We start from the raw sequence: 57,671 nt of genomic DNA on the forward strand, positions 1-57,671 counted from the left end.
GTGGAAATCACGCAAATGATCGCGCAGTGGAACACAGGCGCCACGCTGGTGGTGGAGCCTAACGTCAGGCAACTGCCGGCGGCATTGGCGGGGCAGGTAGAGCTGGTTGATATCGCCAGCGCGCTGCGGGATGCCGATGTACTGGTCATGTTGGTCGATCACCGTCAGTTCAAAGCCGTTGACCCCGCGGATATTAAACAAAATTGGGTTGTTGATACAAAAGGAGTATGGCGTTGAAACGTATATTAATCACCGGTGGAGCCGGGTTTATTGGTTCGGCTTTAGTCAGGCATATTATTACCGAGACGCCAAACAGCGTGGTGGTGGTGGATAAACTCACCTATGCCGGCAACTTATCCTCTCTGACTCCGGTAGCAGACAGCGCCCGTTTCGCTTTTGAACAGGTTGATATTTGCGATCGCGCGGCGTTGGATAAGGTGTTTGCCGAGTATCAGCCGGCCATGGTGATGCATTTGGCGGCGGAAAGTCACGTCGATCGTTCCATCGACGGCCCGGCTGCGTTTATCGAAACCAACATAGTGGGTACTTACACGCTGTTGGAAGCGGCCCGCCATTACTGGCAAGGCATGGAGCCCGCGGAAAAAGCGGCGTTCCGTTTCCACCATATTTCCACGGATGAAGTGTTCGGCGATCTGCACGGCACGGACGATCTATTTACCGAAACCACGCCTTATGCGCCAAGCAGCCCCTATTCGGCTTCCAAAGCGTCGAGCGATCACCTGGTTCGCGCCTGGCTGCGCACCTATGGACTGCCGACCATTATCACCAACTGTTCCAATAACTACGGCCCTTATCACTTCCCTGAAAAGCTGATCCCGCTGGTGATTCTGAATGCCGTTGCCGGCAAACCGCTGCCGGTGTATGGCGATGGCGCGCAGATCCGCGACTGGCTGTTCGTCGAAGATCACGCCCGCGCGCTGTATAAGGTGGTGACGGAAGGCGTCGTTGGGGAAACCTACAACATTGGCGGCCATAACGAACGCAAGAATATTGAAGTGGTGCAAACGATCTGTGATTTGCTGGAAGAGCTGGCGCCGAATAAGCCGGCGGGCGTACAGCACTATCGCGATTTAATCACTTATGTTAAAGACCGTCCCGGTCATGATATGCGTTACGCCATTGATGCCGGCAAAATTGAACGCGAGCTCGGCTGGCGCCCGCAAGAAACGTTTGAAAGCGGGATGAAAAAAACCGTGAGCTGGTATCTGAATAATGAAAAATGGTGGCGCAGCGTGCAGGATGGATCTTATACCGGCGAACGGTTAGGTCTGAATAGCTAATCAGGCTGTTCGCGCCTGTGAGCGTGGTGTACCGGAGCAAGTATCCCCTGCATCTTGAAATCTATTGGGTAGATGACAGATATGACGCTTTCTGTAGCAACACGCTCATCGGCGTGCATCCATGCCAGTATTGAACCGTTGGATTGGGAAAGCCGTTTTTTCAATCTTGCCAGCGGTAAGCTGAATTTTTCACCGGCGGCGCCCGCGCTCACGCCGGAGCGGCTGAATGACTTCGCGCTGACGCAGGCGAAAATAGCGGCGGATAATATGCCGCTGGCCGATGCGTTGGCGGATTTCGGTTTTCGTCTGGCCGAGGGGGAAGTCGATCTCTGCCTGTCGCTGGCCGATGCGCCGGCGGCGGACGTTCCGCTTCAGCCGAGGATTGCCGGCGGCGGCGATATCCCGGCGTTGCGCGCCGCCGCCGCACAGGTTTTCGCGTTGAGCCGTTTTCGCGCCCCCTGGTATCGGCCTGAAGACAGCGGACGTTTCTATGCCCAGTGGGTGGAAAATGCGGTGCGCGGCACCTTTGATCATCAGTGTCTGCTGCTTGAGAGCGCCGCCGGGCAGCCGCTGGGATGGGTGACGCTGCGTCAGTTGAATGAATCGGAAGCCCGTATCGGGCTGCTGGCCGCCTGGCCTGGAGCAACGGCGCGCGGCATCGGCGCGCGGCTGATGTCGGTGGCCGAAGCCTGGTGCCGGCGGCAGGGCGTGCAACGTTTATGGGTCGCGACGCAGGCAGGCAATGTGGCGGCCCTTCGTCTTTATCTTCGTCGCGGTGCCAGAGTTGAGAGCACGGCCTATTGGTTATACAGGTGATCACATGATTCCGTTTAATGCGCCACCGATCGTGGGTACTGAACTCGATTATATGCAGGCTGCCATGAGCAGCGGTAAATTGTGCGGCGACGGCGGCTTTACCCGCCGCTGCCAGCAGTGGCTGGAGCACTACTCCGGCAGCGCCAAAGTGCTGCTGACGCCATCCTGCACCGCGTCGCTGGAAATGGCGGCGATTTTGCTGGATATCAAACCCGGCGATGAAGTCATTATGCCGAGTTACACGTTTGTCTCCACCGCCAATGCCTTTGTGCTGCGCGGCGCCCGCATCGTGTTTGTCGATATTCGACCGGACACCATGAATATCGATGAAACGAAAATCGAAGCGGCGATTAGCGATAAAACCCGCGTTATCGTTCCGGTTCACTATGCCGGCGTGGCCTGCGAGATGGATGTCATCATGGCGCTGGCGAAGAAATACGACCTGTTTGTCGTCGAAGACGCCGCGCAGGGCATGATGTCCAGCTATAAGGGCCGGGCGCTAGGCTCCATCGGCCATATCGGTTGTTTCAGTTTCCACGAAACCAAAAACTACACCTCTGGCGGCGAGGGCGGCGCAACGCTGATTAACGACGCCAAACTGATCGATCGCGCGGAAATCGTGCGGGAAAAAGGCACCAACCGCAGTCAGTTCTTTCGCGGTCAGGTAGACAAATATACCTGGCGGGATATCGGCTCCAGCTATTTAATGGCGGATATTCAGGCCGCTTATCTGTGGGCGCAGTTGGAGGCGGCAAAGCAGATTAACGATCGCCGTTTACGCCTGTGGCAAAACTATCTGGCGGCTTTCAAACCGTTGGCGGACGCCGGACGCATCGCCTTGCCGTCGGTGCCGGCAAACTGCGTTCACAACGCGCACATGTTTTATATCAAGCTGCGCGATGCGCAAGATCGTTCCGCCTTCATCAGTCATATGAAAGAGGCCGAGATCCTGACGGTGTTTCACTATATTCCGCTGCATGAATGTCCCGCCGGCATCAATTTCGGCCGCTTTTCAGGCGACGATCGCTACACCACGCAGGAAAGCGAACGTTTGGTGCGGCTGCCGCTGTTCTATAATCTGACTGACGTTAATCAGCGTACGGTGATCAATAGCATCCTGAGTTTCTTTTTCTGATATGTCGCTGGCGAAAGCATCAATATGGACGGCCGGCTCCACGCTGATAAAAATCGGCGTGGGGCTGATAGTCGTCAAACTGCTGGCGGTGACGTTCGGCCCCGGCGGTGTCGGGCAGGCGGGGAATTTCCGCCAGTTGATCACGGTATTGGGCGTGTTGTCCGGCGCGGGGATTTTTAACGGCGTCACCAAATATGTCGCGGAATACCATCAACGGCCGGAGCGGCTGACGCCGTTGCTGGGCACGTCTGTTTCGCTGGTGTTGGGGTTTTCCTCGCTGCTGGCCGCGGTGTTCTTGTTTGCCGCCGCGCCGATAGCCAATGCGCTGTTCGGGCATGAGGAATACCGCGATGTGATCCGCGCGCTGGCGTTTATCCAGATGGGGATTGCCTATGCCAACCTGTTTCTGGCGATCCTGAAAGGCTACCGCGATGCGGTGGGAAACGCTCTGGCGGTGATCGGCGGCAGCCTGATCGGCCTGGTCGCCTATTGGCTGTGCTTTATGCTGGGAGGGTACGCCGGCGCGTTGGCCGGGTTGGCGCTGGTGCCCGCGCTGGTGGTATTGCCTGCCGCCGTGCTGATGCGGCGGCGCACGCCGTTATCCTGGCGGGCGTTAAAACCGGCCTGGGACAACGCCATCGCCGGGGATCTCGGCAAGTTTACCCTGATGGCGCTGATGACGGCGGTCACGCTGCCGGTGGCTTATATCATGATGCGTAATCTGCTGGCGGAACACTATAGCTGGGAAGAGGTCGGCATTTGGCAGGGCGTCAGCACGATTTCAGATGCCTACCTGCAGTTCATTACCGCGTCGTTCACCGTATATCTGCTGCCGACGCTATCGCGCCTGACGGATAAAAGCGCGCTGTCTGCGGAAATCGTCCGCTCGCTGAAATTTGTGTTGCCGGTGGTGGCGGGCGTCAGTTTTTGCGTCTGGCTGCTGCGTGACTTCGCTATCTGGCTGCTGTTCTCCAGCCAGTTTACCGCCATGAGGGAGCTATTCGTCTGGCAGCTGGCGGGCGACGTAATGAAAGTGGGCGCTTACGTCTTTGGTTATTTGGTGATTGCCAAGGCCGCGTTGCGCTTTTATCTGCTTACCGAAGTCAGCCAGTTCATATTGCTCACGGGGTTTGCCCGCTGGCTGATTCCCGTTAATGGCGCGTTGGGCGCCGCGCAGGCTTATATGGCGACCTATCTGGTCTATTTTTTGCTTTGTTGTAGCGTATTCATTATTTACCGTAGGCGAGCATGACGACACTGATTCATGTCCTGGGAGCGGATATCCCACACCATAACCAGACGGTTTTACGTTTCTTTAACGATACGCTGGCGGCTGTTTTGCCGGAGCGGCAGGTGCGTAATTTTATGCTGGTTGCTCGTGACGCGCCGCCGCAATCCGATTTTCCCGCGCTGAACATTGCAACCTATGCGGATAAAAAAACGCTGGCTCAGGCAGCGATCGCCAAAGCCAGAGCCGATCGAAACACGCGTTTCTTTCTGCACGGGCAGTTTAATCCCACGCTGTGGCTGGCGTTGCTGAGCGGCGCCATCAAGCCTGAGCAAGTTTACTGGCATATCTGGGGCGCGGATTTGTACGAAGAGGCGAACGGCCTGAAATACCGGCTGTTTTATCTGATGCGGCGTCTTGCCCAAAACCGCATCGGCCATGTGTTCGCAACGCGGGGAGACCTGACTTATTATCAGCAGCGGCATCGCCGCGTGCCGGCATCGTTGCTTTATTTCCCGACGCGGATGGATCCCGATTTAACCGGGCTGGAGGTGAAGAAGCCGTTGGCCGGCCCGATGACGATTCTGGTGGGGAACTCCGGCGATCGCACCAACCGCCATCAGGAGGCGTTGCGCGCCATCCATAAGCAGTTCGGCGGCAATGTGCGGGTGATTGTGCCTATGGGCTATCCCGCCAATAACGGGCATTATATTGCGCAGGTAGAGAAAGAAGGACTGGCGCTGTTTGGCATTAAAAACTTTCAGCTATTGAAAGAGCAACTGGCGTTTGGCGACTACCTGAACATGTTGCGCACCTGTGATTTAGGTTACTTTATTTTTGACCGTCAGCAGGGCATCGGCACGCTGTGCCTGTTGATCCAGTTTGGCGTTCCTTTTGTTATCAGCCGTCAGAACCCGTTTTGGCAGGATTTGACGGAGCAGCATCTGCCGGTGCTGTTTTATGGCGATAGTCTGGATGAGGCATTGGTCCGCGAGGCTCAGCGCCAGTTGGCTACCGTTGATAAGCACCGGATCGCGTTCTTTAACCCCAACTATCTGCAAGGCTGGCGGCAGGCTCTGGCGCTGGCGGTGGGAGAACCAGCATGACACAGGGACAATTCGGTGGCTTGTTAGTGGTTTACCTCATTTCGGTTATTTTTATCCTGACGTTGACCTGGCAGGAGTTCCGGCGCGTGCGTTTTAACTTCAACGTCTTGTTCTCGCTGCTTTATTTATTAACGTTCTACTTCGGTTTTCCGTTTACCTGCATATTGGCGTTTCGTTTTGGCGTCGACGTGGTTCCCGTTTCCTATTTGCTCCAGGCGCTGCTTTCCGCCACGGCGTTTTACGCTATCTATTATGTCAGCTATAAAACCCGTTTACGCAAAGCGACGGCATCAACTCGCCCGACGTTTCTTACCATCAATCGGGTGGAAGCCAATCTGACCTGGATACTGCTGGCGCTGATCGCGATAGCCACCGTCGGCATGTTTTTTCTCAATAATGGTTTTTTGCTGTTTAAATTACGCTCTTATAGCCAGATTTTTTCCAGCGAAGTGTCCGGCGTGGCGTTGAAGCGCTTTTTCTACTTCTTTATTCCGGCCATGCTGGTGGTATATTTCCTGCGGCAAACGCAGCGGGCCTGGCTGTTGTTTCTCATCGGCACGGTGGCATTCGGCATGCTGACTTATGTCATCGTCGGCGGTACCCGGGCGAACGTCATTATCGCCTTTGCCCTGTTTCTGTTTATCGGCATTGTGCGCGGGTGGATCACCTTGTGGATGCTGGCCGCAGCCGGCATGTTCGGCGTGGTGGGGATGTTCTGGCTGGCGCTTAAGCGCTATGGCATGGATGTCAGCGGCGACGAGGCGTTTTATACCTTCCTGTATCTGACCCGCGACACCTTTTCCCCCTGGGAGAATCTGGCGCTGTTGTGGCAGAGCTACGATAAGATCGAATTTCAGGGATTAGCGCCGATTGTCCGTGATTTCTACGTGTTTATTCCTTCCTGGCTATGGCCGGGACGCCCTAATCTGGTATTGAACAGCGCCAACTACTTTACCTGGGAAGTGTTGAACAACCATTCCGGGCTGGCGATTTCCCCAACGTTATTAGGTTCGCTGGTGGTGATGGGCGGCGTGCTGTTCATTCCACTCGGCGCGATCGCCGTAGGATTGATTATCAAATGGTTTGATTGGGTTTATGACCTGGGCAGAAACGACCCTAACCGTTACAAGGCCGCGATTCTGCAAGCATTTTGTTTCGGGGCGGTATTCAATATCATTGTGCTGACGCGCGAAGGCGTTGATGCCTTTGTCTCCCGCGTGGTGTTTTTCTGCCTGATCTTCGGCTTGTGTCTGCTAATTGCGAAACTACTGTATTGGCTGTTGGAAAGCGCCGGGTTGATCCGGCAGCGGTTATTCATCCCCCGGCCTGACGTCGTGCCGCCTGCGCCCACATCTCCTACGCGCGGCGTGCTGTAACAGGATTTAACATGGAAGCAAAAGAGCATATTCCCGCCTATTTAATCCGCGGCTTTTCTATTTACGGCTTTCGCCATATGGAGCAGTTTGTCGATTATCTGTTCAGCGGCGATCGGGTCGCTGCGGGGACGCTGGTCGCCATCAATGCTGAAAAGGTGTTGGCGGCGGAGAAAGATACGGCGCTGCGAACGCTGCTGGATGAAGCTGAATATAAATACGCGGACGGCATTAGCATCGTCCGCTCCATCCGCCGTAAATATCCCCAGGCGGACGTTAGACGGATTGCCGGCGCGGATCTATGGGAAGCGTTAATGCAACGCGCGGGTGAAAAGGGGACGCCGGTTTTTCTGGTGGGCGGTAAGCCGGAAGTGCTGGCGCAGACGGAAACCAAACTGCGGGCGCAGTGGAAGGTGAATATCGTCGGCGCTCAGGACGGTTATTTCGCGCCCGAGCGGCGTGACGCGCTGTTTGAGCGGATCCGCGCCAGCGGCGCGCAAATTGTTACCGTGGCGATGGGGTCGCCCCGGCAGGAAATTCTGATGAGAGACTGCCGCCGGTATTATCCCGATGCGCTCTATATGGGCGTCGGCGGAACCTATGACGTGTTTACCGGCCATGTGAAGCGCGCGCCGCTGGTTTGGCAGAATGCGGGGCTGGAGTGGCTCTACCGTTTGCTGGATCAGCCCAGCCGAATTACTCGTCAGCTTAAGCTACTGAAATATCTTGCTTATCACTACAGCGGGCGTCTGTAACCGGCCCCGCGCGTCAGACCTAAGGTGTTATTCCGACCCGCAATATTGTATCTTCACGTCCGCTAATATAACAACAGCGCTTCCTGACCCTATAGCGAGAGCCGGATGACCCATAACAACAATAACTGGTAATAAAATAAACAGCCGGAGCAAATACAACATATAAGGACAGAAGATTTATGGCAGAAGATATACAACAGGACAAACTCCATAGAGGGTTAGAGGCAAGACATATTGAGCTGATTGCGCTGGGCGGAACAATTGGCGTCGGGTTATTTATGGGGGCCGCCAGTGCGTTGAAGTGGGCCGGGCCGTCTGTTTTGCTGGCTTACATCACCGCCGGGATATTTGTTTTCTTTATCATGCGCTCAATGGGCGAAATGCTGTATACGGAGCCGGTAGCCGGCTCCTTCGCCGTCTATGCCCATAAGTACTTGAGCCCTTTTTTCGGCTACCTCACCGCCTGGAGTTATTGGTTTATGTGGATGGCGGTCGGGATTTCGGAGATCACGGCGATCGGCGTTTATGTCCAGTTCTGGTTTCCCGAGTTGCCGCAATGGATACCCGCGATAGCCGCGGTCGTATTAGTGGCGGCCGCCAATCTGGCTGCGGTCCGACTGTACGGTGAAATCGAGTTCTGGTTTGCGATGATTAAAATCACCACCATCATCGCCATGATTGTCGTTGGGCTAGGGGTGATTTTCTTTGGCTTCGGCAACCATGGGCAGGCGACCGGGTTTGCCAATCTGACGGCGCACGGCGGTTTCCTGGCCGGCGGATGGAAAGGTCTGCTGTTTGCGTTGTGTCTGGTGGTCGCGTCTTACCAGGGGGTGGAACTGGTCGGGATCACGGCTGGAGAAGCGAAGAACCCGCAGGTGACATTGAAACGCGCCATCAACAATATCTTGTGGCGCATCCTGATTTTCTATGTCGGGGCGATATTTGTCATCGTGACGATTTTCCCGTGGAATGAAATCGGCACCTCCGGCAGCCCGTTTGTGCTGACCTTTGCGAAAATCGGCATCACCGCCGCGGCGGGAATTATCAACTTTGTCGTTTTGACCGCCGCGCTATCCGGCTGCAACAGCGGCATGTACAGCTGCGGGCGCATGCTCTATTCACTGGCCAACAACCGCCAGCTTCCGGCATGGCTGGGAAAAGTCACCCCTAGCGGCGTGCCGGTGGGCGGCGTTGCGATCTCGATTATCTGCCTGATGGCTGGCTCGCTGCTTAACTACATTCTTCCCAATCCGGAGAAGGTGTTTGTGTATGTCTATAGCGCCAGCGTGTTGCCCGGTATGATCCCGTGGTTCGTGGTGTTGATCAGCCAGATTCGTTTCCGCGAGCATCATCGCGCCGCGCTGGCCGCGCATCCGTTCAAATCGGTGCTATTTCCCTGGGTGAACTATCTGACCATGGCATTTTTGCTGTGTGTGCTGGTGGGGATGTATATCAACATCGATACCCGGATGTCGCTGGTGGTCGGTATGGTATTTCTGGCTTTCGTCACTCTTTGCTATTTTGTCCTGGGATTGGGCAGAAAACAGGCGATGATAGGGGCTAAATCGTAACGTCTGAGGGAGGGGGATACGGATTTGTATGTTATTTGACTTGAAATGAGCAAAGCATAAGCAAACGCATCATTTCGATGAAAAAGCACTAGACAGGCACCCGTTAAATCCGTAGTATCCCCTCCCGCAACGGCGCATAGCGCCCGTAGCTCAGCTGGATAGAGCGCTGCCCTCCGGAGGCAGAGGTCTCAGGTTCGAATCCTGTCGGGCGCACCACTAAGTTGTGTGCAAGAGCTGCGGTGGTACTTTTACCCCGTAAAGAAGGTAGTACCCGTCTCAATATAGCAGTAAAAAGCAGTGATGCGTGGTGTATGGTGGCTATAGCTCAGTTGGTAGAGCCCTGGATTGTGATTCCAGTTGTCGTGGGTTCGAGTCCCATTAGCCACCCCAGATTTAGATGTTTGTGAGTTATGCGAAGGTGGCGGAATTGGTAGACGCGCTAGCTTCAGGTGTTAGTGTCTTAACGGACGTGAGGGTTCAAGTCCCTCTCTTCGCACCACACAAACAAAGCATTAGTGATGCTTAAGTAATAAAGCAGTACATTCGGCGAGTAGCGCAGCTTGGTAGCGCAACTGGTTTGGGACCAGTGGGTCGGAGGTTCGAATCCTCTCTCGCCGACCAAATTCAAAGGAAAGCATATCGAAAGATGTGCTTTTTTTTCGTCTCTTCATTAATGCTTCGCCACGACATCCGTGCTTTGTTTAACGGCGCCGCTTATTTTCACCGGCATCTGTTCCGCCGTATAACCATCCGCCGTTGAGATTACCCATCTGCCGCTTTCCGCGCGAATGGCATCTGATGCATAGCTATTCATCCGATGGCGGCAATGTCGTAACGGCGGGGATTATGATGTGGGATAAAATCGGTCAGCCGGGCCACCGAATGCCAGACCTTGATAACGCTTTCCATGTCTAGATCAATTAGTCTTTCAGCTTATATCGACCAAATAATCCGCCAATAATCCCTCCTCCCACGATACATAAACACATACCGATAAAGAATATTGTGGCATTGAGTGACATTTGATCTTCGCCATATATTGGACCGACAAAATAATCAGTAATAGATGGAAATAAAACGAGCATAATAACACCACCCAACACTGAGCCACACAGAATAAAAATCAGTAATTTCATTGCTTTCATATAACTTTCCAAAACCAGATTTCTTTGGCGTTAAAAGAATCACTGAATCGGCCTTTCCCAACTAATTCCCCACTGTATGCGTAGGTAACTGGATTTTGTGGTTAACCTTGTGCCGTTCCATAAATCAATATGGCCGCCCGATCTGTTGGCAAATGATTCATTACCCCGTCGCGCCAGTTCCCCTACCTGAATCAACATTGCTGCTCCTCCTTCTCCACAGACCGTCACGTTACGTGAGGGTCAAACAAAAAGCTAAAAAAACGGCTCATGCAGGGGGGGATGCTATTTTCGCGGCCAGCGGCGGATCGGGTGATCTTTATGGCGGATGGCAATATGATGGAGCAAGCGCCTGCGAAGATAAGCCATTCGGTTAGTCAGGCTGGACTGCATAGAAGAGAGAACCCATGAAAGCAGCACCTCAGCATGAGCATCTGGCTCAATTTATTCAGGCGTTCCGGCACGATCTGCATCGGCACCCCGAATTATCCAATCAGGAGTTTGAAACCACCCGGAAGATCAGGGCGGTATTGGAAAAAGAAGGCATCCGCATCCTTGAACTGCCGCTGAAAACCGGCCTGGTGGCCGAAGTCGGCGGACGGCAGGACGGGCCGCTGGTGGTTGTGCGCTCGGATATTGATGCGCTGCCGATTGAAGAAGAGTCCGGCGTGGAATATAGCTCCGCCAACCAGGGCGTAATGCACGCCTGCGGGCATGATTTTCATGCTTCCGCCGCGCTGGGGGCCGCTATTTTGTTGAAGAAAGTCGAGTCCGAATTAAAAGGCCGCGTGCGTATTCTGTTCCAGGCGGCCGAGGAAACGGGATTGGGCGCGCCCAATGTTATTGCCAGCGGAGCGCTGGACGATGCGACGGCGATTTTTGGCATTCACAACGATCCGACGTTGCCGGTTGGCGTGATTGGCGGCAAAGATGGCGCGCTGACGGCGGGCGTGGACCGCTTTGAAATCAACATCGCGGCGAAAGGCTGTCATGCGGCGAAACCGCACGAAGGGAACGACCCAATCATTATCCTGGGGCAGATTATTGCTACCGTTCAAACCATTATCAGCCGTACCGTGCCCTCGGATAATAACGCGGTGGTGTCGATCACGCAGGTGCACAGCGGCAGTACCTGGAACGTTATTCCCGACACCGCCTATATGGAAGGCACCGTCAGAACCTTCAGTCAGGCTACGCGTGAGCTGATTGAGCAGCGCCTCCGGCAAATCGTCGCGGGCATCGCCGGCACGTTCGGCGCTGAAATCGAGCTGATCTGGCATGCCGGGCCGCCCTCGGTGGTCAACACTGCGCAGTGGGTCGATTTTGCGCTCAAGGTGGCGGATGACGAAGGGTTCGAGGCGCGGCGCATTGAAGCCAGCCCGATCGGCGAAGATTTTGCTTTTTATCAGCAGAAGCTGCCGGGGGCTTTCATGATGGTGGGATCCGGCGGCCCTTATGCGCTGCATCATCCCAAATTCCGCGTGGATGACCGCGCGCTGTTCCCTACGGCCCACTATCTTTACCAGATGGCGAAGCAAAGTCTGGAACAGCTAACGCCCCGTTGAGCGTATACGCCATACCGGTGAACTATCGGCCTGCATCAACACTGTCGTCGTGGAAAAGAGACAGGTAATTCACTGAAACACAATGAATTACCGTTATCTGCTCTATTTTGTCTCCGCCGGGCGACAATTCGGCCACCGTTAATGCATCAGGATCTGCTCAAGGAACTGACGGGTGCGAGGGTGCTTGGGCTGATTGAAAAAGGTTTGCGGCGGCGCGGATTCGATCACGCTGCCGTCGGCCATCAGGATCACGTTATCGGCCACCGTCTTGGCGAAACCCATCTCATGCGTGACCACGATCATGGTCATGCCGCTTTCCGCCAGGTCGAGCATCACGTCCAGCACTTCTTTAATCATTTCCGGATCGAGCGCCGAAGTCGGCTCGTCGAACAGCATGATTTCCGGCTGCATGCATAATGCGCGCGCAATCGCCACGCGCTGCTGCTGTCCGCCCGATAGCTGCAGCGGAAACTTGTGCGCCTGATTGGCGATATGCACTTTTTCCAGATAGTGCATCGCCAGTTCGATGGCCTGCTGCTTTTTCATTTGCCTGACCAGCGTTGGGCCGATAATCAGGTTATCCAGTACGCTCAGATGCGGAAACAGGTTGAACTGCTGGAACAGCATGCCGATGCTAAGGCGGATGCGGTTGATGTTTTTGATGTTGTCGTTCATCTCGATGCCGTTGACGAGAATCTGCCCCTGATGGTGCTCTTCCAGCCGGTTAATGCAGCGGATCAGCGTGGATTTGCCCGAACCGGAGGGGCCGCAGATCACCACGCGCTCCCCTTTGGCCACGTTCAGCGATACGTTGTTCAGCGCCTGAAACCCGCCATACCATTTGCTGACGGATTTGATTTCAATCACCGGCTCGGTGGAAAGCGAACTACTCATGACAAAGCTCCGTGGTTAAGCGTTTCAGGATTACGGCTGGCATCAATGCGTTTTTCCACCCACAGCGCATAGCGGGAAAGCAAAAAGCCGAAAAACAGATAAATGAAAGAAATAAATAGATAAGTTTCAATGTAATAGCGGCGCCAGAGCGGATCCTGCATCACCGAGCTGGTGGCGGTCAGAATATCGAACAGGCCGATAATAATAACGAAAGAGGTGTTCTTCATGGCCGCGATAATGTGATTGGTCATCGCGGGCAGGCAGATGCGCAACGCCTGCGGCAGAATGATTTTCGTGGTGGTGTGCCAGTAATTCAGGTTGAGCACCGCCGCGGCTTCGTACTGTCCGCGCGGCACGGATTGCAGGCCGCCGCGAATCACTTCCGCCTGATAGCAGGCGAAGAACAGCGCGATGCCGATGATAATGCGCAGCAGTTTGTTGACCTCCATGCCGGCGGGCAGAAACAGCGGGAAGACATTGACGGCCACAAACAGGATGGTAATCAACGGCACGCCGCGCAGACCTTCAATAAAAATCACCGACAGGCTGCGCAGGAAAGGCAGCGGCGAACGGCGGCCAAGCGCCAGCAACACGGAAAACGGCATGCCGATCACCACCGTGCCGCTAAACAGCAGAATGGTCAGCGGCAATCCGCCCCATTCGGATGAGGGAACATAAGTTAGCCCGAAAATCCCGCCGCTCATCAGAATAGCCATGACGCAGGTGGAAAGCAGCCATAACGGCAACAGAATGCGTGAATGCCAGAAACGCGGCATCAGCGACAGGCCGAGCGTCAGGAACCAGACCGTCATGGCGATAACCAGCCGCCAGTGCTGATCGTAAGGATAGAGGCCAAACAGGATCGGCCGGTGTTTCTCGCCAATCACCGCCCAGCAGGCGCCCGCGGCCGCCCGGCATACTTGCGGATCGCTGGCGCGCCAGACGGCGTCGATAATTCCCCAGCGCAGCAGTTTATCGCCGACGGTCAGCAATAGCGCGGCCAGCAACAGCGTCAGGATCGTCTGCGGCAGGCTGCTGAACAGGTTGCCGCGCATCCAGCGCCAGGCGGTGAACAGCCTGGGGCTTACTGAATCGGATGAAAAAGCAGGGTATGACATGGCGCTTTCCTCAGCGTTCTTTGATGGCGACAAAGCGGTTAAAGATATTCATCAGCAGCGACGTCGTGCAGCTGATCGTCAGGTAAACCACCATCATGATGGCGATCACCTCCAGCGCCTGGCCGCTTTGATTCATCAGGGTATTGCTGATGTTCGCCAACTCAGGGTAGCCCACCACCACCGCAATCGAACTGTTTTTGGACAGGCTGACGAACTGGCTGGTCAGCGGCGGAACGATCACCCGCATCGCCTGGGGAATGATAATGTGGCGCATCATCTGACCGGGGGACAGCGATAGCGAGCGGGCGGCTTCCAACTGCCCCTTGGAGATTGACTGGATGCCGGCCCGGACTATTTCGGCAATAAAGGCGGAGGAGTAGAGCGAAATCCCCAGCAGCAGGGAAGTGAATTCCGGGCTGATGGTGAATCCGCCGCGGAAATTAAAGCCGCTCAGTTCCGGCCGGTTAAGCTGGTGGGGGCTACCGGACAGCCACCAGGCCAGCAGCGGCAGGCCGATAATCAGGGTCAGCGCGATACGGCCGACCGGCAGTACGCGGCCATGATGTTCGCGCAGACGGCGCGCGGCCAGTTTCAGTCCGGCGCTGATAATCAAAGCCGCCAACAGCGCGATGGCGAACCACTGCCAGCCGGGGTGGGGGGCCGGCAGCGCGAAAGAGAGGCCGCGGTTGGTCAGAAATCCCAGGCCGCCGAGTTCGATCGCCGCGCGCGGGCTGGGCAGGTTGCGGATCACTACCGACCAGAAAATTACCTGTAAAATTACCGGAATATTGCGCATCAGCTCCACGTAGACGCCGGCGATGCGCGCCAGCAGCCAGTTTTTCGATACTCTGGCGATGCCGACGGAAAACCCCAAAACGGTGGCTAAGATAATTCCCCAGAACGAGACATACAGCGTGTTGAGCAGCCCCACCGCCACGGCGCGGGCATAGCTGTCGCGCGGGCTGTAATCGATAAGTTTTTCGCCGATTTCAAACCCGGCGGCATGATGCAGGAAGCCGAAACCGGTGGCGATGTTCTGCGAGCGCAGGTTATCCACCACGTTGGTATATAGCCAATGGCTGAATAAAATAAGCAATACGCCAAGTAACGCCTGATAAAACCATGCCCGAAATGATTTACTGCCAATGATGGCGAATATGTTTTTATACGCAAAAAACTTTTCCAAAGAAAAAAGAAAAGCCGCCGGCGCGGTTATTTTTTGTTGATGCTTCATCATCAATTTTTCTTTTATTTCAGGCAACAACCTGTCCTCTTAATAACTGATCTTTTCAGGCAACATATCCGCTTGATGTTATTTTCATCCAGAGAGCATTGAAAATAACATCATGGCGTAATACGAATAACCGGCATTCGTTTATACCCGTCATCTTTCAAGTCGCAGGTGCGTTGGCTTCCCTCACTCTCCCCAGTCACTTACTTGAGTAAGGTTCTGGGGGTCACTCGGTCGCCGCCTTCCTGCAACTCGAAATCTATTGGGTATACGCCATGATGAGGAGGATCATTGAATCGGCAAACCGTACAGCAGGCCGCCTTTGGTCCAGAGATTATTCAGATCGCGGTCCAGCGGCGCAGGCGTATCCGGGCCGAAGTGGCGGTTATAGATGTCGGCATAATTACCGACTTGCTTAACGATGTTGTACGCCCACTTGTTGTCCAGACCCAGCTTTTGGCCGTAATCGCCGGTCACGCCCAGCAGCGCCTGAACTTCCGGGTCGTTGTCGCCCAGTTTGCCGTCCACATTCTTCTGATTGATATCCATCTCTTCGGCATTGAACGTGGCGTATACCACCCATTTAACAATGTCGTACCACTGATCGTCCCCTTGACGCACGGCCATCGCCAGCGGTTCTTTAGAGTAGATGCCCGGTAAAATAAAGTGATCGGCGGCATTTTCCGCATCATAAATACGCACCCCCGGCAGCGCGACTTTATCGCGGGCAATCACGTCACAGCGGCCGGCCAGATAGGCGGCGACGTATTCTTTATTGTTTTCGATCACTACCGGCGTGTAATGCAGGTTGCGCGCAGCGAAAATTTGCGCCACGTTGTGTTCGGTGCTGCTGCCGGGCGTGATGCATACCGTCGCGCCGTCCAGATCCTCGATTTTTTTCACGCCGGAATCCGCGCGCACCATAAAGCCGGTGCCGGTATAGAAGGTCGGCGGCGCGAAATTCAGCCCCAGCGAGGTATCGCGGGATAATGACGCCGTGATATTACGCGACAGGACGTCCACTTCGCCGGACTGAATCGCCGGGAAGCGCTGTGCGGTGGACAGCGCGGAAAAACGGACCTTGCCGGCATCGCCGAAGATGGCGGCGGCCAGCGCGCGGCAATAATCGACGTCCAGCCCCGTCCATTGTCCTTTGCTGTCGATGGAAGAGAAGCCATGACGGGCAGGGTGGACGCCGCAGATCAGTTCTCCTCTGGCCTTGATTTTTTTCAGCGTCTCACCATTGCCGGGCGCGGCGGTTTCCGCATGGGCAGGCAAGAGCGTATTCCCCAGGGTTAGCAGCATAACAGTTGCAAAAACGAGCGTTCTTTTCAGCATGGAAAATCCTTATAGCGAGTGTGTTTTCACTTAACTTGCTGTTATTATTAATAATATGCTTTACTGTGTTCTTTTGTATACCAATATTCTCAGCACCCTGACTAAATGGCAAATAGCAAATTTCACTATGCAAAGAAGAATAATGGATATAGAAATAAAACCGGAGATAGCGGTCTATTTATCTCGAAAACAACGATCTCGAAAACAATGAACTCCCGATTAAATAACCTTAATTAAATAGTGGATTTGTTTTTTGCCGGTCGTCATCGCTATTTTCTCTGTTAATTCCAGATAATCAGAGACGAACGCTTATGAATATCAAAAGACAATATTGACTGGCATACCGGTTTCATCCCTTTTCGACATCGGGTTGCAGGTAATAAAATGAACGCCTCTCATCGCGGACGGTTGGGCGGTAGTGTGAAAATGATTGATGGGCGTTAAGTCGGGGAATGCCCGTATTCTCATTTTATCGACAGGCAATTGTGCTATGAATGCCATAAGGCAACCACTTTAAGTCAATAGATAAAAAGCCTTGATGATGAAGGAGAAAATGTTGATTACACCTCATTTGATTGCAGATCCCGGCCAGGTTTTAACTAAAGTGGAAGGGATTTTCTATCGCGCTATTGATCCGGTGTACCGAGCGCACACTCTGTCCGGTTCCAGAAATCCCGGACGGTATTCAAGCATTAATCAGCCCACCCTTTATCTCAGTTCATCGCCTGAAGGAGTGGAGGCGGCTATGAAATCACATAAAGGCACCCGGAGTCATTCCCTTGATATTGTAAGGGTTGATGTGACGGCTGACAGTATTTTCGATCTACGGAATGAATCAGCCATGTCGCTGATGGGCATCAGGCTTGAGGATACAACCGCGCCGTGGCAGGAAATAGTTGCTAAAGGCGATATCCCAAGTTCGTGGGCCGTTCGGAATCGTCTGGAGGCTTACGGTGCCAAAGGATTAATTGATCCTTCAAGAAAAGCGCCGGGCCTATGGCACCTGGTTCTATTTTCATGGAATGCCGATAGTTCATCACAGGTTTATGTCCTGGATTGATTTATTGAAGTTTACCAAGATGTAGGTCAGAGCGCGGCTCGCTAAACCTGAAAGAAGTACCGGGCTCCGCGTTCGAGGCGTAGGGCAGCGGATTTCATTAGGGCCGGCAAACCGCTCTCGCAACGGCATAAAAAGATTGGATATATAGACGCAATCGCCCTGTCCGTCATGAAGTGCAATACCCGGCAAACGGCAGGCGCTTATAGATATCCCCTGATCCCCTGCCAGATTAGCTGTGAGCAGAGGATAATCATCGTCAGACGAAACGCGGTGCGAAACAATTTTTCCGGCAGGTTATCCAACAGCCGGGCGCCGAGCCAGGTGCCCAGTACGCCGCTGGCGATCATGGCGCTCAGCATCGGCAGCCAACTGGCGTAAGCAAAGCCCATCAGGCCGAAGGCGAGAATTTTTAAGCCGTGTTGCAGCACCATACAGGTGGCGTGAGTGGCGATCAGCGGTTGTCTGGTCAACCCCTGCGAACTGATCAGACCGGCCACCAGCGGCCCGGTGGCGCCGACGATCATCGTGCCGATGCTGGCTACCGCCCCGCCGAGAATAAAGAACAGGCGGTTTACCTTTTTGGCCGGCGGGCGTTTATAAAATACCGACCACAGAATAAACAGCGCCAGGGCGATTTTGGCGATATTGTCCGGTATCCATGCCGCGACCGGCGCGCCGAGCGCAATACCCACCGCGCTGCCGATGAAAAACCACAGCACCAGCGGCCAGACGACATACAGCCGCTGAATCAGCGTCCGGCTCAGGTTTGAGCCGAGCTGTACGATGCCGTGTACCGGCAATAGGCTGCCGATCGGCATGCCCAACCCCATGATGGCCAGCAGCGTCACGCCGCCGCCCAGCCCCAGCGCGGCGGTCAGGGCAGAGGTGAGAAAACTGCAAAATACCAGTACACCGGCAAACAGCGGCGAAATTTCCGGCGGGATCAGGTTGAGCATAATAAACAATCTCATGATAACGCGATGAACGACTGCATCGCCTTTTTACCGGACCAGCCGGGCTGGAGAAAGCGATGCCTTAATGACCGGTCAGGCCGGTATGCTGGTGTTAGCGGAAATCATCCTGGAGCAGACGCTGATACAACGCCTGGGCCGCCTCACGCGTCATTGTCTGACTGGCGCAATCGAGGAATTTCTGTTCAATCAGATTGTCCGGCAACGGAATGGCCGCGCTTGAACCCATCGCCCCCGCAACGTGACGGCTAAAACGCTGTCCGTCCTGAGCGATCAGCGTGACCTGCGCGCTGTGGGTCGTTTCTTCATCATGACAGCTCAGTTCTACTTTCTCCATCAGGGCATTGGTGAGCGGATCGTTGAACGCCGCGTCATCAATAAAGTCATCCAGCGTTAGCCGACCGTTTACCCATGCGCGGGCAATACAGTAATGCAGGCTGAATTTTCCCGCCAGCGGGGTTTCCGGCTGCGGTATGTTGATGTGCGGGAAACGGATCGGGTGAACGGCGATCTGAATACGCGCGATCTGTTCGGCGGGCAGCGCGGTCTGTTCACGCAGGGCCAGCAGTCCGTCCAGCGGCGATAAGATCGCGTAGCAGCAGGGAAAATACTTAAAGCTGTTGCCTTTGACCTTATCAAGAATATGCGATGGCGCATCCCAGCTTTCCGTCAGTGGGGTGGCGTCGTAGTTTTCCGGCCCGCGGTTATAAACGTTGAAATAACCGTGGTTGTGCTCAAAGGCGGTAGACCCGGCGCTGTATCCCTGTCGGGCCAGCAGAACCGCCATCACCGCGCTGCGATTGGCGTGTCCGACAGCCAGGGATTTAGTCTGGCTGCCAAAGTTGGATTTGATGCCGGACGCCAACGATGCGCTAATCGACAGCGCGGCGGCCGTTTGTTCTTCGCTGAGACCGAGCAGCACGGCGCTGGCGGCGACGGCCGCGAAAATGCCGACGGAGGTGGTCGGATGCCAGCCGTGACGGTATTGATACGGGCTGACCGTTTTTCCCATTCGTACCGCGGTTTCGTAACCGGCCAGATAGGCGCGCAGTATCTCCGAACCGCTGGATTGCCGTTCATCCGCCAGCGCCAGCAGCGCCGGCAGCACCACGACCGAGATATGGCCGTGCAGCCAGGAGTTGGAATCATCAAAATCCAGCAAATGCGCGGAGGCGCCATTCAGCAAGGCGGCATCCAGCGCATTGAGATGCAAATCCGTGCCGAACACCCGGCTTTTCCCTGGCGCCGCCGAGGGAAGGATAACCGCCCGAAGTTTTTCCGCGCCATCCTGAACGCCGCCCGCCAGCGTTACGCCCAGCGTATCGATAATGGCGGTTCTGGCGTGCGCCAGGGCGTCGGCGGGAAAGGTTTGGCGGGAAAACGCCAACAGATTATGAGCAAACTGGCGGGCAATGGTCATGAAATGGGGATCCTGTACAAATATCGCAATAAAGTCCGGCCGTTAGCGTTCGGCCGGGACTCAAGGGTTAAGTGGGTTGGCGTTATACGCGGCCGGCTAGGATTTCGCTGATGACGGACAGCGATCCCGGCCGTTCAAAATCGAGCGCGGCCTGATACAACCTGCCGCTGTCTGCGGCGCCTAATACCGGTACGGTCAGCGTATCGAACTTGGCGCGCAGTTCCTCATCAGTGAGCGGATTTTCCGCATGACCGCGATAGACCTGCGTTTCACCGTGCAGTTGTTCACCGTCTTCCAGCCAGATGTCGATAAAAGCGGAGCTGGCCGACTGGCCGTCAACCGCCTCCACCTCCAACAGCGGCAGCAACTGGCGGGGGCGCGGATCGTCGACGGTTTGCTGGGTGAAATCGGTATCGGCCAGTTGGTAGCCGCTCAGCGCAAGGGTAATGCAGTGGGGAATGCTGAATTTGCTTTCCAACGGCGTTTTCGGGTTGGCGATGCCGGCGTTGACCATGCCCATCGGATGCACTTTGGCGTGAATCCGTTTGATTTTTCGGCCGTTAAGCCGTGGATAGAGGCCGAGCGCCGTTTCTATCGAAGCGTGCGTCCCGCGACAGCTGGCGTAGAGTTTGTAGCCGTTGGTCAGCAGTTCCCAACTCTGGCCGAAATCCAACGGAGGAATTTCCGCACTGCCGTCCTGAATGAAGATTTTCACCCAGCCGTCCGTTTCATAGAAATGATGCGCGGCGACAAAGCCTTCGGCGGCGAGTTCGGCGGCCATAATGCCGTCCATCGCCGCTTTACCGGCATGAAATGGTTTTCCATGCGTGCCGGAGGATTTTTGCAGCCCGCCCATCATGGTGGCCGCCGCGCCAAGCGCATTGGCGATTTGTTGCGGATTCAATTGCAGGATTGAGGCGGCGACAGCAGCGGCGCCCGCCCGTCCGACGACCGAGGTGGGGTGGAAGCCCCGCCGTTGCAGATTACGCCCGACGCCGGGAACCCAGCCGCCGCCCAGTTTAGCCATAACCTCGAATCCGGTAATAAAGGCGATTAACGTCGCCCGTTCGCTGGCGTCATACGCCTGCGCCATCGCCAGCGCGGCAGACCAGCAAGGGCCGCTCGGGTGTCCGGCGCCGGCCGGATGGGTATCATCGTAATCGGCGGCATGCGACATGGTGGCGTTGACCAGCGCGGCCAGCGCCGGCGTGGTTTTGCCGCCGAGAAAAATTTGCGCGTCGCCCTGCGAATTCCAACGTTTGACGACCTGGCGTACCGCTTGTACGGCATCATCATTAGCCGCGCCCAACGCCACGCCCAGATAATCAATTAACGCGCGTTTTGCTTCATGCAGCACGACGTCGGGAATAGCGATTCGGGGAGCCTGGCTGATAAACTGGCTAAGTTGTTCTCCGCGTGAGAACACGGGGGTCGTGGTCATCGAAATGACTCCTTAAGCAAAAAAGCTGTGGCGCTAATGATGAAAACGGCGCAGAGGGCAGAGCGAAAGCGCGTTCTTTATTTCTGCATTCAATTGTATACCGTGATATAAAAAGAGAATAACAACAGAGCCTGCCGCTGCAAAGATGCTTTTTAGCTAAGCAAAGAACAAAATAAGCAATGCGAGATATTGCCAATGGTGTAGCGTCGGGCAAACTTGAAATGTTTTCAACTCGTTGATACTTGCCCATCCGGTGAACGGAGCGAGCGGGTTTATCATGAGGTTTTTCGGCCCACGCGCCGTGCGCCCATTTTAATGACTCAATTACAAAATGACGGATTATGAATCTAAAAACGACCGACCGAGAAACGGCTTCATCGCCTTTTGAGACCCTGATAGCCGCGATTGAAAACGGCGAGCTATTGCCGGGGGAACGTTTGCAGGAGGCCCGGCTGGCGAAGCAGTTCGGTCTGAGCCGTACCCCGATTCGTGAAGCATTGCATCGTTTGGAAACGCTGGGATTGGTTGAACCCGGCCCGCAGCGTGGTCTGATGATTGCCCAGCTTAGCTATGAGCGGCTGCGTCAGTTATTTGCGGTACGTGAAGGGTTGGAGCGACTGGCTATCGATCTTGCCGTGACCTCGGCGTCTGAGGAAGAGATTGGTTTATTGCAGGACATGGTTAACGCCGAACGGCAAATTAGCGACAGTAAACGGCTGCACGACCATAATCGATTGTTCCACCGTCAGATTTATCGTTCTACTCACAATCCCTACCTGAATGAAATGCTGGATAACCTGCGCATTCACCTGTCGCTGTTGCGCGGCACCACCTATGAGTTGCCGGAACGGGTTGAGGAAGCGAAAAAAGAGCACCAGTTGATCGTTGAGGCATTGGCGCGGCGCGATCGTGAAGCGGCGCAGGAAGTCGCCTGTCAGCATATCAGAAATGGTTACCGGGCCCGTCTCAGCATTTTGAGCCAGCGGGATTTTTAAATTGTCGGTATTTGACGACAGGAACGATACGGTCTGTCTCTATGCGGAGACATCTAACTCTTTGATTAATAATTGGTAAGGCCGGCGTGGCGGAATCTGTCTCTTAATGGCGACGTTTTTTATACGTGACCTTTGGTTTTCCATCCCCTGAGCGCGGATACGTTCGACGTATTTGTCTGATTAAAATTTTATTTATTATCAATGGATTATGATTAATTCAGGGGCGATATAAAATATAGTGGGGCGCATTGGCATAATTTGTGCTTAAATATGCGCGTAGATGCTCATTCCACCTTCTATGTTCGCTTCGGCTTCATAATCCTGGGAATGACGCAGAGCCAATTTGCGGTGCCTATAGTCCAATTCCAGATGAAGGTGTTACATCTCCATCGGACTTTCCGGACATAACGTTGAGTGAGGCACCATATCGTTGTCTTACAGACCTGATATTTTTCAACGCTTACCATTATCGGTAAGCGTTTTTTTTGGGCTTCAGGCAGCCGATCAGGCGTCTTGTTTCGGCGATTCGGCGGGAGATTGCAGCGTGAGCATTAGACCCTCCTGTCGCATTTTTGCCGCTTCATCGGGCTGATGGAGGCGGTCAAGAGCGTCGGCGCGCCAGGCGTAGTCATAAGCGTCCGGGCGTTGCTCCAGCGCGGCACGGAAAGCATCGCTGGCTTGCTGCCATTCGCCGTGCTTCATCAACAACTGGCCTAGCGTGCTGTTCAGCAACGGCGTCGCGCCCTGCTGTTTGATCAACTGGTGCAACGCTTTTTCCAACCGTTCGGGATCGTCGGACTTAAGGCGCGGCATCAACAGAATCAGGCGTTCGTCATATTGGCGTTTGAGCCCGTCCAGAATGATTTTCTGAGCGGTATCGTGGTCGTCGCACTCAATAAGATGCTCCGTCATCGCCACTTGCAGGGGAACTTCGTGGCGGACTTTACGGCTCTGATTGCTCCACCATTGTTTCAGCCCTTCACTGCCGCCGTCCGCCATCGCCTGATTCATCAGGCCGATATAAGCCTGTTGCTGTAGCTCTTGCAGCTGCGCGTCGTCGTGCACATTGGTTTTGCGCATCGCGGGAAGAATATCCAACAATGCGCTGTAAGCATTGGTGCGCAGGAACGCCTGCTCCGCAAGACGCAAGACTTCCGGGTGGCGCGGAGCGACTTCCAGCAAGCGATCGACGCCATGACGGGCGGCGTGATCTTCATGACGAGCCAATTGAATGCGCACCCTGGTAATATCCACCGGCAGTTGATCGGTATCGGCGATTTCCGCGGCGCGCTCCAGATACTGCTTGGTGCGGAAATCATCGCCGCGCTGCTGCGCCGCTTCCGCCGCCAGCAGATAGTTAACCACCGGCTGATCTGCATGATCGGCATTGCGGGTCATCAACTTCTCTACTTGACGATAATCGCCTTCCGCCAGTTTGAGCAGCGCCGCCCTGGTCTGTTTTCTGGCCCGGCTGCGTTTGCGGCCCAGGAACCAGCCGCGGGTGCGGGCGCCGGTACGGAATATCCGGCGAATGACCCACTCAACGGCCAACAGGACCAGGTACAGCAGCACCAGGCTGATGACCAGACCGGTCACGCTGGTTTCAATATTGTAGTTGTCCGTTTGAATCAGCACGTATCCCTGATGACCGGCTACCATCGGGCCGATAACCACGCCCGCGATCAGGATGAGAAACAGCAGCAAAATTCTCAGCATGTTCAACCCTCCTGTTGAATCGCCGGCGTCTGCGCCAGTAGGTTGCGTACCCGCGTCTGCATCAGTTTTTCCAGTAGCGGTTGGCTTTGCAGTTTGGCCGGCACATCCATTGAAATGGACTGTTGGCTCAACTCGTCCAGCCTGTCCAGAAAGGCCTGGGTGTTTGGATCGCTGGTGTCAAAGTAGGCTCTGATCCAGGTGGAGACCGTTTCCAGAGACTGCTTATAGATTTCGTTTTGATGGCGCGGGATGGCCTGGGCCGCCACCAACAGACGCGAACGGATATTTTCACGCAGATAAATGTCTTGATTCGGCGCCAGCAGCGGCTCCGCAGCGCTATCGCGGCGGCGAATGGTGATGAATTCAGCCATAAAGTTATGCCAGCTCTTGCTGAGATTTTGCCGCCATTCGCTGAGAGACGCCGAAAGCTCCGTGCTGTTCTCATCCATTGGGGCTTCATCGGTATTGTTGTCGGCAAGGCGCAGGTTATCCACCTGATCGGTCAACTGGTTAACTTTAAGGATGATGCCGTCGAAGTCGATCTGGCTGACGCCCGACAGCGCGCTGATATCGCTGGTGAGAGCCCGGCGAACCTCAATCACGCTCGGATCGTTCATTTCCGCCAGACTGGCGTCCGCGCTTTTCAGCAACGCGCCCGCCGTGGTGACGTCCTTATCGCTCCATAACTTCCGGCCCGCCATTTTCACCAGGAAATCCGCCTGTGATAACAGCCAGGTGTTGGTATCGTGCTCGGTCAGAGAGGCCAGCTTTTTCTGTATGTCGTCAGACTGGAGGGTCAAGGCGTCAAGACGCTGCTGCGTGGCGTCCAGCGCTTTGCTATGCTGCTGCTGCGCGTCCCGCCACTGCTGCTGTTCCTGTTTGTATTGTTGTTGCAGCGCGCTTAACTGAGACTCCAGGCTCTGGACGGCGGCGGCGTCCTGTTGATTTTGCTGATGAATGTAGTAATAGAGACCGCCGCTAAGCGCCAGCGCGATAACGATGGCGATTGCCCCCAGTATCACGCCGCTTTGTTTGGTTGGTTGCGGTTTCCGCTCCTGCTGCTGATGCGCGGGCGCAACCGGTTCTGCAACCTCTTCAGATGGGGTCGTGGGGGTATTGTGTTCCGTCATAATGGTACATCCCATGATCAGGTTTATTGTAGTGCGCGCATGAGCGCATCGTTGTCGGCATTATCGGCTATCCGAATGTTACGCCAGCCGAGTTGGCGAGCCTGGATAGCCAATCGTTCGCTAACCACAATCAACTGACAATCCAGTAACCAGGAAGCCCGATAGTAATCAGGCACTAAAGTATAGATCCGTTGTAACATTTCTCCGCTGGTGATCACCAGCCTGTCTATGCCGGCCTGTTGCCAGTGACGGCTTTGTTCCAACCCGTCGTAGTGAACGGGGCAACGTTGGTAGCATTCACAGTAACTCACTTTTGCTCCGCGTTCTGTGAGCGTGTCGCCCAGTAATTCCCTGCCGCCGTTACCTCGTAATAATAGTGCGTGTTTACCATTAACATACTGTAATTCTGGTAATTGCAATAAACTTTCGCTGGTTTCCCGCTCGGAAGGGTAGGCGACATGACGCGCGCTGACTTTATGCAGCGTCAGGGCGGTTGTGCGGCCGATGGCATAGTAGCTCAGATTTTGCGGCCAACCGGCGCCGCGCCGGGTTAACAGCGGATCCGCGTAGTCTACCGCGTGCCGCGAGAGCGCGAAGAGCAGATCGCCGGGGCGTAAGCGCGCCAGCATCGAGGGCAACTGCGCCAGTTCGCCGCCCGGTGAAAATTCGATCAGCGGGCTGTGGTAGGCGCTGTAGCCCAGCTTTCTTAAGCGGGCCACCAGTTGCTCGCCGGCCGGGGATGGACGGGTAACCAGAATTGTCATGATGAGGAAGCGTCCTGATAAACCGTCTGAAGAATTTCTCTGGCGCCCTTCGCCAACAGTTCTTCCGCCAGCATAACGCCGATTTGTTCCGCGTCCGAGGCGGAGCCTCTACGCTCCCCGGTAATGATTTTGCCGCCGTCGGGCGAGCCGACCAGCGCGCGCAGCCACAGCGTGCCGCCTTCCAGCTCGGCGTAGCCGCCGATGGGAACCTGACAGCCGCCTTCAAGGCGAAGGTTCATCGCTCGCTCGGCCAGTACGCGCGTAGCGGTATCGTCATGGTTCAGCGGCGCGAGAAGCCGGCGGGTGCGTTCGTCGTCCAGCCGGCATTCAATGCCGATTGCGCCTTGCCCCACCGCGGGCAACGACGTTTCCGGGCTGAGCGGGCTACGGATTCGCTCTTCCAGCCCCAGGCGCTTTAGCCCTGCGACCGCCAGAATAATCGCGTCATATTCGCCGCTATCCAGTTTCGCCAACCGGGTTCCCACATTGCCGCGTAAATCACGGATAACGAGGTCGGGGCGCCGGGCCCGCAGCTGGCATTGACGGCGCAGGCTGGAGGTGCCGACGCACCCGCCCGCCGGCAGTTGAGCCAGGTCGGCGTAATGATTGGAGACAAAAGCGTCGCGCGGATCGTCCCGCTCGCAAATGGTGGCGAGACCGAGGCCGTCAGGAAATGCGGCTGGCACGTCTTTCATTGAGTGTACGGCGATATCGGCGCGCCCTTCCAGCAGCGCCAATTCTAATTCTTTGACAAACAATCCCTTGCCGCCGACTTTGGCTAACGGCGTATCCAGGATGATATCGCCGCGGGTCACCATCGGTACCAGTTCGACCTGGAGTCCCTGATGGCAAGCGCGCAATAGCTGCTGAACATATTGTGCTTGCCACAGGGCCAGCGGGCTCTGTCGGGTGGCAATTCTAAGAATATTGTCTAACATGCTTGATACCGTTTTTATCATTTTCTTGCGCCATCGTATCATTGATGGTGCGCTAGTGTCAGGTGACGGACACGGGCGTCTGTCTTTAAGACGGGAAGAAAATGAGGGTGCAAAAAGGCATGTGACAGGCTAAATTTATCAGGCGATGATTAAAACCGTAATGAAAGCAAGGTGGATAAGTCTAACTTTCTTTACTTTCTTTACGCTTAATCAGCAAGGTGTTAAATTGATCACGTTTCCACCAATATCTTGCCCAACATTCTTCTAAATATTACATCTGGCAAGCTGGGGATACGGTTTTTTTTCTAAGCACTGGGATAATCAGGCGAAACGTCTTGTACTTCTATATCGAGACTTTGAAGCAAAGACTGGATGCGATCAACCAACTACGGGTCGATCGCGCTCTGGCAGCAATGAAACCTGCTTTTCAGCAGGTCTACAGTCTTGTGCCGATTTTATTACATTACCATCACCCACTAATGCCGGGCTATGTCGAGGGCAAGGTTCCTCACGGCATTTGCTTTTACGCGCCTGATGAAAAACAGCAGCAGTATCTGGATAAAATCGAACTGAGATGGGGGCCGTTTGCCGATTCTCACGATCAGGGCGAAATGCCGATTACCGGCGTCTACTCTATGGGCAGCACCTCGTCCATTGGGCAAAGCTGTAGCTCCGATCTGGATATCTGGGTTTGCCATCAATCCTGGTTGGATAACGAAGAGCGTCAGCGGTTGCAGAAAAAATGCACGCTGCTGGAGGAGTGGGCGGCCGCGCAGGGCGCCGACGTCAGCTTTTTTCTCATGGACGAAAACCGTTTCCGCCACAATGAAAGCGGCAGTCTGGGCGGCGAAGACTGCGGTTCGACCCAACATATTCTTTTACTGGATGAATTCTACCGTACGGCTGTCCGCATGGCGGGCAAGCGTATTCTGTGGAATATGGTGCCGGTGGAAGAAGAACCGAATTACGATGAGTATGTCCTGTCGCTGTATGCGCAAGGCGCGCTGGCGCCGAACGAGTGGCTGGATCTGGGCGGGCTGAGTACGCTTTCCGCCGAAGAGTATTTCGGCGCCAGCCTGTGGCAACTCTATAAAAGTATCGATTCCCCTTACAAAGCCGTATTGAAAACGCTGCTGCTGGAAGCCTATTCCTGGGAGTATCCCAATACGCATCTGCTGTCCATGGATATCAAAAAGCGGCTGCATAAAGGCGAAATCGTCTCTTTCGGCCTGGATCCCTACTGCATGATGCTGGAGCGGGTGACGAATTATCTGACGCAGATAAACGATCCCACCCGCCTGGATCTGGTGCGCCGATGTTTTTATTTAAAAGTCTGTGAAAAACTCTCAAAGGAACATGCCTGCGTAGGCTGGCGGCGCCAGATTCTACAGCAACTGGTGCAGGAGTGGGGCTGGAGCGCCGAACATCTGGCGATGCTGGATAACCGGGCAAACTGGAAAATAGAGCGGGTGCGCGAGGCGCATAACGAATTGCTGGATGCGATGATGCAAACTTATCGTAACCTGATTCGTTTCGCCCGCCGTAATAATCTGAGCGTAAGCGCCAGCCCGCAGGATATCGGGGTATTAACCCGCAAGCTGTATGCCGCATTTGAAGCGCTGCCGGGCAAGGTGACGCTGCTGAATCCGCAGATTTCGCCCGATTTGTCGGAGCCGAATTTAACCTTTATTTTTGTCCCGGCCGGACGAGCCAATCGTTCCGGTTGGTATCTGTACAATCAGGCGCCGTCGATGGACTCCATCATCAGCCATCAGCCGCTGGAATATAACCGCTATCTGAACAAGCTGGTGGCCTGGGCCTACTTTAATGGCTTACTGACGCCGAAGACGCGTTTGCACATTAAAGGCAGCGAATTGTGCGATATCGCCCGCCTGCAGGCGCTGGTGTCTGACGTCTCAAGCCATTTCCCATTGCGCCTGCCCGCGCCGACGCCGAAGGCGCTGTATAGCCCGTGCGAGATCCGTCACTTAGCCATTATCGTCAACCTGGAACATGATCCCACCGCGGTCTTCCGTAATCAGGTGGTGCACTTTGATTTCCGGCAGATGGACGTTTTCAGTTTTGGCCAACAGCAGCAGTGTCTGGTCGGCAGCATTGATTTGCTGTACCGCAATTCGTGGAATGAAGTGCGTACGCTGCATTTCAGCGGCGAGCAGGCGGTGCTGGAAGCGCTGAAAACGATTCTGGGCAAGATGCATCAGGATGCGGCGTTGCCGGAGTCGCTGGAAGTGTTCTGCTACAGCCAGCATTTACGCGGCCTGATCCGCACCCGTGTGCAGCAACTGGTTTCCGAATGCATTGAGTTACGCTTGACCAGCACGCGTCAGGAGCCGGGGCGGTTCAAAGCGGTGAAAGTCGCGGGGCAAACCTGGGGGCTGTTCTTCGAACGGTTGAGCGTCTCGGTGCAGAAACTGGAAAACGCCGTGGAATTCTATGGCGCGATTTCCAATAATAAACTGCAAGGGGTGCCGGTGCAGATTGAATCCAGCCACGTGCATTTGCCTGCGGTGGTGGATGGCGTCGCCAGCGAAGGCATCATTCAGTTCTTCTTTGAAGATTTGCCTGAAAACCAAGGGTTTAATATCTATATTCTGGATGAATCCAACCGGGTTGAAGTGTATCACCACTGCGAGGGCAGCAAAGAGGAACTGGTGCGTGACGTGAGCCGTTTCTACTCGTCGTCGCACGATCGCTTTACCTATGGCTCCAGCTTTATCAACTTCAATCTGCCGCAGTTTTATCAAATTGTTCAGTTGGATGACCGAACCCAGGTGATTCCGTTTCGCAGCAGCGCGCTTTCTCATCTCTGTATTACCCCCGTCATTGATGATAACGCCAAGAGCATGCAACAACGGTTGCAAATACTCTGACGGCGCCTGATGTGAGGGAAAACGCGGCAAAGCATCCCGGCTCTTCCAAGCGCTAAACACACGGCTCTAGTTGCAAATAACCCGACCTTTCGATGCCTTTAGCAAGGGATTTACTATTGGATATTCAGCAACGCAGCAACCTGATACTACTGGCTTTAGGGCAAGGATTAACCGGCAGTATCATTTCACTGATGACGTTATCCTCCACGCTGGTCGGCATTCAGATGGCGCCGATTCCGCTGCTGACCACCCTGCCGATTACCGCCACCGTCTGCGGCGCGACGCTGATGAGCTATTCCGTCTCCTCGCTGATGGCGAAATACGGCAGAAAAAAAGCCTTTATCATCGGCACGATACAGGGCGTTATTGGCGCGCTGCTGGCGGCGGCGGCCATTGCGCTGGATCATTTCCTCCTGTTTGTTTTTTCGACATTCGTGCTGGGCATGTCCTGCGCCTTCAACCAATATTACCGTTTTGCCGCCGCCGAGGTTTTTAGTGATAACCATCAGAAAAACAGCGCGATTTCCTGGGTGATCAGCGGCGGGATCCTGGGCGGTTTTCTCGGCCCCTTTGCGGGCAGCCGATCCGCCGATCTCTGGCCGCAGTATCCGTTTTTCGGCAGTTTTTTGGCGGCGGCGCTGATCTGTATCGTGACGGCGTTGCTGTTGCTGAGGTTAAAGCTGCCGGAAACCGTCGCGGCGGTCAGGATCGAAAAAGACCAGGAGCCGCTGTCCGCCATTTTGAAAAGCCGGGCGTTTATCCTCGGCACCGCCAGCTGTACCGCCGGTTTTGTCGTGATGACGCTGTTGATGAATTCCGCGCCGCTGGCGATGCACCAGCACCATTTTTCCGTCGGCCATAGCGCGACGGTGCTGCAATGGCACTTTGTCGCCATGTATGCGCCCGCGCTGTTGCTGGCGTTTCTGGCGAAGAGATTGAGCGCCGGCGCGGTGGTGGCGACGGGCATCATCTGTAACCTGGCCGGCATCGCGCTGGCGGTGAGCGGCCTGACGTTCTGGCACTTCCTCTTTTCTCTTACTTTATTCGGCGTTGGCTGGGCCTTCATGTTCAACGGCGGAACCTTTATGCTGAATGCGTTTTCTCATTCGGCGCATAAAGCCAGATTGCAGGGAATTAACTCGCTGGTTATCAGCCTGCCCAACGCGCTGGCGTCGCTTTCGGCGGGCAGTATGATGGCGTTCACCAGCGGCTGGCCGCTGGTGAACTCGTTGAGCGTAGTGATTTTACTGGCGACGATATTGATGCCGGCGCTCATCAAACGCCGGTAAGATCCGGCGCGGCTGCGACGGTTAGCTGAAGCGAATGGTTTCCCCGGCCTGCGTGGAACAGGCTTCGGACAGTAACGCCATAAAATCTTTTCCGCTGCGATCGCACACCCAGCGTTCATCCTGAAAATTAAAATGGTAACCGCCTGCTTTGGTCGCCAGCCAGATCTGGTGCAGCGGTTCCTGACGGTTAATGACGATTTTACTATGGTTTTCAAAGGTCAGCGTCATCACGCCGCCATTGGTTTCATAATCGATATCGGCATCGCCTGCAAATTGATCCAGGGTTTCTTCCAATCGGAGCATTAATTCGTCGGCCAATTGATGGAACTCGCTGTCGTTCATTTTCGATTCCTATTGATTTTCATGATCCACCTGCGATTATAGAGAGCATGCATGCATGAATTACAGGTCTTAATGTTATGAAAAAGGTATTTCGCCGGTTTTTTCTGGCGTTATCGTTGCTGACGCTGTTCGGCTGCGGCCTCAAAGGTCCGCTTTATTTTCCGCCAGACGGTAAGTCGGCTGCGCCGGCCGCCCAGCAGCAGGATGCGGATCGCACGCAGCAACAATCGTCCGCGCAGCAGTAACTGGCGATGGTGTATCTCTATCTATCATAATTTTATAACAGGTCACGATAGCGTTTTACCGCGTCCGGTTAAGCCAGCGGAGTCAGGATAATGCAGTTCGCTAAAATGCACGGGTTAGGCAACGATTTCATGGTTGTTGATGCCGTCACGCAGAATGTTTATTTTTCACCCGAACTGATCCGCCGTTTGTCGGATCGGCATTGCGGCGTCGGATTCGATCAGCTCTTGATCGTTGAGCCGCCGTACGATCCCGAGCTGGATTTTCATTACCGCATCTTCAATGCCGACGGTAGCGAAGTGGCCCAGTGCGGAAACGGCGCGCGCTGCTTCGCCCGTTTTGTACGTCTGAAAGGATTAACCAGCAAACGCGATATTGCGGTCAGCACGCAGACGGGAAGAATGATTCTCAGCGTCACGGATGATGATTTGGTTCGGGTGAATATGGGGGAACCCAATTTTGACCCGCAGCAGGTTCCTTTTCGCGCCATAAAGGCGGAAAAAACCTACATTATGCGAGTGGAGGAACACACCGTATTATGCGGCGTGGTATCCATGGGCAATCCTCACTGCGTCATACAGGTGGAGGATGTGGCGACCGCCAGTGTTGAAGTATTAGGGCCGTTGTTGGAAAGCCATGAGCGTTTTCCTGAACGCGCCAATATCGGATTTATGCAAATCATCGACCGCAATACCATCAACCTGCGGGTATATGAGCGCGGCGCCGGCGAGACTCTGGCCTGCGGCAGCGGCGCCTGTGCGGCGGTGGCCATAGGAATCCAGCAGGATCTGCTGTCTTCGCCGGTCAAAGTATCGTTGCCGGGCGGCGATTTGCAAATCCAGTGGGATGGGCCGGGACATCCGTTATTTATGACGGGACCCGCAACACATGTTTACGATGGATTTATTCATTTATGAAGAATGTCGAGGAGCAGGCAGAGCGCCAGATCGAACTCAGTGACGATATGGTTTTGCAGTTCCTGCAACAGAATCCTGATTTTTTTATCCGTAATGCCCGGCAAATCGAGCAGATGCGTATACCGCATCCCGTTAGGGGAACGGTATCGCTGGTGGAATGGCAGCTGGCTCGTCAGCGCAACCATATCACCCAGCTTGAGGAAGAGATCACGCTGTTGATGGAGCAGGCGGGCGTTAACGAATCGCTGTTCAATCGCTTGCTGAGCGTCCAGGCTGAACTGGCCTCGGCGGATAGCCTGACGGACATGCTGGACAGATTGCAGCGCTGGGCGCGCCGGTTGGGGCTGTCGGGCGCGACGGTTCGTCTGTTCAGTGATAAATGGCGTATTGGCGCGCCTTCCGGCTTTACGCATTTATCTCTGAATCGAACGGCGTTTGAACCGTTGCGTATTCAGCGTCTTGGTCAAAGCAGCCACTACCTGGGCAGTCTGAACGGCCCCGAACTGTTGCTGCTGCTGCCGCAGGCGAAACAGGTGGGGTCGGTCGCTCTATCCATGATCGGTGAAAATCACGATCTGGGGCTGCTTATCTTCACCAGCCGCGATAGCCACCACTATCAGGATGGTATGGGAACCTTAGTGTTGCAACAACTGGCGACCACCATGCTTCCCGCCATGCTGGAGCGCTGGGTCGAGCGGGTATGAGCCAATCCGCCCCGCCGGCCCCCGCCTCGCTATCGCCGCTACAGCCGCAGGTTGACGAATTCCTGCGTTATCTGAAGGTTGAACGCCAGTTGAGTCCGTTGACGCAAATCAGCTATGCCCGTCAGCTTACGGCGGCGATCGCCATCCTGTCGTCAGCCGGCGTCAACGACTGGCGAAGCCTGGACGCGGCCGGGGTGCGCGCCGTGGCGTCCCGCAGCAAACGGGATGGCCTGCACGCTTCCAGCCTGGCGCTGCGGCTTTCGGCTTTGCGGAGCTTCCTCGACTGGATGGTGTCGCGCGGCGAGCTGGGCGCAAACCCCGCCAAAGGGGTGTCCACGCCGCGGGTTGGCCGCCATCTGCCGAAAAACATGGACGTAGATGAGATTGACCGTCTTCTCAATATCGATGTTGACGATCCGCTGGCGGTGCGCGATCGCGCCATGCTGGAAGTGATGTATGGCGCGGGCTTGCGCTTGGCTGAACTGGTGGGAATGGACTGCCGGCATATCGACCTGGCCAGCGGCGAAGTCTGGGTGGTGGGTAAAGGAAGTAAAGAGCGCAGGCTGCCGATGGGGAAAACGGCGGTAATCTGGCTTGAGCGCTGGCTGGCGTTGCGCGAACTGTTCGGGCCGCAGGATGACGCCATCTTCATTTCCAATCAAGGCCGGCGGATTTCCATGCGCAACGTGCAGAAACGTTTTGCGCAGTGGGGAGTGAAGCAAGGGGTAAACAGCCACGTTCACCCGCATAAGCTGCGCCACTCTTTCGCCACGCATATGCTGGAATCCAGCGGCGATTTACGCGCGGTGCAGGAGTTGCTCGGCCACGCCAACCTTTCCACGACGCAGATCTACACCCATCTGGATTTTCAACATTTGGCGTCCGTATACGATGCCGCACATCCACGTGCCAAACGGGGAAAACATTGATGCATTTTTACCGGCCATTAGGCTCTATTCGCGCCATCACTTTCGATTTGGACGACACGCTATACGATAACTACGATGTGATTCGTAGAACCAAACGGGAGTCGATCCGTTTTCTGCAACAGTATCACTCCGGCCTGAAAGATTTTCAGGAAGAGGATTTACAGCGCCTGCGTGACGAACTGCGGCTGCGGGAACCTGAAATCTACCACGACGTGACCGAATGGCGGCGGCGGGCGGTTGAACAGGCGATGATTAACATTGGTCTGAATGCCGATGAGGCTATGCAGGGGTCGATGGCGGCGATGGAAAACGTAGCCTATTGGCGCAATCAGATCGTCATATCGAAAGAGACGCATCTCGCCCTGGCGGCGCTGGCCGAACGGGTGCCGCTGGCGGCGATCACCAATGGCAACGCCGATCCGAGTCAATTCGGTCTGGATCGTTACTTTGCCTTTGTTCTGCGCGCCGGCCCGGACGGTCGCTCGAAGCCCTTTGCCGATATGTATCGCCTGGCGGCGGAAAAATTCAATCTGCCCCTGAGCCAGATTCTGCACGTGGGCGACGATCTCACGACCGACGTGGCGGGCGCGGTCCGCTGCGGGATGCAGGCGTGCTGGATCAACCTGCGGGAAGACGATCTAATGCATATCGACGATGCCCGGCTGCTGCCCCATATTGAAATTTCCCGATTGGCATCGCTGCCAGCGTTGTTATAATCACCTGTATATATACCCAATAGATTTATGGCGGGCCGCCCGCCCCGGAGCCGGCGCTCCCGGCGTTTTTTCAGGAGGCGGGCGTCCCAGGATTGCCAGCGCACCCGCAACCGGAAAGATAATGGGTTTGTCTGCGTAAATAATCAGTGGTGACCGTTCTTCCTCGCGACGAGACGGTTTCCCGTCAACGGATACCGTACTATGGACGTTTCTGCTCTACTTGATGGCCTCAACGACAAACAACGTGATGCGGTAGCCGCGCCGCGCAGCAATTTATTGGTGTTGGCGGGCGCGGGCAGCGGCAAGACGCGGGTGCTGGTGCACCGCATCGCCTGGCTGTTGTCCGTCGAAAATTGTTCTCCCTACTCCATCATGGCGGTGACGTTCACCAACAAGGCCGCGGCGGAAATGCGTCACCGTATCGAACACCTGATCGGCACCAGCCAGGGCGGCATGTGGATTGGCACCTTCCATGGGTTGGCTCACCGCCTGCTGCGGGCGCATCATCTGGATGCCGGTCTGCCGCAGGATTTCCAGATCCTGGACGGCGAAGATCAACTGCGGTTGCTTAAACGTCTGATCCGCGCGCTGAATCTGGATGAGAAACAGTGGCCGCCGCGTCAGGCCATGTGGTACATCAACGGCAAGAAAGATGAGGGTTTGCGTCCTCAACATATTGAAAGTTACGGCAATCCGATAGAACAAACCTGGCAGCGGGTTTATCAGGCCTATCAGGAAGCCTGCGATCGCGCCGGGCTGGTGGATTTTGCCGAACTGCTGCTGCGCGCGCATGAACTATGGCTGAATAAGCCGCATATCCTGAATCACTATCGCGAGCGTTTCACCAATATTCTGGTGGATGAGTTTCAGGATACCAACCGTATTCAATACGCCTGGATCCGCATGCTGGCCGGCGACAGCGCCAATGTGATGATTGTGGGGGATGACGACCAGTCGATCTACGGCTGGCGCGGCGCGCAGGTGGAAAACATTCAGCTGTTTCTTCAGGATTTCGCCGGCGCGCAAACGATCCGGCTGGAGCAGAATTACCGTTCAACCAGCAATATCCTGAATGCGGCCAATGCCCTGATTGCGCATAACGGCGGGCGTCTGGGCAAAAACTTATGGACGGATGGCGTAGAGGGCGAGCCGATTTCGCTCTACTGCGCGTTTAACGAACTGGATGAAGCGCGCTTTGTGGTCAACCGGATTAAGGTCTGGCAGGAAAACGGCGGCGCGCTGAGCGATAACGCGATCTTGTACCGCAGCAATGCCCAGTCGCGCGTGCTGGAAGAGGCTTTGCTGCAGCAGAGCATGCCGTACCGTATTTATGGCGGGATGCGCTTCTTCGAACGGCAGGAAATCAAGGACGCCCTGGCTTACCTGCGTTTGATCGCCAACCGCAATGACGATGCGGCGTTTGAGCGGGTGGTGAATACGCCGACGCGCGGCATTGGCGACAGAACGCTGGATGTGGTGCGTCAGACCGCCCGCGATCGGCAGTTGACGCTTTGGCAGTCGACGCGCGCGCTGTTGCAGGAGAAAGCGCTGGCGGGCAGGGCGGCGTCCGCGCTGCAACGCTTTGTCGAACTGGTTGACTCGCTGGCGGATGAAACCGCCGAACTGCCGCTGCACGTGCAGACCGACCGGGTGATCAAAGACTCCGGCCTGTGGAGTATGTACGAACAGGAAAAAGGCGAAAAAGGGCAGGCGCGGGTGGAAAACCTTGAAGAATTGGTTACCGCGACGCGGCAGTACAGCTATCAGGATGAGGATCAGGATCTGATGCCGTTACAGGCGTTTCTATCCCATGCGGCGCTGGAAGCGGGAGAAGGGCAGGCGGACGCCTATCAGGATGCGGTGCAGCTGATGACGCTGCATTCGGCAAAAGGATTGGAGTTCCCGCAGGTATTTATCGTCGGAATGGAAGAGGGCATGTTCCCCAGCCAGATGTCGCTGGATGAGGGCGGCCGGCTGGAGGAGGAGCGGCGTCTGGCCTATGTGGGCGTGACGCGCGCCATGCGGAAATTGACGTTGACGTACGCGGAATCGCGGCGTTTATACGGCAAAGAAGCTTATCACCGGCCTTCCCGTTTTGTCGGCGAACTGCCGGCGGAGTGCGTTGAAGAGGTTCGGCTGCGGGCCAGCGTGTCGCGCCCGGTCAACCATCAGCGTCTTGGCACGCCGGTCAGCGAGAACGACAGCGGCTATCGTCTGGGGCAGCGGGTGCGGCACGCCAAATTCGGCGAGGGCACCATCGTCAACCTGGAGGGCAGCGGCGATCATTGCCGGATTCAGGTGGCGTTCCAGGGGCAGGGCATTAAGTGGCTGGTGGCGGCTTATGCCCGGCTGGAGACGGTATGATGTTCGGTCGCGCGGCGAATAACCGGTGAGCGGTCTGGATGCGGCAGCCTGTCTGTATAGTGTCGGGACGAAATAAAAGAGGAAAAAGGAAGTAAACCATGACATTGAAGCAGATTGTGGATGCATTGCGGGAAAAGAAATGGGTGGATTTAACCCACTCGATAGCGGGAGATATTCCGGTTTTCAGCGCCTTTGAAGGCGTAAAGCGCAAAACGGTGTTCAGCGTTGAACAGCATGGATTTTTCGCAGAAGAAGTCACGTTTACCACGCCTACCGGAACCCACATTGATTCGCCAGGGCACTTTGTCGCCGGCAAGCGCTATTTGGATCGCATCGACAATAAAGAACTGCTGTTGCCGCTGTTGGTGATCCATCGGCAGGAAGCGGTAACGCGCGATCCCGACTACCGTTTGACGGTGGATGATATCTTACAGTTTGAAGCGCAATGGGGAACGATCCCCGCCGGCTGTTTCGTCGCCTTTGCCAGCGGCTGGAGCAGAAGGTGGCCGGACGCCGCCGCCTTTGCCAACCTGGATGAACAGGGCGACAGTCATACGCCGGGATGGTCTATCGACGCGTTGAAATTTCTGTTTGAAATGCGCGGCATCAGCGCCGTCGGGCATGAAACGCTGGACACCGACGCCGCCGTGGATTTTCGCCGGAACAACGCGCTGATTGGCGAATACTATGTTTTGGATCAGAACGCGTATCAGGTCGAAGTACTGAACAATCTTGATCGGATTCCGCCCACCGGCGCCTATATTCACGTCATGTATCCCAACTTTGCCGGTACGGCGAGTTTCCCGGTGCGCGCCGTTGCCTACCTGCCGGAAGACGCCTGACGGCAGGAGAACCGGGCCCGTCGCCGTGCCAATCGGTGCCGGCGGCTCGTTTTCGATGCGTTTCTCCATGCGTGCCGTGGGGCGCGGTCAGGGGCGATTCCGCCAACTCCGCAAAGCATTTCCGGCGCGGTTTTAAAGTTGACAGCCTTTTTCATCTCGGCGTAACATGCGCGCATCATTATTTGCGGAGGACTTACGCCTTGGACATACCCAGTCGATGTTGGCTCAATAACCTGACCATTAGGTACAACTTCTAAGGCTATCTTCTCTCATCGCTGATAGCCTTAGTGGTTGTCAGCGATCTCTTCATCATGTCGCTGAGAGTCAGATCCGTCGAACGGACTGAAACCTGCCGGTGACGTTTTCACCCTTGTTTCTTTGCTTCAATCGCGTCGTCCATCTTCTCTAATTACTAAAACAGGAAGCTATGGCCTATGCTGAGCGCATTTAAACTGGATAATTGCCGTTTATGTCGTCTGGAGCTGGAAGATTCCGATGATCTCACTTCATCCGTCTGGGTCGATTTGATCGAGCCGGAAGTCGACGAACGTGAGAAAGTGCAAACGGAACTGGGGCAAAGTCTGGCGACCCGGCCAGAGCTGGAAGATATTGAGGCGTCCGCGCGTTTTTTCGAAGATGAAGACGGGTTACATATTCACTCCTTCTTCTTTTTTGAAGACGCCGAGGACCATGCCGGCAACGCCACCGTGGCTTTTACTATTCGCGACGGCCGTCTGTATACGCTGCGTGAGCGCGAGCTGCCGGCGTTTCGTCTCTACCGGATGCGGGCGCGTAATCAGACGCTGGTGGATGGCAATGCTTATGAGCTGCTGCTCGATTTGTTTGAAACCAAAATCGAACAGCTGGCGGACGAAATTGAGAATATCTACAGCGATCTGGAATCGCTGAGCCGTATCATCATGGAAGGACGCCAGGGAGAAGAGTACGATGATGCGCTCTCCACGCTGGCGGAACTGGAAGACGTGGGCTGGAAGGTGCGCCTGTGTTTGATGGATACCCAGCGGGCGCTGAATTTTCTGGTGCGTAAAGCGCGTTTGCCGTCCGGCCAGTTGGAGCAGGCCCGCGAGATCCTGCGCGATATCGAATCGCTGCTGCCGCATAACGAATCGTTGTTTCAGAAGGTTAACTTCCTGATGCAGGCGGCGATGGGTTTTATCAATATCGAACAGAGCCGGATTATCAAAATCTTCTCGGTGGTTTCCGTGGTGTTCCTGCCGCCGACGCTGGTGGCATCCAGTTACGGGATGAACTTTTCGTTTATGCCTGAACTGAAATGGTCGTTTGGCTATCCGGCCGCCATCATTCTGATGATTCTGGCGGGTCTGGCGCCTTATCTTTATTTCAAACGTAAAAACTGGCTCTGAAATTCGCCGCGCTCCCTGGTTTGCGGAGCGCGTTGAATGTTTTCTCTCCCGCGATTAATTTCCATGTTAATTATTTGGACAATCTGTTTAGAATGACGGCAGTCGTCATATTGCTGAAACAGGTTGTACGCATGCGAAAGATTTCACCCTTGATGCAGTGGGGAATTCTGCTCTCGGTCTCGCTGGTGCTGGGTGTTTTGCTACAGATTTATCACGTTCCTGCCGCGTTGTTGCTTGGTCCCATGCTGGTTGGCGTTGCGATGGGACTGAACGGCGCAACCATTCGTCTTCCCCGCGTCTGTTTTCTTGGCAGCACCTCGGTGCTGGGCTGCCTGGTGGCGCAAAGCCTTTCTCTCTCGATTCTGAGTCCGTTGCTGAATAACTGGCTGCTGGTGCTGTTTATCCTGCTGATGCCCCTCGCCGCCAGCGGCGTGTCCGGCTGGCTGCTGGTGAAGTTCAGCGAACTGCCCGGTCCGACGGGCACCTGGGGCGCTTCTCCCGGCGGCGCGGCCGCGATGGTGGCCATGTCGGGGGAGTTTGGCGCGGATGTTCGCCTGGTGGCGTTTATGCAGTATTTGCGCGTACTGATGGTCACGGCGGCGGCGGCGTTCGTCGCGCGCATTAGCCTGGGGAGCGAGGCCGCGGAAAACAGCGCCATGCTGGTATGGTTTCCTGCGCTGGACTGGCGCTTTCCCGCCACGCTGTGCGTCGCATTTTGCTGCGCATGGTTAGGCCGGCGACTGCGCATTCCTTCCGGCGCCATGTTGGGGCCGATGATTGTCGGCGCGGCACTGCATTCGACCGGAACGCTGGCGTTGCAGACGCCGGAATGGCTGCTGGCGCTGGCGTATGCGTTTATTGGCTGGAGCGTCGGTTTATCGTTTACCCGGCCGATCTTTCTGCTGGCGCTACGCACTTTGCCGCAGATGATGGCGTCGATTATCGGGCTGATGCTGTTATGCGGCGCGATGGCGCTGATGGTGACCAGGCTGCTGCCGGTCGATCTGCTGACGGCTTATCTGGCAACCAGCCCCGGCGGGCTGGATTCCATCGCCATTATTGCCGCAGGCAGCAACGTCGACATCGCGTTTGTTATCGCGTTGCAGACGATGAGGCTGTTCGCGACGCTGATTGTGAGCCCGGTGCTGTCGCGTTTTATCTCCCGGCGTATCGAGCTTAGTTCGCCGAGAGGTTGATCCGCCGCTGTTTACGCTGGTGATAAAGCGCATCCAGAATAAACAGCGCCAGCGCGCCCCAGATAAAACCAAACGTAATCAGCTTGTCTTCGCCAAAGGTTTCGCCATAGAAGATCACGGCCAGCAGGAACGTCATGGTTGGGCCGAGGTACTGGAAAAAACCGAGGGTGGATAGGCGCAAACGCATGGCCGCGGCGGTGAAAAACAGCAGCGGCACGGTGGTGATAATGCCCGCGGACATTAAAAGCAGATTCAATGCCCAGGTATTACCGGTCAGATGGCTGGTCGGCGTATCGGCAATAAAAAACAGATAAACGCATGCCACCGGCAACAGCCACAGCGTTTCAACCAACATACCGATCTGGCCGTCAATGCCGATTTTCTTTCGCAGCAGGCCGTATAAGGCGAAGCTGAAAGCCAGCCCCAGTGCGATGACGGGCAGCGAACCGAAGGTCCAGAGTTGAACCAGCACGCCGGCCACGGCCAGTAACACGGCCAGCCACTGTAGACGGCGGAAGCGTTCGCCCAGAAACAGCATGCCCAGCATGACGTTCACCAATGGGTTAATAAAGTAACCGAGACTGGCTTCCAGCATATGGTGGTTATTGACCGCCCAGATATACAGCAACCAGTTACCGCCGATTAATACGCCGGTGACTGCAAGCAACAGCAGGCGTTTGACATTCTTGCAGGCATAGCCGACCTGATGCCATTTTCGGCTGATGCTCAACAGGATTAACATAAAGAAAAACGACCAGATAATCCGGTGCGTCAATATTTCATCGGCGGGAACGTGATCAAGCGTCTTAAAGTAAACCGGCGCGATACCCCAGATGAAGTAAGCGCCCAGAGCAAAAAAGATCCCCTTGCGGGTTTGCTGCGCATCCATTGGTGACTCGATAAAACGGTGGGGAAATGAGGAAATCTACCACAAACAGGGGCCGCTTTCATTCTTATCATTAGCCGGCAATATAGGCCGGCGGCGGCGTTGCTACAGAAAAAACCGAGAAACGTCGGAACCTGGATTCAAATACCGGCGAACTGTGTAAAATGACCCCTTTGAATTTCATGTTAGTCATTTAATCAAGCGGATTGGCTCGCCGGGATAGCAGGGGATCGCGGGTTTTAACTGACGGCATGACGGGAACGACTTGGCCGGATAATAATCACAATCGCTCAGGAGAGAAAGTGAATGCGTAAAATAGTAGGCATGTTGGCTATGCTGCTGGCGATACATGCTCAGGCGGAAGAGGCGAAAATAGAGCCGGTGCATGATAAACCCGCGGTGCGGGGCAGCATCATCGCCAGCCTGTTGCAAAAGCATGATAGTCCGTTTGTTCTCTATCCGTATGAAAGCAACTATCTGCTTTACACCTATACCAGCAATATCAATAAAACCGCGATACAGAGCTATAACTGGGCGAATGATGCGCGCAAGGACGAAGTGAATTTCCAGCTTAGTCTGGGCTTCCCGCTCTGGCGCGGTATTTTCGGCGACAGTTCTCTGCTGGGCGCGTCTTATACTCAGCGCTCCTGGTGGCAGATGTCCAATAAGAGCCAGTCTTCGCCATTTCGTGAAACGGATTATGAGCCGCAACTTTTCCTCGGCTGGGCAACGGATTACTCGTTGGGCGGCTGGACGTTGCGGGACGTGGAGGTGGGTTTCAACCACCAGTCTAACGGGCGCTCCGAACCGACATCGCGCAGTTGGAACCGCGGCTACGTCCGTTTGATGGCGCAAAACGGCAATTGGCAGGTGGATCTGAAACCCTGGGTGCGCTTCTCCGACAGCCGGGACGATAACCCGGATATCACCAAATATATGGGACATTACCGCCTGCGCGTCGGCTATGTTTGGGGAGACAGCGTATTCAGCGCGGAAGGGCGCTACAACTGGAACAGCGGTTACGGCGGCGGCGAACTTGGCTGGAGCTATCCGCTGACGGATCACGTGCGTTTTTATACCAAGGTATTCAGCGGTTACGGCGAGTCGCTGATTGACTATAATCACCGCCAGACCCGCTTCGGCGTTGGGGTGACGCTGAATGATATGTTCTGATTATCCGCGCCTTCCGCTGCGGCGGGGGTTACGGATATCGGCAATATTCACAGGTAAACATTGCAGTTTTACCGGACGGCGCTGAAAATAGCGTCTGTTTGAATTCATCAGATTGGGGAAGGCGTGTCTACGGCGGAAGTATTGAATAAGGAAGCGCTGGCGGTTCAGATCCTGCGGGAGACGTTCGGCTATCAGCAATTCCGGCCGGGTCAGCAGGAGATTATCAATGCGACCCTCAACGGGCAGGATTGTTTGGTGGTTATGCCGACCGGCGGCGGGAAATCGCTGTGCTATCAAATTCCCGCGTTGGCGATGGATGGCCTGACGCTGGTAGTCTCTCCGCTTATTTCACTGATGAAGGATCAGGTCGATCAGCTACAGGCTTACGGCGTGTCGGCGGCCTGTCTCAATTCGACCCAAACCCGGGAGCAGCAGTTGGAGGTGATGGCCGGCTGCCGAACCGGGCAGATCAAACTGCTGTATATCGCCCCGGAACGTCTGACTACCGATAGCTTCCTCGATCACCTGACCCACTGGCGGCCCTCGCTGATCGCCGTGGATGAAGCGCACTGTATTTCCCAGTGGGGCCACGATTTCCGCCCTGAGTACCGGGCGTTGGGGCAGGTGAAACGGTATTTCCCCGGCCTGCCGGTGATCGCGTTGACCGCCACGGCGGATGAAACCACGCGGCGGGATATCGCTCGTCTGCTCGATCTCCAGTCCCCGCTGATCCAGGTCAGCAGTTTTGATCGCCCGAATATCCGCTATACGCTGGTGGAGAAATTCAAACCGCTCGATCAACTGTGGATGTTCGTACAAGGACAGCGCGGCAAAAGCGGCATTATTTACTGTAACAGCCGGGCCAAGGTGGAAGATATCAGCGCCCGCCTGCAAAGCCGCGGGTTGAGCGTGGCGGCGTACCATGCCGGGCTGGACAATGAACGCCGGGCGCAGGTTCAGGAAGCCTTCCAGCGCGATGATCTTCAGGTGGTGGTGGCGACCGTCGCATTCGGCATGGGCATCAACAAGCCTAACGTCCGCTTTGTGGTGCATTTCGATATTCCGCGCAATATTGAATCCTACTATCAGGAGACCGGGCGCGCCGGACGGGATGGCCTGGCGGCGGAAGCGGCGCTGTTTTACGATCCGGCGGATATGGCCTGGCTGCGGCGCTGTCTGGAAGAAAAACCGGCCGGACAACAGTTGGAAATTGAACGCCATAAGCTCAATGCGATGGGCGCTTTTGCCGAGGCGCAAACCTGCCGCCGTCTGGTGCTGCTCAACTATTTCGGCGAGGGACGCCAGCAGCCGTGCGGCAACTGCGATATCTGCCTCGATCCCCCCAAACGTTATGACGGACTGGTGGAAGCGCAAAAAGCGCTCTCTTGCGTTTATCGGGTAGGGCAACGCTTTGGGATGGGATATATCGTCGAAGTGCTGCGCGGCGCGAATAACCAGCGTATTCGCGAGTTCGGCCACGACAAACTGCCGGTGTACGGCATCGGCCGCGATAAGTCTCATGAACACTGGATCAGCGTGTTGCGCCAGTTGATTCACCTGGGATTGCTGAATCAGAATATCGCGCTGCACTCCGCGTTACAGCTCACTGAGTCGGCCCGTCCGGTGCTGCGCGGCGAAGTTTCGCTACAGCTTGCGGTTCCCAGGGTGATTAACCTGAAGCCGCGCGCCAGTCAAAAAACCTACGGCGGAAACTATGACCGTAAGCTGTTCGCCAAATTGCGCAAGCTGCGTAAATCCATCGCCGATGAAGCCAACATCCCGCCCTATGTGGTGTTCAGTGACGCCACGCTGCTGGAGATGGCCGAAATGTTGCCCATTACCGCCGCGGAGTTGTTGCATATCAACGGCGTCGGACAGCGCAAACTTGAGCGCTTCGGCGCTCCCTTTATGACCATGATCCGCGATCATGTCGATAATGACGACGACTGATAGCCGCTAGCTATGCCTTTCTCGCGGTCGCCAACAGCGCGCCGACCAATATAAACAGCGAACCAAAAATCCGATTGAGTATCCGCATCTGCCGCGCGCCTTTCAGCCAACCGGAAATACGCTTGGCCAGCGTGGCGTAGCCAATCATCACAATAATATCGACGGCGATGGTGGTCGCCCCCAGAACCAAATACTGCGCGGCCTGCGGCTGATGGGGGATGATGAACTGCGGAAACAGCGCCGCCAGGAACACAATGCTCTTCGGGTTGGTCAGATTAACCAGAATGGCGCGTTTCAGAAGTTTACGGCGCGGCATGGCGCTGGCCAGCGCGTTCATATCCAATGAGCCAGCCGAGCGCCACTGCTGGATCCCCAGCCAAATCAGATATGCCGCCCCCAACCATTTGAGTAAGTCGAAAATCAGGAGGGATTGCGAAAGCAGCGCGCCAAGTCCGATGCCTACCAGCACGATATGCACGGCCAGACCGATCTGTAAACCGGTGATTGAGGCGATGGTGCCGCGATAGCCGTGACTGATGCCGGTACTCATGGTGTTGATCGCGCCCGAACCGGGCGAAAGGCTGAGAATCAATGTTGTCAGTAGATAGGTTAACCACCAGTCGAAGGTCACTTCCGCATGCTCCCAGGTTGTTTTTGAATTTGATGACAAATCTTCTGGTTCTAACCCCACCCCGGCCCTCCCAGGGGAGGGAGAAGATCCCGCATTTTTAATGCGTTAGCGCCTCCCCCTGACAAGAGGGAGGCCGGGAAGGGGTAATTAAGGCAATGTTTCGAACTTTGTCAGCAGTTTGTTTTCTATAACGGGCGTCCTGACCGCTATTTGCGCGCCGTTGCCACGCAACGTTGAAAATCGCCTCATCCATGAGGCTCGCCCTATGGGCCAACGCGTTGCGTTGTTGAAAATCGCTCCTGGCGATTTTTTATGACACAATACTCTGATAGATATATTTGTGCTATAGCTCACAAAGCCTTTCCGATACGATAGCTTTACTGGCCTGCACCGGAGTCGTGTGATGATTCAGTATCCCGATAGTCTGTTGACGCGAGAAGTGCAGTTTTCTGCCTTTGCGACCGGGAAACTGCTGGATTTTTGGCGTCAGCGCGAGGAGTCGGAATTTATCGGCGTCGACGATGTGCCGATCCGCTTTGTGCGCTTCGCTTCTCCCCAGCACGATAAACTGGTTGTCGTGTTCCCCGGCCGCATCGAGAGTTACGTAAAATACGGTGAAGTCGCTTACGATCTCTTCCATAATGGCTATGACGTGCTGATGATGGATCATCGCGGGCAGGGGCGTTCCGGCCGGCTGCTTGAAGACAGGAATCGTGGGCATGTGCTGCGCTTTAGCGACTATGTGGACGACGTCGAACTGCTGTGGCGGCAGCAAATCAGTTCCTACGCCTATACCCGGCGTTTTGCCCTGGCGCATTCGATGGGCGGCGCGATCCTGGCGCAGTTTCTGGCCCGCCAGCCGGCGGCTTTTGATGCGGCGGCGCTGTGCGCGCCGATGTGCGGTATTCATTTACCTATGCCATATTGGCTGGCCTGGCGGATTGTCGATTGGGCGGAACGTCATCCCTCGGTACGCGACTATTATGCGATTGGCACCGGGCAATGGCGGGCGCTGCCCTATATGGTCAACGTACTGACCCATAGCCGCGAACGTTATCGGCGTAGCGTTAGAGCCTATGCGGATGAACCGGCGTTGCGCGTTGGCGGGCCGACTTACCATTGGGTCCGCGAGGCCCTGATCGTGGGAAAACAGCTACTGACGATGGCCGCCGATATCACGACGCCGATACTGTTGTTGCAGGCAGAGGAAGACCGTGTGGTGGACAACCGCAGCCAGGATGCGTTTTGTCAGGCTCTGGAGCAGGGCGGTCACCCATGCGCGGGCGGCGCGCCCCGGATAATTAAAGGGGCGCGGCATGAAATCCTGTTTGAGAAAGATAACATTCGCGCTGAGGCATTTGGGCTGATTCTGGCTCATTTTTCCCATTACCATTAAATTCCGTGGCGCGTGCCGCCACAACATCACCAGAGGTTAGAGCTCACCGTTATGTACCATGTTGTCGCTTCAGATTTAGACGGCACGTTATTGTCGCCCGACCATACCTTGTCGCCCTATGCGAAAGAGACCCTTAAGCTATTAACTGGCAAAGGCATTCACTTTGTGTTCGCCACCGGGCGGCACTATATGGATGTGGCGCAGATCCGCGACGGTCTCGGCATCAGCGCGTTTATGATCACCTCCAACGGCGCCCGGGTGCACAATACGCAGGGAGAGCTGATTTTCAGCCATAATTTGGACCCTGACATTGCGCGCGATCTTTACGGCGTGGTACACCACAACCCGGATATGCTGACGCACGTTTACCGCGATGATGATTGGTTTATGAATCGTCAGCGCCCCGAAGAAGAGCGTTTTTTTAAAGAGTCGGTATTTAAGTACAAGCTGTTTGAACCCGCGCTGTTGGAAACCGACGGCGTCAGTAAGATCTTCTTTACCTGTGATTCCCATGAGCGGCTATTGCCGCTGGAAGAAGCGATCAATGCGCGCTGGGGCGATCGCGTCAATGTGAGCTTTTCGACGCTGAACTGCCTGGAAGTGATGGCCGGCGGGGTATCCAAGGGACATGCGCTGGAGCAGGTGGCGAAACTTATCGGCTTCTCGCTTAAAGAGTGCATCGCCTTCGGCGACGGCATGAACGACTACGAAATGCTGTCGATGGCCGGCAAGGGTTGCATCATGCAAAACGCCCATCAACGGTTAAAGGATTTGCTGCCTGAGTTGGAAGTGATCGGCTCCAACGCGGAAGACGCGGTGCCGAACTACCTGCGGCGCCTGTTTTTGCAATAGAAACGGGCAGGCGGCAGCAATGTTGCCGTAGCGCCGCCGTATCGCTTTTAGTGACATCAATCACGAACATGGATTTTAATCGCCATATTATTTTCGTTTAATGTTCGTTTTTGCTCTTTATCAAACATTAACCCTGTGCTTTGTGTTCCAATAACTCGGTGTAACGAGCCGCGTGAAGCGAGGACATGATGCAAAATAATGGGGCATACCGGGAAACCGATGTCGTTGTGATTGGCGGTGGCGCAACGGGAGCCGGAACGGTGCGGGATTGCGCGCTGCGGGGGCTGCGCTGCCTGTTGCTCGAACGCTATGATATCGCGACCGGGGCGACCGGACGTAATCATGGCCTGCTGCATAGCGGCTCGCGTTATGCGGTGACCGATGGCGAATCCGCGCGCGAATGTATCGAAGAAAATCAGATTTTGCGGCGTATCGCCCGTCACTGCGTCGAACCTACCGATGGCCTGTTTATTACCCTGCCGGAAGACGATCTCGCCTACCAGACTCAATTTATCGCCGCCTGTCGTCAGGCGGGGATCGATGCGCAGGCGATTGATCCGCAAGAAGCCCTGCGGCTTGAGCCGGCCGCTAATCCAACGCTTATCGGCGCGGTGCGGGTTCCCGACGGTACGGTGGATCCTTTTCGTCTAACCACGGCCAATATGATCGATGCGGAAGAACATGGCGCCGAAGTGTTGACCTACCATGAGGTCACCGGCCTGATCCGCCAGGGGGATCGCATTACCGGCGTGCGCGTTTTCGACCATAAAAGCGGTCTGACAAGCGAAATCTATGCGCAGGTAGTGGTTAATGCCGCCGGGATCTGGGGACAGCATATCGCCGAGTATGCCGATCTGCGGGTGCGAATGTTTCCGGCGAAAGGCGCGCTGCTGATTTTGGGGCATCGCATCAATAACATGGTGATTAACCGCTGCCGCAAACCGGCTGATGCCGACATCCTGGTGCCGGGCGATACCATTTCGCTGATCGGCACCACCTCAACCCATATCGACTACGATCAAATCGATAATATGACGGTCACGTCCGCCGAAGTGGAAACGCTGATGCGGGAAGGCAGCAAACTGGCGCCGCAGCTCGCGGCTACGCGCATTCTTCGGGCTTATGCCGGCGTCCGGCCGCTGGTGGCCAGCGACAGCGACCCCAGCGGGCGCAGCGTCAGCCGCGGCATCGTGCTGCTCGATCACGCCAGCCGCGACGGTCTGGAAGGCTTTATCACCATCACCGGCGGTAAATTGATGACCTACCGGCTGATGGCCGAATGGGTAACGGATAAAATCTGTGAAAAGCTGGGGCATCGCGCCGCGTGCGTCACCGCCGAGCGGCCGCTGCCCGGCTCGGAGCCCGGCAACGCGCGTTCGGCGTCCAATCCGTCCTCTTTCGCGGGGAATTCGGCTACATCACAATCATCTTCGTCTTTATCCGCGCCGCTGCGCGGATCGGCCATTTATCGTCACGGCGAACGCGCCGGGCGCTTGCTGTCCGGCGAGCGCCTGAACGGCAGCTTGGTATGCGAATGTGAGGCGGTCACCGCGGGCGAAGTGCGTTACGCGGTGGAATCGCTGCAGGTTAATAATCTGATTGATTTACGCCGGCGTACCCGCGTTGGGATGGGAACCTGTCAAGGCGAGCTATGCGCTTGCCGGGCCTCGGGGTTGCTGTGCCGGTTCGGACAATCGACGCCGCAGCAGTCCATTACCCAGTTGAGCCAGTTTCTGAACGAACGCTGGAAAGGCATTCGGCCCGTCGCCTGGGGGAATACTCTGCGCGAAAGCGAGTTTACCAGTTGGGTCTATCAAGGGTTGTGTGGTTTGACCGCCAGCGACAGTGAGGAGGAAAACCATGCGCTATGACGTGGTCATCATCGGCGGCGGATTGGCGGGGTTAACCTGCGCGATTCGGTTATCCGAACAGGGCAAACGTTGCGCCATCGTCAGCGCCGGGCAAAGCGCTTTGCATTTCTCATCGGGAGCCTTGGATCTGCTGGCCTGTCTGCCGGATGGCCGGCCGGTCAACCAGCCGCTAAGCGCGCTGGATGAACTCGCCCGACAGGCGCCCCGTCATCCTTATTCGTTGATCGGAGCCGAAAGCGTCGCCGCGCTGCTGCCGGACGTTCAGCAACTGCTGACGCGTAGCTCGATATCCATGCTGGGCGATTATCGGCAAAACCACCTGCGGATGACGCCGCTGGGCAAGTTTCGTCCTTGCTGGCTTAGCCCGCCGGATAGCGTGACGCAGGGGTTGCCCGGCAGCGAACGCTGGCGGAATCCGCTGGTCGCCGGTATTGAAGGTTTTCTTGATTTTCAATCGCGTATCGTGGCCGGAACGCTTCAGGCCCAGGGCATCGCCGCCCGGAGTGATGATGTAAAGCTGCCGGCGCTGGACCGGCTGCGCTGTAATGCCAGCGAGTTCCGGGCGGTGAATATTTCCCGGGTGCTCGATCGGCCGGAGAACCGGGCGGCGCTGGCCGAAGAGCTGGCGGTATTGGCCAGCGGCAACGATGCGGTGATTATGCCTGCCTGTCTGGGGCTGGATGAGCCTTCCATATTGGCCGAGTTGAGCGAACGGGTGGGCAAGCCGGTTCAACTGCTGCCGACGTTGCCGCCTTCCGTTCCGGGGCTGCGGTTACATCAATCATTATTGCGCCGCTTTCGCCAGTTGGGGGAATCGTCATGCCGGGGGATCGGGTGGAAAGAGCGATGCCGGAGGCGCGGGAGATGGCCCTCTATACCCGCAATCACCAGGATATTCCGCTGCGGGCCAGGCACGTGGTGCTGGCCAGCGGCAGTTTCTTTAGCAACGGCCTGTCCGCGCGGTTCGACAGGGTCATTGAACCCGTTTTCGGGCTGGATGTCCGTTTTGAGGCGCATCGCGAGGCGTGGAGCCGACAGGACGTGTTCGCCGCGCAGCCCTATATGCAATTCGGGGTGATAACCGATAAGAATCTGCGCCCCGCCATCGGCGGCAAAACGGTGGATAACCTGTATGCCATCGGCGCGGTGCTGGAAGGGTTCGATCCCATTACGCAAGGGTGCGGCGCCGGAGTATCGATGCTTAGCGCGCTGTATGCCGCCGACCTGATACTGAAGGAGAGCGACTGATGAGTTTGCTTACCGATAATAGCTTCGAAAATTGTATCAAGTGTACGGTGTGTACGACTTATTGTCCGGTCTCCAGGGTTAACCCGCTCTATCCGGGGCCGAAACAGGCCGGGCCGGATGGCGAGCGTCTGCGGCGTAAAGATCCCGCATTGTATGATGAAGCGCTCAAATACTGCACCAACTGTAAACGTTGTGAAGTGGCCTGTCCGTCAGACGTAAAAATCGGCGATATTATTCAACGCGCGAAAGCCAATTACAGCGCTCACAAGCCCTCGTTGCGCGACGCCATCCTGAGCCATACCGACCTGATGGGATCCGTTTCCACGCCGTTTGCTCCGCTGGTGAATACGGCTACCGGCTTGAAACCGGTGCGCCAGCTATTGGATAAAGCCTTAAAGATCGACCATCGGCGTCAGTTGCCGAAGTATTCTTTCGGCACGTTTCGCCGCTGGTATCGCCGGCAGGAAGAAACGCAGCAACGTTACGCCGAGCAGGTCGCCTACTTTCATGGCTGCTATGTCAACTACAACCATCCTCAACTGGGGAAAGATCTGATTAAGGTGTTTAACGCGCTAAACGTGGGCGTTCAACTGTTAACCAAAGAGAAGTGCTGTGGCGTGCCGCTGATTGCCAATGGTTTTCACGATCGGGCAAGAAAGCAGGCGCGGATAAATATTAAATCGCTGAATGAAGCGATCAACGGTAAGGCGATACCGGTGGTGGCGACGTCATCCAGCTGCGCCTTTACGCTGCGCGACGAATATCCGCATTTGCTGGGTATTGATACGCGCCATGTCCGCGATGGCATTGAACTGGCGACCCGTCAGCTATACCGCTTGCTGGAAGAGGAAGGGCGCGAGTTGCCGTTGCGTTCGCTGCCGCTGCGGGTGGCGTACCATACGCCCTGTCATCTGGAAAAAATGGGCTGGACGGCATATACGCTGGCGCTGTTGCAGCGCATTCCCGGCATTGAACTCATCGTGCTGGATTCTCAGTGCTGCGGGATCGCCGGCACCTATGGCTTCAAAAAAGAAAATTACGCGACCGCGCAGGGTATCGGCGCGCCGCTGTTTCGCCAGATTGAGGAGAGCGGGGCCGATGTGGTGATCACCGATTGTGAAACCTGCAAATGGCAAATTGAAATGTCCTCCAGCAAGCCGTGTGAACATCCGATCACGCTGCTGGCCCGGGCTTTGGCGTAGGATTGACCGGCGGAATAAAAAACCGCGGGCGCGACTTTTAACGCCGCTTGCGACGGCCCGAAGCGATGAGCGGGAAAGGGGATGATAAAAAAATGCTTTACAGACGAGAATGATAATGATTATTATTGCAGTGCGTTCCGGGGGAGCCGAAGAGTATGCTCATGTGGATGATATTCACATAACGATTTCGGTTTTACCGTGAAAGCACGACATTGCTCACATTGCTTCCAGTATTTATTTTAGCCAGCTCGGGTGCTGGCTTTTTTTTTGTGGATCGTATCCCTTCCAGCCGCCTTTCGGATTGCCGCAATCTGCGTTAAAAAACGCGCCAGACGTTTTGAGTCTGATGACCAACCTGCCGGTTCTAAAACCCCACCCCGGTCCTCCCCTTCGCCGGGGAGGGAGAAAACCCCCGTTTTTAATGAGCCAGCTCCTCCCCCGGATAAGGGGGAGGGAGAAAACACAGCCTGCCGTTGCCAAAACGCCGGATCCGCATATGCCCTGCGTTCATTTTTTGCTAGACTTCCGCTCAATATTTGCTGGCGTTCTCCGTAGATAATGAAGAAAAAAAGACCGGTTCTCCAGGATGTTGCCGATCGGGTCGGCATTACCAAAATGACGGTGAGCCGTTATTTGCGTAACCCGACTCAGGTTTCTGCTCCCTTGCAGGAAAAGATAGCCATCGCGCTTGATGAGTTGGGCTACATCCCCAATCAGGCTCCCAATATGCTTGCCAGCGCCACCAGCCGGGCGATAGGCGTGTTACTGCCGTCGTTAACCAATCAGGTATTCGCGGAAGTGCTGCGCGGCATTGAACGGGTTACCGAAGCGCAAGGCTATCAAACCATGCTGGCCCATTACGGTTATCATCCCGAGAAGGAAGAGCAGCGGCTGACGTCGTTGCTGGCTTATAACATCGACGGCCTGATTCTGGCCGAGCGTTTTCATACGGATCGCACCCGGCAGATGATTGATGTCGCGGGCATTCCGGTTGTGGAACTGATGGATTCGGTATCTCCCTGCCTGGATATGGCGGTCGGGTTCGATAATTTTGAAGCGGCGCGGCAGATGACCCGGCATATGATTGCGCTGGGGCATCGCCATGTCGTCTATCTGGGGGCGCGGCAGGATGAGCGCACCATCATAAAATGCCAAGGTTATGAACAAGCGATGCGGGAGCACGGGCTGGAGAGCCACAGCGTGATGAGCAAACTCGCCTCTTCCTATTCGCTGGGGGGGAATTATTGCGGCAGGCGCAGGCGGAGCACCCGCAGATCGACAGTATTTTCTGTACCAATGATGACCTGGCCGTCGGCGCCATGTTCGAGTGCCGGCGTCAGGGGCTACGCGTGCCGCAGGATATGGGCGTCGCCGGCTTCCATGGTCACGATATCGGCCAGGCGATGGAGCCGAAGCTGGCCAGCGTGCTGACTCCCCGTGAACGCATGGGACAGATTGGCGCGGAACGCCTGCTTCAGCGGCTGCGGGGCGAACGCGTCGCGCCATCAATGGTCGATGTGGGGTTTACCCTGCTGGACGGCGGCAGCATTTAACTGAACGGCCTTGCTTGGGCCGTGGCGATAACTTTGCCGCCGCCGGATCGTCACTTCGGCTGGCGGCCGTGCAACGCCTTAATGCAGCGTTTAACCACTTCTTCCATGCTGCCGTCGATGTCCACCGTCAGGACGTCAGGCTCGTCGCTGCCCGGTTCTTCCAGCGCATCAAACTGGCTTTTTAACAGTTCCGTCGGCATGAAATGCCCCGCCCGGGCTTTATGCCGCGCCAGAATGGTATCAAAACCGCCTTTCAGATAGAGAAAAGTCATCCCTTTATTGTCGCGGCGCAAGTGGTCGCGGTAGCGTTTTTTTAATGCCGAACAGACGATGATGCCGGTTTCATTTTTGTGATACAGGCTGTAGGCGGCATCGTTCAAACGATCCAGCCAGGGGGCGCGGTCTTCATCATTCAACGGCGTACCGCTGGCCATTTTCTGAATATTGGCGCGAGGATGCAGATCGTCGCCATCAATGAACTTCGCACCAATCGCTCGGGCAAGCTCGGCGCCTACCGACGATTTCCCACTGCCCGACACGCCCATAAGAATAATGCTCTGACCCGGCATAATTTGATCCCCATCCCAAAATGTAAATTAAGTGCTGCTTACTAGTTTCATATTTTAACATGTTACCGGTATCATGATACCGGTAACATCAAGAGGTGTGACAATAATCACAAAGGATTTTATGTAATAACCAACGTTCTAATCTCTGTTGTCGTCAGCCTGGATTAACGGGATGACGTTAAAGAAAGAATAACCATCTCCACTTCCCTGCCGCGATCGGCTAGGGGTATGAATAATAAACGATTGGAGAAACAGATTATGCCATTAGTGATTGTCGCTGTTGGCGTCGCGATACTGCTATTATTGATGATTCGCTTTAAGCTGAATGGTTTTATCTCATTGATTTTAGTAGCGTTGGCCGTCGGTATCATGCAGGGAATGCCGGTAGATAAAGTGATTGCCTCCATCAAGAGCGGGGTGGGCGGCACGCTGGGAAGTCTGGCATTGATCATGGGATTCGGCGCGATGCTGGGTAAGTTGCTGGCCGATTGCGGCGGCGCGCAGCGCATCGCCACCACATTGATTGATAAATTCGGCAAGAAACATATTCAATGGGCGATTGTGCTGACCGGTTTTACCGTAGGGTTCGCACTATTTTATGAGGTCGGTTTTGTCCTGCTGCTGCCGTTGGTGTTCAGCATCGTCGCCTCGGCCCGGATTCCGCTGCTGTACGCCGGCGTGCCGATGGCCGCCGCGCTGTCCGTCACCCATGGTTTTTTGCCGCCGCACCCCGGACCGACGGCAATCGCCGCTATTTTTCACGCGGATATGGGAAAAACGCTGCTTTACGGTACGTTGCTGGCGATCCCCACGGTAATTCTGGCCGGTCCGGTTTATGCCCGGTTTCTGAAAGGCATCGATAAACCTGTTCCCGAAGGGCTTTATAATCCGAAGCAGTTTTCCGATGAAGAGATGCCGAGCTTTGGCGTCAGCGTCGGCACGGCGCTGGTTCCCGTCATTTTGATGGCCTTGCGGGCGGTGGCTGAAATGGTGTTGCCGAAAGGACATTCCTTTTTGCCTTACGCCGAGTTCTTCGGCGATCCGGTTATGGCGACGCTGATCTCCGTGCTGATTGCGATTTTTACCTTCGGTCTGAATCGCGGCCGCTCGATGGATGAAGTCATGGCGACCATCACGGACTCGATTAAAATCATTGCCATGATGCTGCTGATTTTGGGCGGCGGCGGCGCGTTTAAGCAGGTGCTGGTGGACGGCGGCGTAGACAAATACATCGCCGTCATGATGGAAGGCAGTTCCATTTCGCCCATCTTGCTGGCCTGGCTGATTGCCGCCACGCTGCGCATCGCGCTGGGATCGGCGACGGTCGCCGCTATTACGGCCGGCGGGATTGCCGCGCCGCTGATTGCCTCCACCGGCGTCAGCCCCGAACTGATGGTGATTGCGGTCGGGTCCGGCAGCGTGATTTTCTCCCACGTCAACGATCCCGGCTTTTGGCTGTTCAAAGAGTATTTCAATCTAACCATCATGGAAACCATCAAGTCCTGGTCGGCGCTGGAGACGATTATCTCCGTCTGCGGACTGATCGGGTGCCTGCTGTTGGCGATGGTGGTGTGACGAAGGGGCGTCAGGCGGAGTGTTTTCTCCGCCTGCGTTTGCCGGCGCCTGTCTGTGAAGCCGGGACGCCTGGTCGGCCACGGTCGGATAACAACGGGTTCCGCCTCTTGGGCGGCGTTGATTACCGCGTCACAGCTTCATATAGGCGCGTACGCCGTCCAGGAACATCTGCGTTGACAGCATCACCAGAATTAATCCCATCAGCTTTTCCAGCGCGCTGACGCCTTTCTCTCCCAGCAACCGTAAAAACAGATCCGACATTAACAGGAGCGCGAAAGAGATTGACCAGGCGATAAACAGCGCCAGCGTCAGGTGGGGCAACTGGTCGGGATATTGGTGGGAAAGCAGCATCAGCGCCGCCAGAATCGACGGACCGGCGACCAGCGGGATCGCCATCGGCACCAGAAAAGGCTCTTCCCCGGCGGGCAAACCGTTTTTGTGGCCTTCCTGCGAGGGGAAGATCATGCGGATGGCGATCAGGAACAAGATGATCCCGCCGGAAATCGATACCGTTTCGGTGCGCAGATTCAGGAAGGCCAGGATCCGCTCGCCGGCGAAAAGAAAGATCAGCATCAGACCCAGAGCGATAAGCATTTCACGAACTAGCACGACGCGTCGGCGTTTAGGATCCAGATGTTTCAGCACCGACATGAAAATCGGCAGATTGCCGAGGGGATCCATAATTAACAGCAACAAAACGGTTGCCGAGATCATTTCTGTCATTTTAGTTTTTTGCTCCTGAGCGCCAATAATATGGTACGTCGTCCTGCATAAAAGCAGATGATATTAGAATGACTGCTGAAAAATGTCGTGCTATCGAATAAATTCACTTGCGACTTTGCGTACATTTTGTATGGTTAAAGCCGTTATACCCGTCATATTTCAAGTTGCAGGCGTGTTGGCGGCGTTTGCCCGAATTACCCGGTTTTACCCGTTTCCCGGAGTTCGCCCGTTTGCCGCCGTATTGGGTATACTCTTAATGTATTTACTATCAATTACTACACTAAGACTGCATCCAGGATTCTTTTTGTTACCCCCAAGGTAGGACAGTTACCATGAAAAATGTTGGTTTTATTGGCTGGCGCGGTATGGTCGGTTCGGTTCTCATGCAACGCATGGTCGAAGAACGCGACTTCGACGCGATCCGCCCGGTATTCTTTTCCACTTCTCAGCACGGTGAACCGGCGCCAACGTTGGGAGGTCAACAAGGCGTATTGCAGGACGCCTACAGCCTGGAAGCGCTGCGTGCGCTGGATATCATCGTCACCTGTCAAGGCGGCGATTATACCAATGAAATTTATCCAAAGCTGCGTGAAAGCGGCTGGCAGGGATATTGGATTGACGCCGCTTCCTCCCTTCGCATGAAGGATGACGCCATTATTATTCTTGATCCGGTTAACCATGATGTGATCAAGCAAGGGCTGGATAAAGGCATTAAGACGTTTGCCGGCGGCAACTGTACCGTCAGCCTGATGCTGATGTCGCTGGGCGGCCTGTTCGCCAACGATCTGGTGGACTGGGTTTCGGTCTCCACTTATCAGGCGGCTTCCGGCGGCGGCGCTCGCCATATGCGCGAACTGCTGGTGCAAATGGGCATGCTGCACGGTGAAGTCGCGAAAGAACTTCAGGATCCCGCTTCAGCCATTCTGGATATCGAACGTAAGGTTACCTCGCTGACCCGCAGCGGTACGCTGCCGACCGACAACTTCGGCGTGCCCCTGGCGGGCAGTCTGATCCCGTGGATCGACAAACAGCTGGATAACGGCCAGAGCCGCGAAGAGTGGAAAGGTCAGGCGGAAACCAACAAGATCCTCGGCACCAGCAGCGTGATCCCGGTTGACGGTCTGTGCGTCCGTGTCGGCGCGCTGCGCTGCCATAGCCAGGCATTCACCATCAAGCTGAAAAAGGATGTCGCGCTGCCGGAAATCGAACAGATGCT

48 protein-coding genes, 4 tRNA genes and 2 pseudogenes (2 of these 54 only partly in view) are annotated in these 57,671 nt (G+C 55.6%); 37 read left to right on the forward strand and 17 right to left on the reverse strand.

Annotated elements, in window-relative coordinates; genetic code table 11:
- The 13 genes from wecC to HC231_RS01350 form a co-directional block, all read left to right on the forward strand.
- Positions 1 to 237: the 3' end of a UDP-N-acetyl-D-mannosamine dehydrogenase gene (gene wecC / locus HC231_RS01290; RefSeq protein ID WP_208229389.1), read on the forward strand. The gene continues 1,026 nt to the left of window position 1, outside the view; only the last 237 of its 1,263 coding nucleotides appear in the window; the start codon falls outside the window, past its left edge; the stop codon is at positions 235 to 237.
- Positions 228 to 1,301: a dTDP-glucose 4,6-dehydratase gene (gene rffG / locus HC231_RS01295; protein ID WP_208229390.1), complete on the forward strand. Its 1,074-nt coding sequence runs from the start codon at positions 228 to 230 to the stop codon at positions 1,299 to 1,301. Before wecC ends, rffG begins: the two co-directional genes overlap by 10 nt.
- Positions 1,302 to 1,373: 72 nt before the next feature.
- On the forward strand, positions 1,374 to 2,117 hold the full coding sequence (gene rffC / locus HC231_RS01300; RefSeq protein WP_425490502.1) for a dTDP-4-amino-4,6-dideoxy-D-galactose acyltransferase: 744 nt from the start codon (positions 1,374 to 1,376) through the stop codon (positions 2,115 to 2,117).
- A 4-nt stretch (positions 2,118 to 2,121) separates the two neighbouring features.
- Positions 2,122 to 3,252: a dTDP-4-amino-4,6-dideoxygalactose transaminase gene (gene rffA / locus HC231_RS01305; RefSeq protein WP_208229392.1), complete on the forward strand. Its 1,131-nt coding sequence runs from the start codon at positions 2,122 to 2,124 to the stop codon at positions 3,250 to 3,252.
- A gap of 1 nt (position 3,253) precedes the next feature.
- Positions 3,254 to 4,504, forward strand: a complete 1,251-nt coding sequence (gene wzxE, locus HC231_RS01310; protein ID WP_208229393.1) for a lipid III flippase WzxE — start codon at positions 3,254 to 3,256, stop codon at positions 4,502 to 4,504.
- On the forward strand, positions 4,501 to 5,586 hold the full coding sequence (locus HC231_RS01315) for a TDP-N-acetylfucosamine:lipid II N-acetylfucosaminyltransferase (RefSeq protein ID WP_208229394.1): 1,086 nt from the start codon (positions 4,501 to 4,503) through the stop codon (positions 5,584 to 5,586). Before wzxE ends, HC231_RS01315 begins: the two co-directional genes overlap by 4 nt.
- Positions 5,583 to 6,962, forward strand: coding sequence for an ECA oligosaccharide polymerase (gene wzyE / locus HC231_RS01320; protein WP_208229395.1), 1,380 nt, complete (start codon positions 5,583 to 5,585; stop codon positions 6,960 to 6,962). The genes HC231_RS01315 and wzyE overlap by 4 nt, the downstream gene beginning before the upstream one ends.
- A gap of 11 nt (positions 6,963 to 6,973) precedes the next feature.
- Positions 6,974 to 7,714, forward strand: a complete 741-nt coding sequence (wecG, locus tag HC231_RS01325; protein WP_208229396.1) for a lipopolysaccharide N-acetylmannosaminouronosyltransferase — start codon at positions 6,974 to 6,976, stop codon at positions 7,712 to 7,714.
- Positions 7,715 to 7,893: 179 nt separating this feature from the next.
- A complete protein-coding gene (gene thrP / locus HC231_RS01330; protein WP_208229397.1) occupies positions 7,894 to 9,285 on the forward strand; it encodes a bifunctional threonine/serine APC transporter ThrP in 1,392 nt (463 codons plus the stop codon).
- A 139-nt stretch (positions 9,286 to 9,424) separates the two neighbouring features.
- Positions 9,425 to 9,501: transfer RNA gene (locus HC231_RS01335), tRNA-Arg, on the forward strand.
- 98 nt (positions 9,502 to 9,599) lie between these two features.
- Positions 9,600 to 9,675, forward strand: a tRNA-His gene (locus HC231_RS01340).
- Positions 9,676 to 9,697: 22 nt separating this feature from the next.
- Positions 9,698 to 9,784, forward strand: a tRNA-Leu gene (locus HC231_RS01345).
- A gap of 45 nt (positions 9,785 to 9,829) precedes the next feature.
- Positions 9,830 to 9,906, forward strand: a tRNA-Pro gene (locus HC231_RS01350).
- A gap of 299 nt (positions 9,907 to 10,205) precedes the next feature.
- Here HC231_RS01350 and HC231_RS01355 read toward each other — a convergent pair.
- Positions 10,206 to 10,430 (reverse strand): hypothetical protein, encoded by a 225-nt coding sequence (locus HC231_RS01355; RefSeq protein WP_208229398.1) that lies wholly within the window; start codon positions 10,428 to 10,430, stop codon positions 10,206 to 10,208.
- Positions 10,431 to 10,834: 404 nt separating this feature from the next.
- Between HC231_RS01355 and HC231_RS01360 the strand changes: the two genes are divergently transcribed.
- Entirely contained in the window at positions 10,835 to 11,992 is a 1,158-nt protein-coding gene (locus HC231_RS01360; RefSeq protein ID WP_208229399.1) for a M20 peptidase aminoacylase family protein, read from the forward strand.
- Positions 11,993 to 12,130: 138 nt separating this feature from the next.
- Here the strand turns inward: HC231_RS01360 and HC231_RS01365 are convergent, their stop codons facing one another.
- From HC231_RS01365 to HC231_RS01380, 4 genes are all read right to left on the reverse strand, one after another.
- The gene (locus tag HC231_RS01365; protein WP_246494659.1) at positions 12,131 to 12,886 is read right to left on the reverse strand and encodes an amino acid ABC transporter ATP-binding protein; all 756 of its coding nucleotides are present in this window, start codon (positions 12,884 to 12,886) and stop codon (positions 12,131 to 12,133) included.
- A complete protein-coding gene (locus tag HC231_RS01370) occupies positions 12,883 to 14,004 on the reverse strand; it encodes an amino acid ABC transporter permease (protein WP_208229400.1) in 1,122 nt (373 codons plus the stop codon). The genes HC231_RS01365 and HC231_RS01370 overlap by 4 nt, the downstream gene beginning before the upstream one ends.
- Positions 14,005 to 14,014: 10 nt before the next feature.
- A complete protein-coding gene (locus tag HC231_RS01375) occupies positions 14,015 to 15,241 on the reverse strand; it encodes an amino acid ABC transporter permease (RefSeq protein WP_246494661.1) in 1,227 nt (408 codons plus the stop codon).
- Between the two features lie 282 nt (positions 15,242 to 15,523).
- Entirely contained in the window at positions 15,524 to 16,573 is a 1,050-nt protein-coding gene (locus tag HC231_RS01380; protein WP_208229401.1) for an amino acid ABC transporter substrate-binding protein, read from the reverse strand.
- A 553-nt stretch (positions 16,574 to 17,126) separates the two neighbouring features.
- Between HC231_RS01380 and HC231_RS01385 the strand changes: the two genes are divergently transcribed.
- Positions 17,127 to 17,633 (forward strand): RES family NAD+ phosphorylase, encoded by a 507-nt coding sequence (locus tag HC231_RS01385; protein ID WP_208229402.1) that lies wholly within the window; start codon positions 17,127 to 17,129, stop codon positions 17,631 to 17,633.
- 200 nt (positions 17,634 to 17,833) lie between these two features.
- On the opposite strand, the gene HC231_RS01390 is transcribed toward HC231_RS01385, so the two are convergent.
- The 3 genes from HC231_RS01390 to HC231_RS01400 form a co-directional block, all read right to left on the reverse strand.
- On the reverse strand, positions 17,834 to 18,589 hold the full coding sequence (locus tag HC231_RS01390) for a sulfite exporter TauE/SafE family protein (protein WP_208231180.1): 756 nt from the start codon (positions 18,587 to 18,589) through the stop codon (positions 17,834 to 17,836).
- A gap of 109 nt (positions 18,590 to 18,698) precedes the next feature.
- Positions 18,699 to 20,024, reverse strand: coding sequence for an MmgE/PrpD family protein (locus HC231_RS01395; RefSeq protein ID WP_208229403.1), 1,326 nt, complete (start codon positions 20,022 to 20,024; stop codon positions 18,699 to 18,701).
- 82 nt (positions 20,025 to 20,106) lie between these two features.
- Complete coding sequence (locus tag HC231_RS01400; protein WP_208229404.1) at positions 20,107 to 21,465, reverse strand: MmgE/PrpD family protein; 1,359 nt, start codon at positions 21,463 to 21,465, stop codon at positions 20,107 to 20,109.
- Positions 21,466 to 21,806: 341 nt separating this feature from the next.
- On the opposite strand from HC231_RS01400, the gene HC231_RS01405 reads away from it, so the two are divergent.
- Positions 21,807 to 22,460, forward strand: coding sequence for a GntR family transcriptional regulator (locus tag HC231_RS01405; RefSeq protein ID WP_208229405.1), 654 nt, complete (start codon positions 21,807 to 21,809; stop codon positions 22,458 to 22,460).
- A 504-nt stretch (positions 22,461 to 22,964) separates the two neighbouring features.
- Here the strand turns inward: HC231_RS01405 and hemY are convergent.
- From hemY to hemC, 4 genes are read right to left on the reverse strand one after another with little or no spacing between them, the layout of a single operon-like run.
- On the reverse strand, positions 22,965 to 24,176 hold the full coding sequence (gene hemY / locus HC231_RS01410) for a protoheme IX biogenesis protein HemY (protein ID WP_208229406.1): 1,212 nt from the start codon (positions 24,174 to 24,176) through the stop codon (positions 22,965 to 22,967).
- A gap of 2 nt (positions 24,177 to 24,178) precedes the next feature.
- Complete coding sequence (gene hemX, locus HC231_RS01415; RefSeq protein WP_208229407.1) at positions 24,179 to 25,306, reverse strand: uroporphyrinogen-III C-methyltransferase; 1,128 nt, start codon at positions 25,304 to 25,306, stop codon at positions 24,179 to 24,181.
- A gap of 23 nt (positions 25,307 to 25,329) precedes the next feature.
- Positions 25,330 to 26,070, reverse strand: a complete 741-nt coding sequence (gene hemD / locus HC231_RS01420) for a uroporphyrinogen-III synthase (RefSeq protein WP_208229408.1) — start codon at positions 26,068 to 26,070, stop codon at positions 25,330 to 25,332.
- On the reverse strand, positions 26,067 to 27,008 hold the full coding sequence (gene hemC / locus HC231_RS01425) for a hydroxymethylbilane synthase (protein ID WP_208229409.1): 942 nt from the start codon (positions 27,006 to 27,008) through the stop codon (positions 26,067 to 26,069). Before hemC ends, hemD begins: the two co-directional genes overlap by 4 nt.
- Positions 27,009 to 27,343: 335 nt before the next feature.
- Between hemC and HC231_RS01430 the strand changes: the two genes are divergently transcribed.
- A complete protein-coding gene (locus tag HC231_RS01430; RefSeq protein WP_208229410.1) occupies positions 27,344 to 29,899 on the forward strand; it encodes a class I adenylate cyclase in 2,556 nt (851 codons plus the stop codon).
- A gap of 116 nt (positions 29,900 to 30,015) precedes the next feature.
- Positions 30,016 to 31,188 carry an MFS transporter gene (locus HC231_RS01435; protein WP_208229411.1) on the forward strand — a complete coding sequence of 391 codons (1,173 nt, stop codon included), beginning with the start codon at positions 30,016 to 30,018 and terminating at the stop codon, positions 31,186 to 31,188.
- A gap of 21 nt (positions 31,189 to 31,209) precedes the next feature.
- Here the strand turns inward: HC231_RS01435 and cyaY are convergent, their stop codons facing one another.
- Positions 31,210 to 31,530, reverse strand: a complete 321-nt coding sequence (gene cyaY / locus HC231_RS01440) for an iron donor protein CyaY (protein WP_208229412.1) — start codon at positions 31,528 to 31,530, stop codon at positions 31,210 to 31,212.
- Between the two features lie 77 nt (positions 31,531 to 31,607).
- Between cyaY and lptM the strand changes: the two genes are divergently transcribed.
- The 9 genes from lptM (at position 31,608) to HC231_RS01485 (ending at position 40,826) form a co-directional block, all read left to right on the forward strand.
- Positions 31,608 to 31,775: an LPS translocon maturation chaperone LptM gene (gene lptM / locus HC231_RS01445; RefSeq protein WP_281397374.1), complete on the forward strand. Its 168-nt coding sequence runs from the start codon at positions 31,608 to 31,610 to the stop codon at positions 31,773 to 31,775.
- 90 nt (positions 31,776 to 31,865) lie between these two features.
- Positions 31,866 to 32,690, forward strand: a complete 825-nt coding sequence (gene dapF, locus HC231_RS01450; protein ID WP_208229413.1) for a diaminopimelate epimerase — start codon at positions 31,866 to 31,868, stop codon at positions 32,688 to 32,690.
- Positions 32,687 to 33,394, forward strand: coding sequence for a DUF484 domain-containing protein (locus HC231_RS01455; RefSeq protein WP_208229414.1), 708 nt, complete (start codon positions 32,687 to 32,689; stop codon positions 33,392 to 33,394). Before dapF ends, HC231_RS01455 begins: the two co-directional genes overlap by 4 nt.
- Positions 33,391 to 34,323 carry a tyrosine recombinase XerC gene (gene xerC, locus HC231_RS01460; RefSeq protein ID WP_208229415.1) on the forward strand — a complete coding sequence of 311 codons (933 nt, stop codon included), beginning with the start codon at positions 33,391 to 33,393 and terminating at the stop codon, positions 34,321 to 34,323. The genes HC231_RS01455 and xerC overlap by 4 nt, the downstream gene beginning before the upstream one ends.
- On the forward strand, positions 34,323 to 35,039 hold the full coding sequence (gene yigB, locus HC231_RS01465) for a 5-amino-6-(5-phospho-D-ribitylamino)uracil phosphatase YigB (RefSeq protein ID WP_208229416.1): 717 nt from the start codon (positions 34,323 to 34,325) through the stop codon (positions 35,037 to 35,039). The genes xerC and yigB overlap by 1 nt, the downstream gene beginning before the upstream one ends.
- Before the next feature lie 201 nt (positions 35,040 to 35,240).
- Positions 35,241 to 37,403 carry a DNA helicase II gene (gene uvrD / locus HC231_RS01470; protein WP_208229417.1) on the forward strand — a complete coding sequence of 721 codons (2,163 nt, stop codon included), beginning with the start codon at positions 35,241 to 35,243 and terminating at the stop codon, positions 37,401 to 37,403.
- A 98-nt stretch (positions 37,404 to 37,501) separates the two neighbouring features.
- Complete coding sequence (locus HC231_RS01475; protein ID WP_208229418.1) at positions 37,502 to 38,245, forward strand: cyclase family protein; 744 nt, start codon at positions 37,502 to 37,504, stop codon at positions 38,243 to 38,245.
- A gap of 434 nt (positions 38,246 to 38,679) precedes the next feature.
- Positions 38,680 to 39,630 (forward strand): magnesium/cobalt transporter CorA, encoded by a 951-nt coding sequence (gene corA / locus HC231_RS01480; protein ID WP_208229419.1) that lies wholly within the window; start codon positions 38,680 to 38,682, stop codon positions 39,628 to 39,630.
- 131 nt (positions 39,631 to 39,761) lie between these two features.
- The gene (locus HC231_RS01485) at positions 39,762 to 40,826 is read left to right on the forward strand and encodes an AbrB family transcriptional regulator (protein ID WP_208229420.1); all 1,065 of its coding nucleotides are present in this window, start codon (positions 39,762 to 39,764) and stop codon (positions 40,824 to 40,826) included.
- Here the strand turns inward: HC231_RS01485 and rarD are convergent.
- Positions 40,807 to 41,715 (reverse strand): EamA family transporter RarD, encoded by a 909-nt coding sequence (gene rarD / locus HC231_RS01490; protein WP_208229421.1) that lies wholly within the window; start codon positions 41,713 to 41,715, stop codon positions 40,807 to 40,809. The two genes, HC231_RS01485 and rarD, sit on opposite strands and share 20 nt — an antisense overlap.
- Positions 41,716 to 42,018: 303 nt before the next feature.
- Here rarD and pldA point away from each other — a divergent pair, with 303 nt between their 5' ends.
- Positions 42,019 to 42,885: a phospholipase A gene (gene pldA / locus HC231_RS01495; RefSeq protein ID WP_208229422.1), complete on the forward strand. Its 867-nt coding sequence runs from the start codon at positions 42,019 to 42,021 to the stop codon at positions 42,883 to 42,885.
- A gap of 123 nt (positions 42,886 to 43,008) precedes the next feature.
- A complete protein-coding gene (gene recQ / locus HC231_RS01500; protein WP_208229423.1) occupies positions 43,009 to 44,835 on the forward strand; it encodes an ATP-dependent DNA helicase RecQ in 1,827 nt (608 codons plus the stop codon).
- Between the two features lie 10 nt (positions 44,836 to 44,845).
- Here the strand turns inward: recQ and rhtB are convergent, their stop codons facing one another.
- A complete protein-coding gene (gene rhtB, locus HC231_RS01505; RefSeq protein ID WP_208231182.1) occupies positions 44,846 to 45,466 on the reverse strand; it encodes a homoserine/homoserine lactone efflux protein in 621 nt (206 codons plus the stop codon).
- 403 nt (positions 45,467 to 45,869) lie between these two features.
- On the opposite strand from rhtB, the gene pldB reads away from it, so the two are divergent.
- From pldB to gntR, 6 genes and pseudogenes are all read left to right on the forward strand, one after another.
- Positions 45,870 to 46,862, forward strand: a complete 993-nt coding sequence (gene pldB / locus HC231_RS01510; RefSeq protein WP_208229424.1) for a lysophospholipase L2 — start codon at positions 45,870 to 45,872, stop codon at positions 46,860 to 46,862.
- A gap of 51 nt (positions 46,863 to 46,913) precedes the next feature.
- On the forward strand, positions 46,914 to 47,714 hold the full coding sequence (gene yigL, locus HC231_RS01515) for a sugar/pyridoxal phosphate phosphatase YigL (RefSeq protein ID WP_208229425.1): 801 nt from the start codon (positions 46,914 to 46,916) through the stop codon (positions 47,712 to 47,714).
- Positions 47,715 to 47,899: 185 nt separating this feature from the next.
- Positions 47,900 to 49,585, forward strand: a complete 1,686-nt coding sequence (gene glpA / locus HC231_RS01520) for an anaerobic glycerol-3-phosphate dehydrogenase subunit A (RefSeq protein WP_425490503.1) — start codon at positions 47,900 to 47,902, stop codon at positions 49,583 to 49,585.
- Positions 49,575 to 50,833 (forward strand): annotated as a pseudogene (gene glpB, locus HC231_RS01525) (glycerol-3-phosphate dehydrogenase subunit GlpB). The gene glpA and the pseudogene glpB overlap by 11 nt, the downstream one beginning before the upstream one ends.
- On the forward strand, positions 50,833 to 52,035 hold the full coding sequence (glpC, locus tag HC231_RS01530) for an anaerobic glycerol-3-phosphate dehydrogenase subunit GlpC (protein WP_208229426.1): 1,203 nt from the start codon (positions 50,833 to 50,835) through the stop codon (positions 52,033 to 52,035). The pseudogene glpB and the gene glpC overlap by 1 nt, the downstream one beginning before the upstream one ends.
- Positions 52,036 to 52,593: 558 nt before the next feature.
- Positions 52,594 to 53,588, forward strand: a pseudogene (gene gntR, locus HC231_RS01535) (gluconate operon transcriptional repressor GntR).
- 50 nt (positions 53,589 to 53,638) lie between these two features.
- Here gntR and HC231_RS01540 read toward each other — a convergent pair.
- Complete coding sequence (locus tag HC231_RS01540; RefSeq protein WP_208229427.1) at positions 53,639 to 54,157, reverse strand: gluconokinase; 519 nt, start codon at positions 54,155 to 54,157, stop codon at positions 53,639 to 53,641.
- Between the two features lie 258 nt (positions 54,158 to 54,415).
- Here HC231_RS01540 and gntT point away from each other — a divergent pair, with 258 nt between their 5' ends.
- Positions 54,416 to 55,732 (forward strand): gluconate transporter, encoded by a 1,317-nt coding sequence (gntT, locus tag HC231_RS01545; RefSeq protein ID WP_208231184.1) that lies wholly within the window; start codon positions 54,416 to 54,418, stop codon positions 55,730 to 55,732.
- A 129-nt stretch (positions 55,733 to 55,861) separates the two neighbouring features.
- Here the strand turns inward: gntT and HC231_RS01550 are convergent, their stop codons facing one another.
- Positions 55,862 to 56,455 (reverse strand): YhgN family NAAT transporter, encoded by a 594-nt coding sequence (locus tag HC231_RS01550; protein ID WP_208229428.1) that lies wholly within the window; start codon positions 56,453 to 56,455, stop codon positions 55,862 to 55,864.
- Positions 56,456 to 56,787: 332 nt separating this feature from the next.
- Here HC231_RS01550 and asd point away from each other — a divergent pair, with 332 nt between their 5' ends.
- On the forward strand, positions 56,788 to 57,671 hold the 5' portion of the coding sequence (gene asd / locus HC231_RS01555; RefSeq protein ID WP_208229429.1) for an aspartate-semialdehyde dehydrogenase. Its footprint extends 220 nt past the window's final position; the window shows 884 of its 1,104 coding nt (coding positions 1-884); the start codon lies at positions 56,788 to 56,790; the stop codon falls past the right edge of the window.

The organism is Brenneria izadpanahii (assembly GCF_017569925.1).
GTDB lineage: Bacteria > Pseudomonadota > Gammaproteobacteria > Enterobacterales > Enterobacteriaceae > Brenneria > Brenneria izadpanahii.

Bases quoted from the DNA above. Each gene is read 5' to 3' on its own strand.
- rffG (WP_208229390.1), top strand. From the start codon at position 228: ATGGCGTTGAAACGTATATTAATCACCGGTGGAGCCGGGTTTATTGGT.
- rffC (WP_425490502.1), top strand. From the start codon at position 1,374: ATGACAGATATGACGCTTTCTGTAGCAACACGCTCATCGGCGTGCATC.
- rffA (WP_208229392.1), top strand. From the start codon at position 2,122: ATGATTCCGTTTAATGCGCCACCGATCGTGGGTACTGAACTCGATTAT.
- wzxE (WP_208229393.1), top strand. From the start codon at position 3,254: ATGTCGCTGGCGAAAGCATCAATATGGACGGCCGGCTCCACGCTGATA.
- HC231_RS01315 (WP_208229394.1), top strand. From the start codon at position 4,501: ATGACGACACTGATTCATGTCCTGGGAGCGGATATCCCACACCATAAC.
- wzyE (WP_208229395.1), top strand. From the start codon at position 5,583: ATGACACAGGGACAATTCGGTGGCTTGTTAGTGGTTTACCTCATTTCG.
- wecG (WP_208229396.1), top strand. From the start codon at position 6,974: ATGGAAGCAAAAGAGCATATTCCCGCCTATTTAATCCGCGGCTTTTCT.
- thrP (WP_208229397.1), top strand. From the start codon at position 7,894: ATGGCAGAAGATATACAACAGGACAAACTCCATAGAGGGTTAGAGGCA.
- HC231_RS01355 (WP_208229398.1), bottom strand. From the start codon at position 10,430: ATGAAAGCAATGAAATTACTGATTTTTATTCTGTGTGGCTCAGTGTTG.
- HC231_RS01360 (WP_208229399.1), top strand. From the start codon at position 10,835: ATGAAAGCAGCACCTCAGCATGAGCATCTGGCTCAATTTATTCAGGCG.
- HC231_RS01365 (WP_246494659.1), bottom strand. From the start codon at position 12,886: ATGAGTAGTTCGCTTTCCACCGAGCCGGTGATTGAAATCAAATCCGTC.
- HC231_RS01370 (WP_208229400.1), bottom strand. From the start codon at position 14,004: ATGTCATACCCTGCTTTTTCATCCGATTCAGTAAGCCCCAGGCTGTTC.
- HC231_RS01375 (WP_246494661.1), bottom strand. From the start codon at position 15,241: ATGATGAAGCATCAACAAAAAATAACCGCGCCGGCGGCTTTTCTTTTT.
- HC231_RS01380 (WP_208229401.1), bottom strand. From the start codon at position 16,573: ATGCTGAAAAGAACGCTCGTTTTTGCAACTGTTATGCTGCTAACCCTG.
- HC231_RS01385 (WP_208229402.1), top strand. From the start codon at position 17,127: ATGTTGATTACACCTCATTTGATTGCAGATCCCGGCCAGGTTTTAACT.
- HC231_RS01390 (WP_208231180.1), bottom strand. From the start codon at position 18,589: ATGCTCAACCTGATCCCGCCGGAAATTTCGCCGCTGTTTGCCGGTGTA.
- HC231_RS01395 (WP_208229403.1), bottom strand. From the start codon at position 20,024: ATGACCATTGCCCGCCAGTTTGCTCATAATCTGTTGGCGTTTTCCCGC.
- HC231_RS01400 (WP_208229404.1), bottom strand. From the start codon at position 21,465: ATGACCACGACCCCCGTGTTCTCACGCGGAGAACAACTTAGCCAGTTT.
- HC231_RS01405 (WP_208229405.1), top strand. From the start codon at position 21,807: ATGAATCTAAAAACGACCGACCGAGAAACGGCTTCATCGCCTTTTGAG.
- hemY (WP_208229406.1), bottom strand. From the start codon at position 24,176: ATGCTGAGAATTTTGCTGCTGTTTCTCATCCTGATCGCGGGCGTGGTT.
- hemX (WP_208229407.1), bottom strand. From the start codon at position 25,306: ATGACGGAACACAATACCCCCACGACCCCATCTGAAGAGGTTGCAGAA.
- hemD (WP_208229408.1), bottom strand. From the start codon at position 26,070: ATGACAATTCTGGTTACCCGTCCATCCCCGGCCGGCGAGCAACTGGTG.
- hemC (WP_208229409.1), bottom strand. From the start codon at position 27,008: ATGTTAGACAATATTCTTAGAATTGCCACCCGACAGAGCCCGCTGGCC.
- cyaY (WP_208229412.1), bottom strand. From the start codon at position 31,530: ATGAACGACAGCGAGTTCCATCAATTGGCCGACGAATTAATGCTCCGA.
- lptM (WP_281397374.1), top strand. From the start codon at position 31,608: ATGAAAAAGGTATTTCGCCGGTTTTTTCTGGCGTTATCGTTGCTGACG.
- dapF (WP_208229413.1), top strand. From the start codon at position 31,866: ATGCAGTTCGCTAAAATGCACGGGTTAGGCAACGATTTCATGGTTGTT.
- HC231_RS01455 (WP_208229414.1), top strand. From the start codon at position 32,687: ATGAAGAATGTCGAGGAGCAGGCAGAGCGCCAGATCGAACTCAGTGAC.
- xerC (WP_208229415.1), top strand. From the start codon at position 33,391: ATGAGCCAATCCGCCCCGCCGGCCCCCGCCTCGCTATCGCCGCTACAG.
- yigB (WP_208229416.1), top strand. From the start codon at position 34,323: ATGCATTTTTACCGGCCATTAGGCTCTATTCGCGCCATCACTTTCGAT.
- uvrD (WP_208229417.1), top strand. From the start codon at position 35,241: ATGGACGTTTCTGCTCTACTTGATGGCCTCAACGACAAACAACGTGAT.
- HC231_RS01475 (WP_208229418.1), top strand. From the start codon at position 37,502: ATGACATTGAAGCAGATTGTGGATGCATTGCGGGAAAAGAAATGGGTG.
- corA (WP_208229419.1), top strand. From the start codon at position 38,680: ATGCTGAGCGCATTTAAACTGGATAATTGCCGTTTATGTCGTCTGGAG.
- HC231_RS01485 (WP_208229420.1), top strand. From the start codon at position 39,762: ATGCGAAAGATTTCACCCTTGATGCAGTGGGGAATTCTGCTCTCGGTC.
- rarD (WP_208229421.1), bottom strand. From the start codon at position 41,715: ATGGATGCGCAGCAAACCCGCAAGGGGATCTTTTTTGCTCTGGGCGCT.
- pldA (WP_208229422.1), top strand. From the start codon at position 42,019: ATGCGTAAAATAGTAGGCATGTTGGCTATGCTGCTGGCGATACATGCT.
- pldB (WP_208229424.1), top strand. From the start codon at position 45,870: ATGATTCAGTATCCCGATAGTCTGTTGACGCGAGAAGTGCAGTTTTCT.
- yigL (WP_208229425.1), top strand. From the start codon at position 46,914: ATGTACCATGTTGTCGCTTCAGATTTAGACGGCACGTTATTGTCGCCC.
- glpA (WP_425490503.1), top strand. From the start codon at position 47,900: ATGATGCAAAATAATGGGGCATACCGGGAAACCGATGTCGTTGTGATT.
- glpC (WP_208229426.1), top strand. From the start codon at position 50,833: ATGAGTTTGCTTACCGATAATAGCTTCGAAAATTGTATCAAGTGTACG.
- HC231_RS01540 (WP_208229427.1), bottom strand. From the start codon at position 54,157: ATGCCGGGTCAGAGCATTATTCTTATGGGCGTGTCGGGCAGTGGGAAA.
- gntT (WP_208231184.1), top strand. From the start codon at position 54,416: ATGCCATTAGTGATTGTCGCTGTTGGCGTCGCGATACTGCTATTATTG.
- HC231_RS01550 (WP_208229428.1), bottom strand. From the start codon at position 56,455: ATGACAGAAATGATCTCGGCAACCGTTTTGTTGCTGTTAATTATGGAT.